At 55.0% G+C, this 57,671-nt stretch carries 51 protein-coding genes (1 of these 51 running past the window's edge); 28 read left to right on the forward strand and 23 right to left on the reverse strand.

Annotated elements, in window-relative coordinates:
• Positions 1 to 2,938 (reverse strand): hypothetical protein (locus tag RDV48_11870; protein ID MDQ7823485.1); only part of this gene is annotated, 2,938 nt, incomplete at its 3' end.
• A 231-nt stretch (positions 2,939 to 3,169) separates the two neighbouring features.
• Here RDV48_11870 and RDV48_11875 point away from each other — a divergent pair.
• Entirely contained in the window at positions 3,170 to 3,745 is a 576-nt protein-coding gene (locus RDV48_11875) for a flavodoxin family protein (protein MDQ7823486.1), read from the forward strand.
• 23 nt (positions 3,746 to 3,768) lie between these two features.
• Here the strand turns inward: RDV48_11875 and RDV48_11880 are convergent, their stop codons facing one another.
• Entirely contained in the window at positions 3,769 to 4,776 is a 1,008-nt protein-coding gene (locus RDV48_11880; protein MDQ7823487.1) for an inorganic phosphate transporter, read from the reverse strand.
• A 147-nt stretch (positions 4,777 to 4,923) separates the two neighbouring features.
• Here RDV48_11880 and RDV48_11885 point away from each other — a divergent pair, with 147 nt between their 5' ends.
• The 4 genes from RDV48_11885 to RDV48_11900 all read left to right on the forward strand — a co-directional run bounded on the left by RDV48_11885 (position 4,924) and on the right by RDV48_11900 (position 9,026).
• On the forward strand, positions 4,924 to 5,292 hold the full coding sequence (locus tag RDV48_11885) for a hypothetical protein (GenBank protein MDQ7823488.1): 369 nt from the start codon (positions 4,924 to 4,926) through the stop codon (positions 5,290 to 5,292).
• Between the two features lie 16 nt (positions 5,293 to 5,308).
• Positions 5,309 to 7,309 (forward strand): cache domain-containing protein, encoded by a 2,001-nt coding sequence (locus tag RDV48_11890; GenBank protein MDQ7823489.1) that lies wholly within the window; start codon positions 5,309 to 5,311, stop codon positions 7,307 to 7,309.
• Between the two features lie 201 nt (positions 7,310 to 7,510).
• Complete coding sequence (locus RDV48_11895) at positions 7,511 to 8,314, forward strand: hypothetical protein (GenBank protein MDQ7823490.1); 804 nt, start codon at positions 7,511 to 7,513, stop codon at positions 8,312 to 8,314.
• A gap of 28 nt (positions 8,315 to 8,342) precedes the next feature.
• Positions 8,343 to 9,026, forward strand: a complete 684-nt coding sequence (locus tag RDV48_11900; protein MDQ7823491.1) for an ankyrin repeat domain-containing protein — start codon at positions 8,343 to 8,345, stop codon at positions 9,024 to 9,026.
• Here RDV48_11900 and RDV48_11905 read toward each other — a convergent pair.
• Complete coding sequence (locus RDV48_11905) at positions 9,004 to 11,085, reverse strand: ATP-binding protein (protein MDQ7823492.1); 2,082 nt, start codon at positions 11,083 to 11,085, stop codon at positions 9,004 to 9,006. The genes RDV48_11900 and RDV48_11905 overlap by 23 nt on opposite strands.
• Before the next feature lie 211 nt (positions 11,086 to 11,296).
• Here RDV48_11905 and RDV48_11910 point away from each other — a divergent pair, with 211 nt between their 5' ends.
• The 4 genes from RDV48_11910 (at position 11,297) to RDV48_11925 (ending at position 15,380) form a co-directional block, all read left to right on the forward strand.
• Positions 11,297 to 12,451: an SPFH domain-containing protein gene (locus RDV48_11910; GenBank protein ID MDQ7823493.1), complete on the forward strand. Its 1,155-nt coding sequence runs from the start codon at positions 11,297 to 11,299 to the stop codon at positions 12,449 to 12,451.
• Between the two features lie 89 nt (positions 12,452 to 12,540).
• Entirely contained in the window at positions 12,541 to 14,439 is a 1,899-nt protein-coding gene (locus RDV48_11915; protein MDQ7823494.1) for a hypothetical protein, read from the forward strand.
• A complete protein-coding gene (locus RDV48_11920) occupies positions 14,417 to 14,815 on the forward strand; it encodes a prepilin-type N-terminal cleavage/methylation domain-containing protein (GenBank protein MDQ7823495.1) in 399 nt (132 codons plus the stop codon). Before RDV48_11915 ends, RDV48_11920 begins: the two co-directional genes overlap by 23 nt.
• 34 nt (positions 14,816 to 14,849) lie before the next feature.
• Positions 14,850 to 15,380, forward strand: a complete 531-nt coding sequence (locus RDV48_11925; protein MDQ7823496.1) for a hypothetical protein — start codon at positions 14,850 to 14,852, stop codon at positions 15,378 to 15,380.
• A gap of 8 nt (positions 15,381 to 15,388) precedes the next feature.
• Here RDV48_11925 and RDV48_11930 read toward each other — a convergent pair whose 3' ends face one another.
• Positions 15,389 to 17,044, reverse strand: a complete 1,656-nt coding sequence (locus RDV48_11930; GenBank protein MDQ7823497.1) for a type II secretion system F family protein — start codon at positions 17,042 to 17,044, stop codon at positions 15,389 to 15,391.
• Between the two features lie 171 nt (positions 17,045 to 17,215).
• Between RDV48_11930 and RDV48_11935 the strand changes: the two genes are divergently transcribed.
• The 6 genes from RDV48_11935 to RDV48_11960 are packed head-to-tail and all read left to right on the forward strand — an operon-like array spanning position 17,216 to position 23,236.
• Positions 17,216 to 19,018, forward strand: coding sequence for a SpoIIE family protein phosphatase (locus RDV48_11935; protein MDQ7823498.1), 1,803 nt, complete (start codon positions 17,216 to 17,218; stop codon positions 19,016 to 19,018).
• Complete coding sequence (locus RDV48_11940) at positions 19,015 to 20,538, forward strand: PAS domain-containing protein (protein MDQ7823499.1); 1,524 nt, start codon at positions 19,015 to 19,017, stop codon at positions 20,536 to 20,538. The genes RDV48_11935 and RDV48_11940 overlap by 4 nt, the downstream gene beginning before the upstream one ends.
• Before the next feature lie 23 nt (positions 20,539 to 20,561).
• Entirely contained in the window at positions 20,562 to 20,927 is a 366-nt protein-coding gene (locus RDV48_11945; GenBank protein ID MDQ7823500.1) for an STAS domain-containing protein, read from the forward strand.
• A 16-nt stretch (positions 20,928 to 20,943) separates the two neighbouring features.
• A complete protein-coding gene (locus tag RDV48_11950; protein MDQ7823501.1) occupies positions 20,944 to 21,573 on the forward strand; it encodes a DUF47 family protein in 630 nt (209 codons plus the stop codon).
• On the forward strand, positions 21,566 to 22,504 hold the full coding sequence (locus RDV48_11955) for a TIGR01212 family radical SAM protein (GenBank protein MDQ7823502.1): 939 nt from the start codon (positions 21,566 to 21,568) through the stop codon (positions 22,502 to 22,504). Before RDV48_11950 ends, RDV48_11955 begins: the two co-directional genes overlap by 8 nt.
• 36 nt (positions 22,505 to 22,540) lie before the next feature.
• Positions 22,541 to 23,236, forward strand: a complete 696-nt coding sequence (locus RDV48_11960; protein ID MDQ7823503.1) for a HAMP domain-containing sensor histidine kinase — start codon at positions 22,541 to 22,543, stop codon at positions 23,234 to 23,236.
• On the opposite strand, the gene RDV48_11965 is transcribed toward RDV48_11960, so the two are convergent.
• From RDV48_11965 to RDV48_11975, 3 genes are all read right to left on the reverse strand, one after another.
• Positions 23,199 to 23,801, reverse strand: a complete 603-nt coding sequence (locus RDV48_11965) for an HD domain-containing protein (protein ID MDQ7823504.1) — start codon at positions 23,799 to 23,801, stop codon at positions 23,199 to 23,201. The genes RDV48_11960 and RDV48_11965 overlap by 38 nt on opposite strands.
• A 422-nt stretch (positions 23,802 to 24,223) precedes the next feature.
• Positions 24,224 to 25,594, reverse strand: a complete 1,371-nt coding sequence (locus RDV48_11970; GenBank protein ID MDQ7823505.1) for an alpha/beta hydrolase-fold protein — start codon at positions 25,592 to 25,594, stop codon at positions 24,224 to 24,226.
• A gap of 15 nt (positions 25,595 to 25,609) precedes the next feature.
• A complete protein-coding gene (locus RDV48_11975) occupies positions 25,610 to 27,676 on the reverse strand; it encodes a S9 family peptidase (GenBank protein ID MDQ7823506.1) in 2,067 nt (688 codons plus the stop codon).
• Between the two features lie 190 nt (positions 27,677 to 27,866).
• On the opposite strand from RDV48_11975, the gene RDV48_11980 reads away from it, so the two are divergent.
• Positions 27,867 to 29,732 carry an N-acetylmuramoyl-L-alanine amidase gene (locus tag RDV48_11980; protein ID MDQ7823507.1) on the forward strand — a complete coding sequence of 622 codons (1,866 nt, stop codon included), beginning with the start codon at positions 27,867 to 27,869 and terminating at the stop codon, positions 29,730 to 29,732.
• A 76-nt stretch (positions 29,733 to 29,808) separates the two neighbouring features.
• Positions 29,809 to 30,633, forward strand: a complete 825-nt coding sequence (uppP, locus tag RDV48_11985) for an undecaprenyl-diphosphatase UppP (GenBank protein ID MDQ7823508.1) — start codon at positions 29,809 to 29,811, stop codon at positions 30,631 to 30,633.
• Between the two features lie 3 nt (positions 30,634 to 30,636).
• On the opposite strand, the gene RDV48_11990 is transcribed toward uppP, so the two are convergent.
• The 6 genes from RDV48_11990 to RDV48_12015 form a co-directional block, all read right to left on the reverse strand.
• Positions 30,637 to 31,983, reverse strand: coding sequence for a sigma-54 dependent transcriptional regulator (locus tag RDV48_11990; GenBank protein MDQ7823509.1), 1,347 nt, complete (start codon positions 31,981 to 31,983; stop codon positions 30,637 to 30,639).
• 69 nt (positions 31,984 to 32,052) lie between these two features.
• Positions 32,053 to 33,027, reverse strand: a complete 975-nt coding sequence (locus tag RDV48_11995) for a uroporphyrinogen decarboxylase family protein (protein ID MDQ7823510.1) — start codon at positions 33,025 to 33,027, stop codon at positions 32,053 to 32,055.
• Positions 33,028 to 33,136: 109 nt separating this feature from the next.
• Entirely contained in the window at positions 33,137 to 33,664 is a 528-nt protein-coding gene (locus tag RDV48_12000) for a nitroreductase family protein (protein MDQ7823511.1), read from the reverse strand.
• Positions 33,665 to 33,816: 152 nt separating this feature from the next.
• Positions 33,817 to 34,116 carry a hypothetical protein gene (locus tag RDV48_12005; protein MDQ7823512.1) on the reverse strand — a complete coding sequence of 100 codons (300 nt, stop codon included), beginning with the start codon at positions 34,114 to 34,116 and terminating at the stop codon, positions 33,817 to 33,819.
• Positions 34,117 to 34,426: 310 nt separating this feature from the next.
• On the reverse strand, positions 34,427 to 35,035 hold the full coding sequence (locus RDV48_12010) for a hypothetical protein (protein ID MDQ7823513.1): 609 nt from the start codon (positions 35,033 to 35,035) through the stop codon (positions 34,427 to 34,429).
• Between the two features lie 178 nt (positions 35,036 to 35,213).
• A complete protein-coding gene (locus tag RDV48_12015) occupies positions 35,214 to 35,846 on the reverse strand; it encodes a flavodoxin family protein (protein ID MDQ7823514.1) in 633 nt (210 codons plus the stop codon).
• 185 nt (positions 35,847 to 36,031) lie between these two features.
• Here RDV48_12015 and RDV48_12020 point away from each other — a divergent pair, with 185 nt between their 5' ends.
• Together RDV48_12020 and RDV48_12025 are read left to right on the forward strand one after the other, a co-directional pair.
• Positions 36,032 to 36,301: a hypothetical protein gene (locus RDV48_12020; protein MDQ7823515.1), complete on the forward strand. Its 270-nt coding sequence runs from the start codon at positions 36,032 to 36,034 to the stop codon at positions 36,299 to 36,301.
• 193 nt (positions 36,302 to 36,494) lie between these two features.
• Entirely contained in the window at positions 36,495 to 37,850 is a 1,356-nt protein-coding gene (locus tag RDV48_12025; GenBank protein MDQ7823516.1) for a hypothetical protein, read from the forward strand.
• Here RDV48_12025 and RDV48_12030 read toward each other — a convergent pair.
• Together RDV48_12030 and RDV48_12035 are read right to left on the reverse strand one after the other, a co-directional pair.
• Entirely contained in the window at positions 37,840 to 39,351 is a 1,512-nt protein-coding gene (locus RDV48_12030; protein ID MDQ7823517.1) for a decarboxylase, read from the reverse strand. The genes RDV48_12025 and RDV48_12030 overlap by 11 nt on opposite strands.
• 20 nt (positions 39,352 to 39,371) lie before the next feature.
• The gene (locus tag RDV48_12035; GenBank protein MDQ7823518.1) at positions 39,372 to 40,016 is read right to left on the reverse strand and encodes a histidine phosphatase family protein; all 645 of its coding nucleotides are present in this window, start codon (positions 40,014 to 40,016) and stop codon (positions 39,372 to 39,374) included.
• Between the two features lie 149 nt (positions 40,017 to 40,165).
• Between RDV48_12035 and RDV48_12040 the strand changes: the two genes are divergently transcribed.
• Complete coding sequence (locus RDV48_12040) at positions 40,166 to 40,945, forward strand: HNH endonuclease signature motif containing protein (protein ID MDQ7823519.1); 780 nt, start codon at positions 40,166 to 40,168, stop codon at positions 40,943 to 40,945.
• Positions 40,946 to 41,034: 89 nt separating this feature from the next.
• Here RDV48_12040 and hcp read toward each other — a convergent pair whose 3' ends face one another.
• Complete coding sequence (hcp, locus tag RDV48_12045; GenBank protein MDQ7823520.1) at positions 41,035 to 42,693, reverse strand: hydroxylamine reductase; 1,659 nt, start codon at positions 42,691 to 42,693, stop codon at positions 41,035 to 41,037.
• A gap of 48 nt (positions 42,694 to 42,741) precedes the next feature.
• Positions 42,742 to 43,197, reverse strand: coding sequence for an Rrf2 family transcriptional regulator (locus RDV48_12050; GenBank protein ID MDQ7823521.1), 456 nt, complete (start codon positions 43,195 to 43,197; stop codon positions 42,742 to 42,744).
• 213 nt (positions 43,198 to 43,410) lie between these two features.
• Between RDV48_12050 and RDV48_12055 the strand changes: the two genes are divergently transcribed.
• Positions 43,411 to 43,542, forward strand: coding sequence for a hypothetical protein (locus RDV48_12055; GenBank protein ID MDQ7823522.1), 132 nt, complete (start codon positions 43,411 to 43,413; stop codon positions 43,540 to 43,542).
• Positions 43,543 to 43,574: 32 nt separating this feature from the next.
• On the opposite strand, the gene RDV48_12060 is transcribed toward RDV48_12055, so the two are convergent.
• On the reverse strand, positions 43,575 to 44,114 hold the full coding sequence (locus RDV48_12060) for a methylated-DNA--[protein]-cysteine S-methyltransferase (protein ID MDQ7823523.1): 540 nt from the start codon (positions 44,112 to 44,114) through the stop codon (positions 43,575 to 43,577).
• A gap of 299 nt (positions 44,115 to 44,413) precedes the next feature.
• Between RDV48_12060 and RDV48_12065 the strand changes: the two genes are divergently transcribed.
• The 3 genes from RDV48_12065 to mltG all read left to right on the forward strand — a co-directional run bounded on the left by RDV48_12065 (position 44,414) and on the right by mltG (position 47,092).
• Entirely contained in the window at positions 44,414 to 45,349 is a 936-nt protein-coding gene (locus tag RDV48_12065; GenBank protein ID MDQ7823524.1) for an exopolyphosphatase, read from the forward strand.
• Positions 45,350 to 45,455: 106 nt separating this feature from the next.
• Complete coding sequence (locus RDV48_12070; GenBank protein MDQ7823525.1) at positions 45,456 to 45,881, forward strand: PilZ domain-containing protein; 426 nt, start codon at positions 45,456 to 45,458, stop codon at positions 45,879 to 45,881.
• A 185-nt stretch (positions 45,882 to 46,066) separates the two neighbouring features.
• A complete protein-coding gene (mltG, locus tag RDV48_12075; GenBank protein ID MDQ7823526.1) occupies positions 46,067 to 47,092 on the forward strand; it encodes an endolytic transglycosylase MltG in 1,026 nt (341 codons plus the stop codon).
• Between the two features lie 70 nt (positions 47,093 to 47,162).
• Here the strand turns inward: mltG and RDV48_12080 are convergent, their stop codons facing one another.
• A complete protein-coding gene (locus RDV48_12080; GenBank protein MDQ7823527.1) occupies positions 47,163 to 47,378 on the reverse strand; it encodes a hypothetical protein in 216 nt (71 codons plus the stop codon).
• A gap of 144 nt (positions 47,379 to 47,522) precedes the next feature.
• On the reverse strand, positions 47,523 to 48,296 hold the full coding sequence (locus RDV48_12085) for a hypothetical protein (protein ID MDQ7823528.1): 774 nt from the start codon (positions 48,294 to 48,296) through the stop codon (positions 47,523 to 47,525).
• Positions 48,297 to 48,414: 118 nt separating this feature from the next.
• Between RDV48_12085 and RDV48_12090 the strand changes: the two genes are divergently transcribed.
• A complete protein-coding gene (locus tag RDV48_12090) occupies positions 48,415 to 49,344 on the forward strand; it encodes a hypothetical protein (GenBank protein MDQ7823529.1) in 930 nt (309 codons plus the stop codon).
• Positions 49,345 to 49,377: 33 nt separating this feature from the next.
• On the opposite strand, the gene RDV48_12095 is transcribed toward RDV48_12090, so the two are convergent.
• The 3 genes from RDV48_12095 to RDV48_12105 form a co-directional block, all read right to left on the reverse strand.
• On the reverse strand, positions 49,378 to 50,196 hold the full coding sequence (locus RDV48_12095) for a PAC2 family protein (protein ID MDQ7823530.1): 819 nt from the start codon (positions 50,194 to 50,196) through the stop codon (positions 49,378 to 49,380).
• Complete coding sequence (locus RDV48_12100) at positions 50,177 to 51,115, reverse strand: PAC2 family protein (protein ID MDQ7823531.1); 939 nt, start codon at positions 51,113 to 51,115, stop codon at positions 50,177 to 50,179. Before RDV48_12100 ends, RDV48_12095 begins: the two co-directional genes overlap by 20 nt.
• 71 nt (positions 51,116 to 51,186) lie before the next feature.
• Complete coding sequence (locus tag RDV48_12105; protein MDQ7823532.1) at positions 51,187 to 52,659, reverse strand: glycerate kinase; 1,473 nt, start codon at positions 52,657 to 52,659, stop codon at positions 51,187 to 51,189.
• A 233-nt stretch (positions 52,660 to 52,892) separates the two neighbouring features.
• On the opposite strand from RDV48_12105, the gene RDV48_12110 reads away from it, so the two are divergent.
• From RDV48_12110 to RDV48_12120, 3 genes are all read left to right on the forward strand, one after another.
• Positions 52,893 to 54,725 carry a hypothetical protein gene (locus RDV48_12110; GenBank protein MDQ7823533.1) on the forward strand — a complete coding sequence of 611 codons (1,833 nt, stop codon included), beginning with the start codon at positions 52,893 to 52,895 and terminating at the stop codon, positions 54,723 to 54,725.
• 38 nt (positions 54,726 to 54,763) lie between these two features.
• On the forward strand, positions 54,764 to 56,752 hold the full coding sequence (locus tag RDV48_12115) for a hypothetical protein (protein ID MDQ7823534.1): 1,989 nt from the start codon (positions 54,764 to 54,766) through the stop codon (positions 56,750 to 56,752).
• Positions 56,753 to 57,006: 254 nt separating this feature from the next.
• Positions 57,007 to 57,671, forward strand: partial view of a hypothetical protein gene (locus RDV48_12120; GenBank protein MDQ7823535.1) — the 5' end (the start) only. It continues 1,447 nt past the right edge of the window; only the first 665 of its 2,112 coding nucleotides appear in the window; the start codon lies at positions 57,007 to 57,009; its stop codon lies off the right edge, out of view.

Below are 57,671 nucleotides of genomic sequence, written 5' to 3' on the forward strand. Positions count from 1 at the left end.
TGGACTTCATCGAGCTCTGCTCCACCCGCACGTGGGATGCAGAGAGGTTGCTGTCCTTCTTCAGGTCATTGTAGAATTCCTTGAGGGCCCCGGCATCCTCGGTGGACTTCATCGAGCTCTGCTCCACCCGCACGTGGGATGCAGAGAGGTTGCTGTCCTTCTTCAGGTCATTGTAGAATTCCTTGAGGGCCCCGGCATCCTCGGTGGACTTCATCGAGCTCTGCTCCACCCGCACGTGGGCTGCCGACACTTCGCTGTCCTTCTTCATCTCGGCATAGAGCTCTTTTACCGCGCCGGGAGCCTCCCTGGATTTTAAGGCGCTCTGCTCCACCCGCACGTGGGCTGCCGACACTTCGCTGTCGCCCCTCATCTCGAGGTAAAGATTCTTCAGGGCCCCGGGATCCTCATAGCTCTTGAGGGATCCCTTCTCCAGGCTCACGTGGGCCGCAGAGAGGTCGCTGTCCTTCTTCATTTCGACATAGAGCTCTTTCACCGCGCCGGGAGCTTCCCTGGATTTCAGGGCGCTCTGCTCAAGCACCACCTCTTTTGCCGCCACGTTGGGATTCTTGCCGGCGGCGGTGAGGTACTGCTTCAGGGCACCGGGATCTTCCTGGGAGATGATGGCGCTTGTCCTCACTTTTATTTCATGCGCGGCCACCTCGGGATTCTTGCCGGCGGCAGCGATATAGTCCTTCATCGCGAAAGAGTCGTCAAAGCTCTTGAGGGCGCTCTCCCTTATCCTCACCTCCGATGCGGCCACGTCGGCGTTCCTGGCTGCCGAGGCAAGGTATTGTTTCCCGGCCTCGGGAGATTCCTGGGATTTCAGCGCGCTTTCGCGTACCCTGATCTCCGATGCCGCCAGCTCCGGGCGCTGGCTGGTGAGGTTGTTGAACTCCTTGAGAGCCTGGGTGCCCTGGGGGGTCTCCATGGCCGAAGCCTTTACCTTCAGACTCGATGAAGCCACATCAGGAGCTTTCGCCATCTGCTTGTTGAGCTCGGCCTGTTTCTCCACGCCAAGCTTGCTCTTGAGGGCGGTGCTCCAGGCCTCCATCTCCTTGGCGGCAAGCTCAGGGTGCTGGCTCACTTCGGTATTGTACTTGCTCACGACCTCCTGCCCGGTTTTTGACTTCATCGCGCTTGACTTGATCCCGAGCCAGGACAGGGCTGAGCCCATGCCTTTCGAGACACCGTCCAGCACGGCGCCGATGCTCCCTTTGCCCCCTTCGCTCTGCATGGCGGCAGTGCTGGTCTTCAGGATGTTCTTCGAGACGCCGGTATAGTTAGAGGAATTAGTGAGGAGATCTTCAAGGGCCTGATGACCGTCGGCCGTCTCCTGGGCCTTTGCCTGGACGGCCAGCAGCTGGGACGAGAGCTCGCTGTCCTTTGACGCATGGTAGACGAGACCGGAGAAAGCACCCACGCCCCTCGTGTCCTTTTTCCCCGGGCGCTCAGCGTCAGGGCCGAAGAGGGGAGTCTTCGTCGCCTCGGCCTGCGCTTTCACCAGGGCAGACGAGAGGCCGGTATCTTTTGACGACGCCACGAGGAATTCCTTGAGAGCCGCTTTTCCTTCATCGCTTCGCGCGGCGGAGCCCTGGACCTTCAGGAGCATGGTGGAGAGGTCGTGATCTTTTGCGCTCTCCTGCAGGAGGGCCGCCACATCGCTCCTGCCCGCTTCTGTCGCGAGGGAGCTCGCCTGGAGCTTCATATAGGCAGCCGAGAGGGACTCGTTCTTCCGCCCTCCGAGAGCCCCATAAAATTCAGTGAGAAGCTTCCTTCCCTCCTCTGAAGAGGCGGCCCTTCTCAGGGTGCCGGTGAGAGCCCCTGCAAGAGTGGGGTCCTCTGCCGCTTTTGCGAGGAGCCCGGCGACAGCTTTCTTACCCTCATCGGTCTTGAGGGCCGCGAGCTGCGCCTGGAGAAGGCTTTTTGAAAGGGCGGGATCTTTTGATGCCTCCAGATACATATCAGTCAGCAGCAGCTTTCCCCCGTCGGCAGCCGGTTTTGCAGCGCCAGGTGCCGCGGCCTTCTCGCCTTCTGCCGCCGCTGCCTTCTGCCCATCGGGTGCCACTGCTTTCTCTGCTTCCCCTCCAAGCGCTGCACTGTGGACCTGTAAAAGCTCTGCGGCAAGGGAGGGATTCTTTGCCACCTCACCCATGAACTCACCAAGGGCCTTTTTCCCCCCGTCAGTCATGGAAGACGAGAGATGCTGCTCCAGGAGGCTCCCTGCAAGCCCGCCGTCCTGGGAGGCCTCACGGAAGAGCGCCGAGATCACCTGCGGGCCTCCCCCGGTCTTCAGCACGCCGAGCTGCATCTCCAGAAAAAGCTGCGAGGCCTTGGGATCCTGGGAAACCTGATCATAGAGGGCTTTCACGGAATCCCTGCCCTCCTTTGTCTTCATCGATTCAACCTGTGAGCGGAAAAAGTCTGTTGAGAGGCTGGGGTCTTTCGCCATTTTCCCGAAAAGGGCCGAGCTGTCTTCCAGCCTGATCTTCACCGGCGTCGCGACGGAAGGCGTTTGCGGTGCGATGATGGTGTTATCGGCACCTACAGAGACGGTCATGGTGTCGCCTGATTCTTTCAGCGCCGGGGTCTGGCTGATGTCGGCAGGCTTTTTATCCTGCGGCACCGTCACTTCTGTCACGCTTTTCTCTCCTGGGGCTGTGACAGTATCGGGCTGGGCAGGCCGGGGAGATTCTTTGTCACCGGGGGGAAGCGCAGGAGCCTCAAAATCCTTTAAAGAAGGCTGCCGCGAGAAGGTATCGGAGATTTGCCCCTCCTTGCCGGCTCCCGGTGGTGTCGGTGCCTCCCCTGCCTTATGGCCCAGGTCCACCTTGTCGCGGGCCTGGCCGGCCTGGAGGCCTTCGGCAGCGGCCGGCCTCTCCTCGCCAAGCTTCTGGAAATGAGCAAAACCTTTGCTGTCGCCAATTTTTCCGGTGTCCATATGCATCCCCCTGTCTTCTGAAGGAGTGGGTGACTGCGCTCTCTGTCCCCTGCCATTGTATCAAAAATATGCCTTCATGACAAGAAATTTTTCCGGTACCCCCAGGCCATTTACCGCCTGTCATTAAAGAGGAAAAGGATATTTGCCGCCCGCTCTGTAATTTTTTATCAGTGATACGCTCCTTTCTCAAAAGGAGTCACAGGAAAAAAGAGAGCACAAGGAGGAGATGAGATGAAAGTAATCGGCTTTATGGCAAGCCCCCGCAAAGGATCTAATACCGATGCCCTGCTCCGCCAGATACTGGAAGGCGCACACGAGCAGGGAGCTGAGACTGAGATTTTCTATCTCAACGATCACAAGTACGGCCAGTGCCAGGCCTGCTATTACTGCGCCCAGCATGACGGCGAGTGCCGCCTCAAGGACGACATGCAGATCTTCTACAAGGCCATCAGGGAATGCGATGCCTTCACCATCGCGACGCCCGTTTACATGGGCCAGATGTCGGGAATCGCCAAGATATTCTTTGACCGCCTCGTGGCCTTCATGAGGCCTGACTTCACCTCAAGGCTGAAACCCTCGATGAAGGTGCTGATGGCTTACGCGCAGGCCCAGCCTGATCACCACATGTTCAGCGCTTACTTCAAGTATACCAACGAGATGTTCGGCTTCCTGAGTTACCAGCCGATGCCTTACTTCGCCGCCGCAGGGGTAATGAACAAGGGAGATCTCGAGAAGAAGACGGAGCTCATGGAAGAGGCGAAAGAGGCAGGGAGAGTGCTGGCAGGCAAGGTGGAAGTGCCGGTGTAAAAGACCGGGGCCTGCCTTTTTTTTCAGCAGAGGCCAATCAGATCGACAAGCCAGAAGATAAGGGCCGAGATCAGGGCCGATGCCGGGATAGTGAGGATCCAGGCGACCACTATGTTCCCCGCTATCCCCCATTTCACGGCACTCAGACGTTTTGTGGCACCTACGCCCAGGATGCTCGAGGAGATTACGTGGGTGGTGCTGATAGGCGCGCCGAAATGGGTGGCCGTCGTGATGACAAGCGCGGCGGAGGTCTCGGCGGCAAAGCCATGGATTGTCTCGAGCTTGAAGATCTTGTGGCCCATCGTTTTGATGATGCGCCACCCTCCCGATGAAGTGCCCATAGCCATTGCGCAGGCACAGGCTAGCTTGACCCAGAGAGGCACCTCCACGGTGGGGATATAGCCGAAAAGAAAGAGGGCGAGGGTGATGATGCCCATGGATTTCTGGGCATCGTTAGTGCCATGGGAGAGGGCCATGAAAGCCGACGAGACAAGCTGCAGCTTCCCGAAGACTCTCCTCACCGTGTGGGGGTGGGACTTGCAGAAGATCCATGAAAGGGCCAGCATGAAGAGAAAGCCGGCGGTAAAGCCTGCAAAAGGCGACATTACCAGAGGCAGGACAACCTTCTCCATGATGGATGCCACGTTGAGGGTTCTGACACCGCGGTATGCAATGGCGGCCCCTATAAGGCCGCCGATGAGGGCATGGGACGAGCTGCTCGGGAGCCCCAAATACCACGTGATGAGGTTCCATATAATGGCGCCGACAAGCGCCGCAAGAACGAGGGCCTGGCATCCCTCGACAATCTTCACATTCACTATGCCTGCCCCTATGGTTTTTGCCACTTCGGTGCCCATGAGGGCGCCCGCAAAATTAAGGACCGCTGCCATGAAAACCGCTGCCCGAGGCGAGAGCACACGGGTAGAGATAACTGTAGCAATGGCATTTGCCGTATCATGAAACCCGTTTATGTAATCAAAAACGAGTGCAAGAATCACTATCATCAGGAAGAGAAAAAGGGCTTCATTCATAGTGGGCACCCCTGGTTTTCAAAGCATGCCAATGGCATGTGAAGAGACATTCTTCCCTTTTCCTTTTCCTCCTCTCGAGGTATTCCCCTGTGGAGGAAAACAGGGCGGCGCCCTCTAATCTGTAAGAAACCCGGGAGGTGCAAGCCGATGCAAAAAATCCTTATGGCCGTTCTCATCACTCTCTTCCTCGCCAGCCTTCCTGTCTGTGCCGGTGAAACGTCATGGTACAAAGGCATGACGCACTGCCATACCAACGAGTCAGACGGCGACTCGCCGCCTGATGTCACCACTTTCTGGTACAGGCATAACAGCTATAATTTCCGCGTCATTACCGACCACAACAAGGTCACCTCTTATAAGGGTCTCAACTCCAGGTCCTTCATTGTCATTCCCGGCGAGGAAGTGACGGCGAAATTCGAAAAAAAACACCTCCATGTCAATGCCATCAATATCAAGGAGACGATGGAGCCCGAGAGCGGCGAAAAAGCATACACCCAGCCCTGTTTTTTGAAATAATCATGTAATTCTGACCATGAAACCCGCAAGAAGCATAAAAACCCATATCATTATCGCATTCGTGGCCTTGATTGCCTCCCTGGGAATCATCAAGACCGCGATGAACCATTTCATCGTAAGGTACTATGTCCTCGACAGGGCCAAGAAACAGCTCCAGAGCGACCTCAGGATGGCGCAGTTCGTCTTTGACCAGGAGCTTTTCAGGATACGGTCCGTAGTCTCCCTCGCGAAAGCCGGAGACGATCTCGGAGAGTTCCGCGGAAGGGAGGGACTTGACTATCTTGTGCTGGTCAGGGAGGGGGACTCTACGAAAAGCAGGATAGTCAAGAAAGCGGAACAGACCCGCAGGGAGTCGCTGGGCACGAGGATCATAGGCGAAGAGGAGCTGAAGTCCCTCGGACAGAGCCTCTGCGAGCGCTCCGAGATGGAGATCATCGACACGCCGCAGTCGCGCCCCTCGAAGGAGAAAGTGCTGAAAAGAGCCATGGCGCTTGAGTATGCCCGCCCCTTTTTCGATTGGAACGGCAACTATATAGGAATCCTTGCGGGAGGGGAGATCCTCAACAGGAACTTCACCCTCGTGGACAGGATTCACGACACGGTCTTTGAAGACAGGAGGGCCGATCAGAAGACCACGGACATCGTGACCATATTCATTGATGACGTGCGCGTCGCCACTAACGTGCTGGACGACAGCGGGAAGCGCGCAGTGGGTACCAGGGCACCTTCCAGAGCTTATGAAAAGGTGATCCGCCAGGGGGCCATGTGCCTGGACAGGGCCTTTGTCGTCACCGACCGGTACCTCACGGCCTATGAGCCTATAAAGAACATCGACGGCGAGATAATCGGCATGCTCTACGTGGGAACCATGGAGAAGCCTTTCAGGAAGATGGAGTGGAATATCTTCCTGAGCCTCTCTGCAGGCCTCCTGGTCGTGATAATCATTGCCCTCATTATCGCCTTCCTGCTGGTGGAGACTATCGCCGGCCCCATCCTGAAGGTCCTTGGCGGCATCGAGGATCTTTCACACGGCAGCCTTGACTGCCGCGTGGAGGAAAAAACTGCCGTGAAGGAGCTTGACGCGCTGGCGAGCTCCTTCAACTCGATGGCCACAGCCATACAGGAGAGGGAGAAGAGCCTCATCACCGCCAATGAAAAGCTGGAAAAAACGAGCCTGAAGCTGGAGATCACCGATGAGAAGCTGCAGAATGCCAATGAAAAACTGGAGACGGCCACTTCAAAGCTGGAAGACGCCAAAAGCAGGCTTGAGGCTCTCAACAGCAGCTACCTTGGCCTTATGAGCTTCCTGTCCCGTGAACTCAAGGGCATCATCTCCTCGATGATGATGAATACCTCCTCGGTGCGAGATGGCATAATTGGCGTCATAGATTCAAGGCAGCGCATTGCTCTTGACGCCGTTGCAGGGGAACTCGACTATCTCAATGCAACAGTGAACAATTTCCTGAGTCTGAGCCGTCTTGAAAAGGACGAAGCGGTTCTCTCAAAACGCGCGGTGCTCCTCAATGAGGAAATCTTTCATGGTGCCCTTGAGGTGATTGCAAAGGCCGCCGCTGAGAAGAACATTAAAATCATAAATAACCTTGGCAAGAATATCAAGGTCCTGGCAGATCCTGATCTCCTCCTCGTCATGGCTAATAACCTCGCCGGAAATGCCCTCAATTACTGCCCGCCCGGTGGGAGAATAATCCTTTCAGGGAGAGCTGAAGGCTCTTTTGCCACCATTGAGCTTTACAATGACAGCAGGTCCCTCACCGGCGAGGAAAAGGAGAAGCTTTTCAGGAAGTTCTCGCGCCTTTCGGCAGATGAGACAGGAGGCGTCAGGGGAGCAGGCCTTGGCCTTTTCATTGCCAGGGAAATCATCGAAAAGCATGGCGGGAGGATCTGGGCCGAGGCCCGGGAAAAGGGAAATGCCTTCATATTTCGGATGGAGAGGGAAATCAGCGGTGATGAGACCGCCGAGCATAATCAGGTGAAAGAGAGTGAGACTGTTGAATGAGTGTCCGGAGAGGCGGTAAGGGCCGAGATTGCCAGCAGGATCGGAAGACTCCCAAGGCGGGGAGCTGGAAGAAAGCCGAGAGGAGAAGGAAGCGGAAAGACAGAATGTAAGAACGGCATATCCCGGTCAGGCATGAAAAGTACCCGCGGACATAGCGGGATCTGAGGATCCATGGAAAAAGGGGAAGAAGGGACATCACCTATGGAAGAGACAGAGAGGCTCGAAAAATTCCCTCCCGCTGCGCTTGCAGCGCTTTCGGCCCGGATGGCGGCCAGGGTGGCTCCTCTCGCCATCCTTGGCGGCGCCGCGAGGAACTGCTATGTGCGCTGCTCGATTGCCTTCGCCCTGACTTATGCGAAAGGCTCTTATGGCGGCGATGAGGGATGGAAGCGTTACAAGGCCCATGATGAATACATAAGGAGGCTCCGCAACGCGATAATGGCCCAGGATGTTGCTTTCAGAATGAGTGAAAGGCACAGGATGGGCGGCCGTTATCTATCTCCCTGTGAAGAGGTCCGGGAGGTTGAAAAAGCATGGCTTGCGGTACAGAAAAGCTCTCATGAGCACTGGCCGGCCCATGCGGCACTGAGAGTGGCTGACAGCGCATACTGGTGCGCCCGTGGAGAGCTTGCAGCGGTCATGGCCGCCTGGATGACCCTTCATCCCGAGGATCAGAGGTGGATTAACGATAACGCCCGCTGGGCAGCCATCGAATGGGCAAAAACTGCGCTTGAATACAGTGGAACAGCAGGTGAAAAGGCTCCCGCTGCCGCCCGCTCTGACCTGGAGAGGCTCAAGGAGCTTCAGGACAGGTCACCGCTGGAACAGATTGACGGAGGGCCGGGAGGGCCCCTCGGGGAGCTCTGGCCCCCGGGAGCCGGTCCTTCCCATGATGACGGGAGCGCCTTCATCATGGAGAGCCGCTGCGGCCTTATCATATATGATTACGAGGCGCACCGCACGCCTGGCGAGAGGCTTCAGGGCCTCTTCGCACAGGTGCTGTAATTTTAACACCAGACTGGGGGAAACTCATATGAAAACAAAGCATGCGCTCCTGCTTCTGCTCACCGGCTGCACCTGCCTTGCCGCCTATCACCTTGACAACGTTTTTCACCGGGCGGCGGCCCTTTCTCCCCGCTCCCTCACCGATCCTCTCTGGATCTTTCTCTGCTGCCTTGCCCGGCTCCACGAAAGGGTCATGGAGCTCCCCCTGGTCCTCAAGGTGCTCCTCGTCGTCGCAGGCCTTGCCGCCATCCTGGTCTTTCTCCACTGGCTCAAGCCTCAGTGGGGCTCATCGCTCCACCATGCAGCCCACAGGGGCGATCTTGTGACGGCAAGGCTCCTGCTCCTTGCGGGGGCCAATGCCAACGAGAAGGATATTGACGGGACTTCGCCCCTTCACCTGGCCTCTCTGCAGGGCAACTATGAAGTCGCGGCACTCCTCGTAGAGAAGGGGGCCGACGTGAACGCCACGGACTGCCACCTCATGACGCCCCTCCACTTTGCCGCTTCCCTCAGGACGGACTATCGTACAAATGTTCCCCCTGAAAGCCAGCCTCACCAACTGAAAAACAAGGTGAAGACTGCGATGCTCCTCATTGAAAAGGGAGCCGACATGACCTGCCGCGACGAGAACCACCAGACGGCCCTCGAACTGGCGGTCTCAAGGGGCTTTGCCGACATGGAGGCAATGCTCAGGGAGTATGGCGCCCACTGATCCCGAGCGCTTTTTCCACTTGCTCCCTCAGCAGGTGGGTGTTGAGGGGCATGGGGATAATGGCGTCAAACTGTCCTTCCCATTCGGGGAGCAAGTGGGACGAGATGAGAATCACGGGGATTCCCAGAGCCTCATGGACCGTTTTGAGCACAGAGCGCAGCTTGAGCACTTCCATATCGGGAAGCCTCTCATAGAGTATGATACACTCAGGCTTCGAGGAGAGCACTTTCCCGATGACCTCCTTGCCTGATTTCACGCGGGCTATGGTGTAGCTGTCTTCAGGAAGAGCCAGTGACAAAAGTGAAGCTGCACGATCATCGGCTCCCGCAACAAGAATGAAGCTCTTTTTTTTGTCGCTCTCAAGGGGAGGCGAGCCTTTATCGAGGCTGAAGAAGAAACCGGCTCCCCTGCCGGGAGCGCTCTTCACGGTAATGTCCGAGCCTTGGCCTTCCAGGAACCTCTTCACTATGTAAAGCCCGAGGCCCGAACCGCGGCGCTCGCCTTTTGCCTGCCCGTATTTCTCGAATATCTTCTGCTGCTCCGCTTCAGGAATGCCGCTTCCCGTGTCTTCGACGCTGAAGGCAATCTTATCTCCCTCGAGCTGCGCCGTGACCGATACAGTCCCCCCTTCGGGGGTGAAGCGCAGGGCATTTGAGAGCAGGTTGAATAAGATCTCCCTCACCTTGTCCCTGTCGGCATGAACCCACAGGCCCCCGCCGCAGCGGAACTCCATGCTGACCTTACCAAGCAGCGCGATCCCTTCAAAGGCTTTCCTGAGATCGGCCACAAGGCCGTCAAGAGGAAAGTCCTCGGGATGGTAGGTCACCTGTCCCGCCTCGAGCCTTGCGTCATTAATGATGTTATTGATCATCGAGAGAAGTATCTCGCCTGAATCGCGGGCCAGGCCGGCAAACTCAAGCTTCTTGTCGCAGATCTCCCCGAACCTGGGATCCACGATAAGGCGCAGGTAGCTTAATATGGCCGTAAGGGGGCTCTTCAGGTCATGGACCAGGGTATGAACAAACTCATCGCGGGTCTTCTCGAGCTTCTGCTCTGATTCCTTGCGCTCGGTGATGTCGCGCGATATGGAGAGCACCACCTTTTTCCCCCGGAGCCTGAAGAGGTGGGCGCTGACCTCCACGGGTATCATCCTGCCGTCTTTCGTGATCTGGACTGTCTCACAGGTATCGTGGCCTCTATCAATAAGGCTCATATTGTATTCCACGCATGTATCAGCTTCTTCCCGTGGAAGAAAGTCGCCGGGGGACATGGCGAGGAACTCTTCCCTCCCATACCCAAGCATCCTGCAGATCACGCTGTTCACCTCGATGAAGAAGTCGGCCCTGCCCTCGTCGGTGAGACCGTAAAGAAACATCATGTCATTGGCGTTATGAAAAAGCTCCCTGAATTTTTCCTCTGACTCCCTGAGAGCCTCGTTTTTTTCCTCAAGTTCAAGCGTGCGGAGGCGTATTTTCTCCTCAAGCTCATCATGGGCTCTCTTGAGGGCTTCCTCGGCCTTTTTTCTCCAGACCACGTTGGCCAGAGTGTCGGCCGCCCCCCTGAGAAAGTCAACTTCCCCCTTATCATGGGTGTGGCCTTCATCAAGGTAAAGGCAGATAACGCCAAGTATTGTGGTGCCGCGGCTGATCGGCACGCAACAGTGGCCGTGAGGTTTTATATCCTTATAGCAGATCGAATGGCGCTCATCCAGTGAGCACGATTGCTGAATCTCATTTTTCACTGCAGCGATGCCGCAGTGGCAGTGACCCAGGGGCACCTGTCTGCAAGCGGCCTTTACATGGTCGTCAAGGCCGCTTGAGGCTCTCATCACCAGCGAGCCGCTCTCCTCATCAACAAGAAATACCCCTCCCTTTGACTGCACGATAAGCCAGGGCAACGAAAGAATGAGGCCAAGCGCCTTCGAGAGGAGCTCTTCAAGGGGAATATCCTCGAGGGAAAGCAGAAGAAGGCCGTTGAGGGCGCGCTGGATCTCCGCCGTTCTCTCCAGTTTCTCCCCGGTGTCACTGCAGGATGTCCTGCCTTTTCCTTTTGTTGCCATTGAAGCCTCCCTGTCTGTGGTATTTTTCTTGCTGGTGAGGAATATTTCCTCCATTGCTGCGGGGCATAGCCATAAAAACCACACTTCACAAGAATTCACCAAATGAATGTCAAAAGACCTAGACATTCTGGAGTACAGATAATTTGCCCCGCCTGTGCTAAAATAACTACAATGGGACTCATCGTATCCATCATAAAGGAGGCTTGTAATCATGTTCTTTTTCAGAAGGATTACTGCCAAGCCCAGCGAGTGCCTTATCATCATCAAGGACGGGAAAATGCAGAACATGGGCAACGGGGCGAGCGTTGTGGTTTATCCATGGGACAGTTTCGTCTTTGTGCCCACCACCACCATGGAATACTGCTTCCAGATGCACCAGGAGAGCGTGGACGGCATCACCCTGAGGTTCAAGGGGATCGTGATTTACCGCATCACCGATGTGGAGCTTGCCGCATCGCTCTTCGATTTCATCCCTGGCCGCGATCCCATAGCCCGCGCGCTGGGCGACATCTGCCTCGGCGAGCTCCGCGCCATCGTGGCGGCAATGACCATGGACCAGTGCATCAACGAGAGGAAAACAACCCTCACCGAGCATCTCAAGGAGGCCGTGATCCCCATCGTGGAAGGCCATGGCGACAAAAAAGGATGGGGGATCAAGGTGGACGTCCTCCAGGTGGCCCAGGTCTTCTGCCCCGATGAAAAGCTCCTCGCGCAGCTCCAGGCCGAGGCCCGCGACAAGATAAGGAAAACGGCGCAGTTCTCCGAGATCGAGACCAGCAAGTCCGTGACCATAGCGCAGATGGACTCGGAGCTCGAGATGGCGAGCCAGACGCTGCAGCTCGAGAAGGACAGGCTCGAGAAGAAAAGGGAGCTTGACGACAAGAGGATCACGGCGGACAACAGCATCAAGATAGCGGAGCTTGAGAAAAGCCGCGAATACGAGGAGAAGAAGATTGCCGCCGACGCCGCCCTGAAGATATCGGAGCTCGAGAGCAGGAAGCTCTCCGAGGAGAAGAAAATCACCATCGAAAGCGAGCTGAAGCTCTTCGAGATTGAGAAGCAGAAAGAGATAGCCCGCCAGGAGCTGGAGCTCAGGGAGCTCCAGTCAAAGGTGAACGAGATCACTCTGAATGACGAGGTTCACAAGGAAAAGATCCTCATGGAGATCAAGAAGGAGATCCTGCCCCTGGAGATGCTTCCCCAGCTGACACAGAACCTCTCGGGCATTTTCAAGGACGCCAGGATATCCTTCTCAGGGAACGACAACCCCCTACAGGGCTCCCTGATGAGCTCCATCGATCTGGTCTTTGACAGGATAAAGGATGTATACAGGAAAGGGAACGGCGCCCCGGGTGAAAAACCTTAGCGCGGCCGGTGTGATAGCAAAAAGGGGACAGGCTTGGAGTCTGCCCCCTTTTTTGCTATAATATATCCATAAAACCTGAGGGGGGGCTTATGAAAAAACGCTGTCCCTTGAAGCCGTCACGAGGCCTTATCCTCATGACGGCAATCTTTCTCGTGCTCATCATTTTCGCCCTTGTCGTCGTCACTGTCTCCATGGTGCGCCAGAACATCCTGTTCACCAGGTACAGCCATTTCAAAACCAGGGCTTACTGCCTTGCCAAGGGGGCCGTCAACCTCGCGCTGAAAGAGATGGTAAGTGACACCGGCAGCTCATGGGACACCGACCACCTGGTAAGCAGTTCATTGAGCTCTTGGCCCGTAAATAATCCTCCCTCATCTGTCTACCAGCGCGATGAGGGAGCCGACAGGATCCAGGCATGGATTACCCAGAGCACGGTCCCCGGCATACTTTATATCCACGGCCGAGGCATAGTGAACTATGCGAGCCCCCAGAGGGTATGGCAGGATTATGTGGCCGTCGTGAAAAAGGACACGACGATGCCGGTGGTCTATGCTACGAGAAACGTCGCCGGCGCTGACCCGGTATACTACCGCGAGGGTGGGGGAGTGTGGAAGCTGGTGGAGGACGTTCCTCTCCGGGTATACTGGAAGAACAACTTCACCAAGGAGATAAAAAACGAGAGCGCCAAGCCCACCGATTCGAACTATAACTATAAAATTGCTCCCCGTATAAGGGATCTATGCGCCGACAACAAGGGCAACCTTTACGGGGTATGGCCCAAGATCGGCCCCGACGCCCTTTACCGCTATAATCCCTCCCGGGGATGGGAGTCCATAAAACCTCCGAGCCAGGTGTACTACAACAGCAAGGGCGAGCCCACCTGCAAGGAGACAAAGCCCGTGCAGTGGCTCGGCGATCTTGCCACTGACGGTGAAAAGTACCTCTATGCCCGCTGGAACAAGGGGGGCCCTGATACCATCTACCGCCTCGACCTCGAAAAGCTCAACGATCCTGAAAATCCCACGTGGGAGAATCTCCCCCCGGCACCGAACAGCCATTACCTCAACAGGGTGAATGAAAACGGCAGGCCCATCCTCAAGGAGCCCGACAATTTCGCCTGTAATCTCTCCAACCTCTGCGTTGACAAGAACGGCAACCTCTATGCGCGCTATAACAGGGAAGGCATCGACACGGTGTACCGATTCCCCAATGGCTTCAAAGAGGTTCCCCAGGGAGCCTCACCCCCCCAGGTGGGCATAGATAAAGATTGGCAGTGCCTTCCCGCAGCGCCGAAAGAATACTACCGGTATAAAAACGACAATCCCGACGAGCCTTTTGTGAAATATACCCCTCCGGATCGTTACGCAGGCAATATCCAGGCTCTTTCAGTCACGCCCGAGGGAACACTTTACGGCCGCTATAACATAGCAGGTCCCGATACCCTTTACTGCTTTGAGGCAGGGCAGAAAACCGAAGAAGAGATTTACAATACGGAATGGAGCACCATAGAGCCGGTGAAATTCGACTACTACCAGGAAAACTGGGAAGAAATCGATGAGGACGATGGAGATGATACTGAAGACAATGAGGTCCCTGAGGAGCCCGAAGATCTTGATAACGACAGGAATGGCCTGAATGCCCATCTGAACTTCAAGGCCACCTCAACGGACTCGGACGGCTTGCTCTACCTGCTCAGCTCTGTCGCCTACCGCCCCGACTCCATAAGGACTTTCAACGGAAGCTCCTACAGCGCGTCGAAGCCCGGCGATGCCTACGGCATCCTGAGGCCCATGCTCGCCAAGCGCTTCAAATACCTCGCAGATCCCGCCAACTCAGCGCAGAAAAAATTCCAGTGGTGTGATCTTGAAAAAGAGGACAAGGAGGGAAACCTCAGCAAGAAGCGCGAGCGGGTAATCCGTGAGATCTGCGGGGGAGGAAAGCCCGGCGAAGGGGGAAGAAGCGTCTATGTGGTCATCTCGAACCTTTAGCGGCTCTCCGGGGGGCTTCACCCTTGCCGAGCTGCTGGTGGCGCTTGCCATCCTCTCCATTGCAGCCCTTGGCCTTGTGGGGGCCCAGCTCTATTCCATGAAGGCCGGCGGGGGCAGCAGGATGCGCCACACGGCAAGCACCATCGCATACCGCATAATGGTCGAGACCGAGGATACCCTCAGGAAAGACTTCCTCACCAGCGTCACCACGGCGAAAACCGGTGTCCCCGGCCAGGAAGGCTTTCAATACCAGGTCCATGACGCCCTTGAAGGAGGCGCCACTGATCTCAAGAAAATCACCGTCACCGTATACTGGGAAGAAGAAGGGGCGGAGCGTGAATATTCGGTCTTCACCTATATCTACAAGTATAACTAAAGGCGGCAGGAACAGATGCCTCAGGGCAGCGGGATTGAGCGGCATCAGCCTCGTGGAGACGCTTGTCGTTGTAGGCCTTTTCTCAGCAATTCTTCTTATTATCATCCTTATGCAGAAAGGTGGATTCAATGCCTTCCAGAAGACGCAGGTCCATGGCGACACCTACCGGATGGCGATGCTTACCGCCGAGCACCTCAAGAGGGAACTCCAGTATGTGCAGGTGACCCAGTGCGACGTGCCGGGAAAACTGAAGTACAAAGCACCGAAATATGTGAACGGCCAGATGTACGTCAATGCTTCAGGCTGTATCGAATGGGACACCGAGGTGACCCTTTCCCTGGAGCCTGACAACAAAGGCAGTATGACTCTCATAAGGTCACAGCAGGGTACTCCCCTGAGAAATCTGTGTTCCCTGGGAAACGGCGGAGAGATTCTCTTTTCGATGCCTCAGGATAAAATCCTTGAGGTATCGATCTCCGCCAGGGTGACCGATCCCACCGCCAAGATCAAGGAGAGCGACTACCGCCTCACCACGAAGTTCTACCTTCCCAACCAGGAAATCTAGCCGGGGCGCTAAATATTCTTGATGAGCTGGAAGACAGGGAGAAAGGCCGCGAGGACCACGAAGCCCACGACGATCCCCAGACCGAAAAGCATGAGAGGCTCAATTACCGAGAGGAGGCTTGACGTGGCAGTGTCAACCTCAATCTCGGCAAGATCCGCGAACTTGTTCAGAAAGACCGAGACGTTCCCCACGTGCTCGCCTGCAGCCACCATATAGACCATAGACCGAGGGAACACGGGAAAATTTCCCAGGGCCTCTTCGAGGCTCGAGCCGTGCTCCGAGAGCAGGGTGGCCATCCCCTCAATGGCTTGGTCTATCTCTGAATAGCCCATGGGAGTCTTTTTCAGTGTATCGAGCGCATAAAGAAGGCCCCCGCCCCCGCTCAGCATCACTGCAAGAGTCCTGGCGAGCCTCGCAAGTGCCGAGGCTAACATAAGGTGACCCACGACAGGGAGCCTTGAGAGAAGATCGACTATTCTCCTTCTTCCCGCAGGGTTGCCATATAAATAGGAGAGCACAAGAGCCGCCAGTGCCGCCATTACCAGCGATAAGGACACTGAAACGAGAGGCGTGGAGGTAATTGACAGAAGGGCTCTGGTAGCCCATGGGATCTCTGCCCCCTCAGCCGCGAAAAGAGGCATGAATTTCGGGAAAATATAGAACACCAGGAATGACACCATCAGTATCGATGAGACAAGCACAATAAGCGGGTACACAAGTGCCTGCACAAGATGGCACCTTTTCCTTTCCTCCTTGGCCAGATACTCCGCCATGGCTCTCATACCCTCAGGGAGGTTCCCCATCTCTTCATTCTGCCTCACTACATTGATATAAAAAGAAGAAAAGGCATCGGGGATGAGCTCCATCGCCCTCCATAGGCGGTGGCCCGACTGGACGGAGGCCGAGATTTTATCGGAGATCCGGTTCAGGTTTGCATCGGAAGTCTGGCTGAGCACTTTGAGGGCAGCCACATACCCCAGGCCCGCGTTGAACATCGTGGAGAACTGAAGGGTGAAAAGGCACAGGGAGCGGAGCGAGAGCTTTCTTATAATGCCCTGCTTCACGTGGTCCTGCTTTTTTGCCGGTCCTGACGATGGGCCCCGCGCCGCGCCGACCTTCGAGCCTTCCCCTGCCGGTGGTGCCGGCGAGGTTTCCCTGCCGGGGAGCTCTTTTCTTTGAATGCCGGCCTGCCTTGCTCCCGCGTCCTCCCTGCCGGTGAGCCCTGTCGCCCTTTCCGAAGCCTTTTTTGACTCCGCCTTTCTCCTCACGGCGATCTTCCTCAGCGACTCACGGATTCTCGGATCCAGACTCACCAGGAGCTCATAGTCCTCTTTTTTCAGCAGATAGGCCGTGATATCTTCTTCGGCCCTTACGGAAGCCATGCGGACCCTCTCATCGAGGTGAGCAATCTCGCCGAAATAGCTGGGGGCCCTGAGGGTGGCGACCTTTATCTCACGGCCTTCCCCATCCTCCCTGAGGACCGACACCGACCCGGAGGTGAGGATATAAAAAGCCGAGCCGGCGCTTCCTGCCCTGATGACATAGCTTCCCTTGTCAAATGTTATCCTGATAAGCTTTTCCTCAAGGCTGAGGAGGACTCTCCCCGGGACTCCTTCAAGAAAGTCCAGTCTCTCAAGCATTTCCCTCAGATTTTCTTTTTTCACGGGCACCGCTCTTCTCCTTCGAGGCGCCTTCCCGGGGGACGCCGTTTCACCCTGGGGAACCTGCCCATCAGGCATTTGATGGAATCTTATTCATTAAAGGTGCTTCTCTCTCCTCCCTGGCCCCTCATTGACAAGAGGGCACCGCGGCAGTATAATCAGAAAGATCCGGGAATGCACAGAGAAATCCATAATCCCGGCGGCGCGCACGAGGAACGTATGGAAGACCGCTATAAGTTTTACTATGCCATCGGGCGCCTTTTCAACTCGAGCCTCAATATAAACCTGCTCCTGGATATTGTGCTCTCCAGGATCGTCGAAGAGATGAATGTCGAGGCGGGATCTTTCTGGCTCTATGACAACGAGCGCGAGATGGCCATCTGCAGCTCCTGCCAGAGCCCTGGAGGCAACGCCGTCAAAAGCTCATCGATCAGCGTGAACATCGGCGTCAAAGGTTACTGCATGCGCAACAGGAAGTCCATCATCATCGAGGACACCTCGCAGGTCCCCTGGTTCAACAACGAGTTCGAAAAGAAGATGAAGCTCAAGACGCGCAACATGCTCTGTATTCCCCTCATGCACAAGCAGGGCCTCATGGGGATCCTCGAGCTCATCAACAGCAGGCGCACCCCCATACCCTTCACGCAGGACGACATAGATCTGCTGGAGCCCCTGGCGAACACGGCGGCCATGGCCCTTCACAGCGCCCACCTCTTCACCGGCATCGCCGAAAAGGACAGGATGAAGAAGGAGCTTGAGTTCGCATCGTTCCTGCAGTCGGCCATTCTCCCCATCAAGAAGATCGCCACGCCCTTCTTCGAGATGCGCGCCAAGCTCGTGCCCTCCAAGGAGCTGGGCGGCGATTTTTATGACTGGCGCGAGCTCGACGAGGACAAGTTCCTCTTCCTTATCGCCGATGTCTCGGGGAACGGGAACCCCGCCGCCATCTTCATGGCCATCGTGAGGAGCGTCCTCTGGACAGTGAGCAATTTCTTCCACGATCCCCAGAAGATCTGTGAAAAAACCAACGAGTTCGTGCGAAAATCCACAAGGATCGATATGTTCGTCACGCTCCTTCTTCTCATAGCCGACATGAAGAAAAAGACCCTCAAGTATGTCTCGGCGGGCCACAATTCCGGCCTTCTCATCAGGAAGGACGGGGAGCGCATTCCCCTGAAGACCAAGGGCCTTCCGCTGGGAGTCATCGAAAAATCCACCTATGAGCAGAAAGAGGTCACCATCCAGGACGACGACCTCCTTATTCTTTACACCGACGGCATCACCGAGACCCTCAACGCCGACGAGGAGGAGTTCGGAGAGAAGCGCCTTGAGAAGCTCATCATGAAGTACAGGAACCTTGAGATCAAGGAGATATTGAACCTCATACTGAACAAGCTTGACAACTTCTCTGAGGGAAGCGAGATACAGGATGACCGCTGCATGCTCATGGTGAGGCTGAAGGAGGGCGCCGATGTCTCGAAGCTTGCCAGGTCCAAGCTCCGCTCCTTCAGCATGAATGTCTCTAACGAGATGAGCGAGGTGATAAAGATCCTTGAATATATAGAGAAGCTGGCCCAGAGCGCCGGGTTCTCAAGGGAGGAGATCAACGACATCCTCATCTCCACCGAGGAGACCTGCGTGAATGTGATAAGATATGGGCTCCCCCGCAAGGAGGTAACCCACTTCGAGATTGAGTCCTTTGTGGAGGGCGACAAGCTCACCATCACGGTGAAAGATCGGGGGGTCCCCTTCGATCCTACGAGATTCATCGATTCCGCATCCAACTATCCCTCCAAGCGCAGGGAGGCAGGCGGGTACGGCCTGCTGCTCATCAGGCAGCTCATGGACGAGATAAATTATCAGTATGACGAGGAAAAGGGCAACACGACGACGCTCATCAAGATCAAGAAGAAGATAAGGCTCGAGCCCGAAATGCAGAAACTCATCAAGGTTGATGCCCTCAAGGGAGCAAAATGAATACGGCGAAAGCACTTCATGTGATGCTTGTTATCGGGGACAGCGCCCTCAGGGAGCACTGCGCGGCGCAGCTCTCCCTTGAGCCCACGCTCCACCTCACCTCCCTCGAGAACAGCGATGAGGCTTTGCGGGAGCTTGCCGCCATGAGCTATGACATGGTCATCATCGAGGGGGGGGGCAGGACCGGGATACCTGGTGACTTCATCAGGAAGATAAGGACAGACTACCCTGCCCTTGGAATAATCCTCATCCTGGACGGCAGCGAGGACATGAAAACCATGCTGCCTGAGCTTGAAGAGCTGAGGGTGAACCTGGCGACAAGGGCTGAGCTCCTGGAGTTTCCCGCCCGGTTCCCCCATGTCATTGCCAACATCAAGCTCAGGAAAAAAGAGAGAATCGAGTGCGAGGAGCGCATCAGGACAATCTACGAGCGCATGAAAAGCATCTTTGACACTCTCGGGGAGCGCCATGTCGAATCCATTGCCATCATTGACTCAAGCTACAGGGTTCATTTTCACAACAGGCGCGCCGCCGAAGGGAAGGAAGCATCAAGGGATATGCCCTGCTTCAGGCTCTATTACGAGCGGTCAACGCCCTGCGAATTCTGCCTCCTTAAAAAGGTCCTCGAGAGCGACAGCCTCATGAGCACCGAGATCTCCACCGAGGAGGGCAGGGAATACTTCCTCATGATGATGCCCTTTGTTGACAGCGACGGCGAGAGGAAGGTCCTCAGGATCATGAGGGACATCACTGAGTGGAGAACCCTGAACAGGCAGATGCAGCGCCAGGTTGACGAATTCTTCAGCATCTTCAACTGCCTGGACCTCGGGATCTATATAGTCGATCCCGAGACTTACACGATACTGGCGGCAAACACCCAGGCCATCAAGCTTCTGGGCGAGAATCCCGTTGACAAGAAGTGTTTCGAGGTGCTCCTCAAAGGCCACTCGGCGCCTTGCTCACACTGCGATAACGCCCTCATCTCACGGGGGATCATCCAGTCGGGGACACTGCCCTGGGAGTTCAAATCGGCAGCCCATGACCGCTGGTACCGCTGCATCAGCAAGATAATCTCATGGCCGGGGAAAAAATTCGCCAAGATGGAAGTGATAATGGACATCACGGAATCAATGCGCACCGAGCGTGAAATCAACACCCTCAGGGTCTTTAAAGATAAAATAAGGGCACTCCCCCACCTTGCCCTCATGGAGTTTGACAGGAAGGGCAAAATCATATATGCTAACGAGGCCTCGGCGGCGATGCTGGGAAACTGTTCCGAGGAACTCATGGGCCTCTTCATATGGCAGCTCCCCGATGATTCGTGCAAGGAGGCCATCTACCGCACCATCGAAAGACCGGGAGCGACGGACAGGGAGGCACTGGAGTGCACCCTCAACGGGAAGGAGAAAAAGGTGGAAGTCCATCTTAACTTCATCCTGCACAGGGATGTGAAAGGGAGCCTCATCGACGGGTCGGTCTTCATCATTGAAAAGCCCAGAAAGATCACCAGGTTCTATTGATTCACCGCACAGGAGGTGTTTTTATGACAGCAATAATCAAGGAATCATCAATAAATCCAGACTATACCATACTGAAGCTCAAGCACAAGCTTGACACCGTTTCAGCCGAGGTGTTTGAGACGCAGATAAACGAGCTCATCACCAAAGGGAAAACCAATATCATCATAGATTTCGAGGAATCAAACTACCTGAGCAGCATGGGCCTCAGGGTCCTTTTCTCGGCATCACGCCTCCTCAATGAGCAGAACCGGCGCCTGATCCTCATCAACGTGGGTCCCACGGTGATGAAAGTCATCAATATAGCCGATTGTGCCGATCTCTTTGAGATCTTCGAGAGCGAGGAGAAAGCCCTTGCAAGTCCCGGATCCAACCCGACATGCAAAGGATGACAGGGAGGACTGCCATATGAAGCTTCAACTTTTCCCCAAGAATGTAAAGTTCTTCGATCTCTTCAAGGAGGAGAGCGACCTCGTTGAGAAGGCCGCTGAGGCCCTTAACGGGCTTTTCTCAAGCTTTGAGAATATCGAGGAGAAATGCAGCACCATCAACAGGCTTGAAAACGAGTGCCACACGCTGGTGAGAAGGATCAACAAGGAGCTTTACCGTAACTTTATCACCCCCCTGGACCGCGAAGACATCCACTCTATCAACCGCAGGCACCACGAGGTGGCTTTCATAATCAAGGCCATCTCGGTGAGGATAGGCCTTTTCAACCTCCCTTCCCTCACGGCCCCCTCGGTGGAGATCATCTCGATCTTCAACAGGATGATCAAGGAAATTAAATCCCTGATGGACGGCCTTGAGAAGATCAAGGACATTGATGAGAACATGAAGCGCATCGAGGAGATGAAAAAGCAGGCTGAAACGCTGCTTCGGCTCGCTTATGCCGAGCTCTACGAAGGCTCCCGCAAGACGCCGGAAGATGTGCTCTATATCCTCCAGTGGTCGCAGATTTATGATCTCATCCAGCAGGCCCTTGAGTCCACCGAACGGCTTGCCACTGTCATAGAGGGCATCACGCTGAAGAATGGCTGAACTTGATCCCCTTGAGCGGCATTACCGCACCTACCCGGTGTACCTGCGGAGGCGCTTCGGCGCCCCTGTTTTCCGTATCAGCATTGACGCCGGATTCAGCTGCCCCGGCAGGGACGGGGGAAAGCCCTGCATTTACTGCAACAATGAGAGCTTCAGCCCCTCACTTTCCAGGAGCACAAAGCCCGTGAGCTTCCAGATAAGGGAGGCCCTCGCCAGGAGAAGCTGGAGGGGCCGTTACGGGGGCTTCATTGCCTACTTCCAGCCCTATACGAACACCTATGCACCTGTAAAACACCTCAAGGCTCTTTACGAGGAGGCTCTCGCCGTTGATGGCTGCCTGGGGATCTCCATCGGGACAAGGCCTGATTGCGTCGATGGCGCGGTCCTTGATCTCCTCGCCGAACTTGGCAGCCGGGCCTTTATCACCGTCGAGTACGGCCTCCAGTCGCCCCATCAGGAAAGCCTCCTATGGATGAAACGGGGCCATACGCTCGAGGCATTCCAGGATGCCGTGCGGAACACCTCATTGCGGAGCATTGCCACTGGTGCCCATATCATCCTCGGCATCCCCGGCGAGACAGAGCCACAGATGCTTGAAACGGCTTCAATTATCTCGGGGCTCCCCCTCACGTTCCTCAAAATACACCAGCTCCAGGTGGTAAGGGGTACGGTGCTCGCCGAAATGCATGACAAAAATCCCTTTCCCCTCTGGAGCCTCGGGAAGTACGCCTCCTTTCTCTGCGATTTCATTGAAGAGCTGAGATACGACCTGGTGATCCAGCGCCTCTACTCCCATTCCCGCCCCGACCTTCTGATAGGTCCCCTCTGGGGCGGGGACCGGCACCATATCGAAAATTTCATTCACAGGACCATAAGGGCAACAGAGGTTCAGCAGGGAAGGAGAAGAGGCGGCCAGGAAGGGAATCCATGAAAGATAGAGAAGGCATGCCACAGCGAGGTGAGCTCCATGCAGAATGAAACACCGGTGAACGACCCTTTTCTCTCAATCGTCTCCCATGACCTCAAGGCTCCCGTCGGCCTCATCATCACCTACTCCTCGATGCTCAGGGATTCCCTCAACCTCTCTCACGACGACCATGACATCCTGGATGAGATCCTTCTTGCTGCTCATTCCCTGCAGATACAGGTGAACAACCTGGTGAACGCAACGAAAATAAACAGGGGTGACCTGCTGTACGACATGAAGACTTATCATCTCAGGAGCCTCATAGACCATGTTCTGGAGATCATCCAGCCCCAGTGCAGAACCAAGGGGATCGAGATAAAGAATTTCATTGACGAGAACCTCTGGATCAAGGGCGATTTCGAGAAGCTCCAGGAAGTCCTGATGAACCTCGTCAAAAATGCCATCCAGGCTTCGCCAAGAAAAAGCACCGTCACCGTGGCTGCACGGAAAGAGGGAGGAAATGCTGTGATCGAGGTCCAGGATGCAGGGAAAGGGATAGAACCTTCGGATCTCGAGAGGGTCTTCCTCGCCGGGGAGAGGGGGTCTGACAGGAAAACCGGCGCAGGCCTGGGTCTCTATATCGCCCGAGCCATCGTGAGAGCTCACGGGAGCGATATCAACGTGGTGAGCGAGCCCGGCAGGGGAGCCTCCTTTTCATTCAGCCTTCCGCTCTCCGACCCCGAGAAGGAGGAATAGGCTTCTCTTCCCTTCCGAAAACAGCTTCGACCTCCTGCCTGAAATCCCGGAGCAGATTCTCATGGGGCGTGCATGCAAGCCTTTCCTGGAATATCTCCAGCAGGGCGCGGTAATACCAGCACTGATCCGCCATGGAACGCTTGAAGCGATTCCAGAGCCTCTCCTTATGGGTGATATAATCACGGTGGATTGTTCTTATGTTGTCAAGCTTGTCAGCGATCTCCACAAGAAGGCACCTCTCATTCATGCTCCTCAGGCTTGCAACGGTGCTCTCCTTTCTCTCTTCCCAGGACCTGCTCTTGTCGCTCTGTGACACTGCCTCAACGAAGGCCGTGACTTCGGGACCGAATTCCGCTGCAAGGTCGGCAGCCGTTGTTCTTGTGTCCTCCAGTGTGTCATGGAGGAGCGCTGCGGCAATGACCTCATCTTCGCAGCCCGCTTCTATGAGAATAGCCGCAGCATTGAGCGGGTGGATGAGATAGGGCAGCTCCGTGCCCTTCCTGAACTGCCCCCTGTGGGCTCGCTCAGCAAAGGCCAGGGCCCTGAAGACAAGCTCTCTCTTCACATGCACCTCCTCCTCTGCCGAAAGCACCGGTACTCGCCGTACAATAAAAAAACCCCGGAAGACTGCTCCATATATTTATAGGAGTTATCCCTCATGACCCCGGTCAAGAGTTTGAAGGATTTTGGCCCAGTGTGCCTCCCGGGGCGTGAAACTCGCCCTTGTACTTCTCTCGGAAATCGAGGGCTCATTTTCATGGGCCCCCTGTATCTTTCGCCCATATTATTCTTTTATCCGGCCATGAACTCCTTCTCGCCTGATCGCCATGAATCCCAGGAATGGAGCCATTCCGTTTCATGAAAAAAGTGCCGGGAAGGACAACACTTTAAGGTTTTCCATAAATTTCCTGCATGCAAAATTATTTTTTTTTTGCCCTTTTGCATGCAAAAAAAACGGCGTCAAGCAGAGCTCTTTTTCGGCACTTTTCACTCGGTCCGCACACAGCCGAGTTGTCGGGCGAAAAACTCCATCATCTCCTGGAGGTGGATGCGCCAGAAGTTATTGGTGTGGTTCCCGGGGTATATGCGGAACTCGTTCCTGATACCCGCCTTGTCCATCGCAAGCTTCAGGTTGAAGTTATCGCGAAGCGCCCCGCGCTCCTCATCGCCCACCAGAAAGAAAAAATCGGTGTCCTTGGCACCTGAAACAAGTTTTATCACATTGAACTGGTTCTTCTTCCAGGAATTCTCATCGCCGACAAGCTTCCTGAGGGCATCGATTCTCCGGTAGCGGTAGAGATTGTATATGGCTGAGAAGCTCGCCGCCGCCCTGAAGGTACCGGGGTAGCGCGTCGCCAGGTAAAGGGAGCCGAAGCCTCCCATCGAGATGCCTCCTATCGCCCTCTGGCCGCTCACCGGATAGGCGGCCTCGGCGTAAGGGATCAGCTCCTTGATGATATAATCCTCCATCAGGGCATTTGCCGCCTTGGGGCTGTTGATATACCAGCTGGGGATCGTCTCACCCCAGACCCATACGTTCCCGTCCACCCATATCAGAATGATGCCGTACCGCTCTGCAAGCATCTTGACCGTCTCAACCTGGAGCCAGTCGGCCAGGTGCGATCCGCCGTATCCATGGAGCAGGATGAGGAGGGGAAATTTCTGATCTCCCCTGCCGCGAGGGGGCATATAAACCCTGAAAGGCCTGTCGGCGGCGAGGGCCTTGCTTTTAAAGGAGTCTATCCTGCACTCGCCTTCCAGGGCAAGATCGATGGGTATCCAGTAATTCTTCCCGTAGTTGTCATCAACGGTCCCGTCGGGATAGACGAAGGTATAGACTATCACCTCAGGCACCTTCCTCATATTGAAGGGGCCTATGGTGGTTTTGTAGCGCCCCGAGGCGCGGTCCTCTTCCATCTGCTGGACGTTCACCTCAAGGTTGGGGACGGTGTTTTTCAAATACCCCCTGGGGCAGGGATGCCAGCCGTTGACGGACCAGAGGAGCGACGCCGGCTTTTCCGAGTAAATGGTGATCTCATCACTGCAGGTGGGGCCAAGGGGTGAAAAGGTCGCATGGACAACCTTCTTCTCGGTGACCATTGCAAGGGAATTGAGGCTTCCAAGCTCATTCTGCTCGAACCGTTTTGCCTTCCAGTCATAATGCCAGTCCACGCCGTTCACAAGGAACTTGTAAGGATAAAAGCCTTCAGGGACTTCCAGCGAGTGGCGCCATAGCCGTCTTTTCTCGTCAGGCTTCATGGGCGTCACGCCCTTGTTCCAGCTGTTGAATGAGCCTACAAGAAAGACCTCATTGACGGTCTCTGGCCTGCGGGGGGAAAATTCAAACTGAACCTTCACGGCGCTCACCTCTTGCTATTTTCTATGGGCTTCAAACCATTCCATCACCAGCTCAAGGCGTGCCCTCCTGTTGGTGGGCCTGCCGCCCCTTGAAAGCTCGTGGGTCTCGTTCCTGAACCTCACGAAACGGACCTTTTTCCCCAGGTACCTGAGGGCCACGAAGAACTGTTCAGCTTCCCCGAGAGGGGTGAGGTTGTCATTCTCTGAGTGCATGATGAGCAGAGGTGTTGTCACCTTCTCGACATGAAAGAGGGGAGAATGCTTCATCATGCGGGTATAGTCCCTCCAGGGCACACCACCGAAAGCCTGCTCAAAATGGAAGGCGCCGCAGGACATCCCGAAGGTCGAGACAAGGTTGACTATGCTCCTGTGGGACGCGGCGGCGCAGTACCGGCCTGTCTGCGTCACGAGCCAGTTGGTCATATAGCCCCCGTAGGATCCTCCCGTGAGAAAGAGGTTGCTCTCGTCAATGAACCCCAGGCCCTGCACATGGTCCAGGAACTCCATCTGGTCCACCGTGTCAGGTCCTCCCCAGTACCCTTCCACCGCCGCCGTGAAAGCCGTGCCATATCCCCTGCTCCCCCGGGGATTTATGAAGAGCACGCAGTATCCCCGGGCAGCCATGAGCTGCATCTCGTGGAAAAAGGTGTACCCGTAAAGTATGTGGGGGCCTCCATGGATCTGGTGGACCAGGGGGTATTTCTTCTTTTCGTCAAAGCCGGGAGGCGTAAGGAGCCAGCCCTGGAGCTTCACCCCTTCCTTGGTGGTGAACCAGAGCTCCCGGGGCTCTGTCACTTTTGTCTCCTCCTTGAGAAACTCGTTGTACGAGGTGATCCTTTTTATCTCCCAGCGGTCCCCGCTGCGGCGGTAATGATAGATCTCGCCGGGCGACAGCATGTCGCCCCTCAGGACTGCCATGTTCTCCTTATTTCTGTCCATCGAGTAGTATGACACATCATGCTTTGCATCCTGCTCAATCCTCACAGGTACACCGCCATCTGACGGCACCTCGTAAAGATGACAGCCTCCCTGGCGGCTTGCGCAGAAGATCATTTTGCGACCGCCGTCAATAAAAAGGGGCTGCTGCACAAGGTCGTCAAACTCCCTGGTATCGCCGATGAGCATGTTGCTTACGTACCCGTCAAAATCTTTCGTGAGGAGCTCGGTCCCGCCGCCGCCGGAAGGCACCCTGTACAACCTGAGATCCTCGACGCCGCACTTGCCTTTCTCGCCGATATGCCCCGAGAAATAGATATATGAGCCGTCATCTGACCATTCCAGCCCTGCCTTTGAGCCGTACGGCGTCGCAAGGAGCGTGGCTTTCATTGTGGCGAGATCCAGGAGATAGAGGTCATTGCGCTCGTATTCATGGATGGGATCGCTCTCCCTGCCAGAGACAAAGGCCATAGTCTTCCCGTCGGGCGAGAGGGCCATCCCCCCGTCATCGCGGTCCCCCTCGGTAAGGGTTATGATTTCCTTTGTGGATATGTCGATGGAATAGAGGTGAAATTTCCCTGACGGCTTGATGTCTCCACCCTTGGTCTTGTAGGGTATATCTTCTATTATATTATAGGGGCGGTCCTCGTCCTTCTGCTTGTAGTCCGGATCATTGCTCACATGGGTAAGACGCACGGGGGAATCCTGTTCCCTGTAAGTATAGAATACCCTTGTGCTGTCATTGCTCCATATATACTCTCCCAGGCTCCCCTTTTCGGTCATAAGGGGGACTGCCTCCCCGCCGTGAGCGGGCATCATCCAGAGGCCCTTTTTCTTGTCCCTGTCAGACCTGAAAATGACATGGCTTCCGTCGGGCGACCAGAGGGGGTAGCTGTCGTTGTGCTCACCGTAAGTGAAGGGGCGCAGCGCTCCGTCGCCCAGATCGGCCAGGTAGATATTGGAGTGGTATGTGTTTTCCTTGAGATCGGTCCACTTGTAGGAGAAAAGGATCTTCCCGCCGCATGGGGATATCTCAGGCGAGTTGATGAGCTTGATACGGAAAAGGTCATCAATGGAGAGGAGGCGCTTTTCGCCCTGGCCTTCAGCCCCGGCATCGCATTTTTTTTCATTGGTGAGCGTGTTCATTGAAGTCCTCCTGGAGTGGCAAAAATTATGAGAGAATGCCATCCAGTCGAATTCTCGATACCACGCTCCCGCTCCTCCTTTTCCACAGCTTAACAGGCTTTGGGAGGAATTAAAGGAGAGTGCATGTAACTATTAAGCCATGCAAGGAAGGGTTCCAGGATACCGGGGTTCAGGGAGCGGCCTGTGCCGTATGGCATTGTTTCTTATCCTGGCCCTTTTTCCTGTCTTTTCTTCCATGGCCGCATGGCCCCAGGCTGACGGAGGTGCCTTGCCTGCCGGCTCATCACCCTCTCCTGGCGGCGCCCTCCAGGAGGAGCTGCTGCCAGGCTCTCTCGATGATGCCCTCAAGTCGCTGAGCCTGGAAAAAGGGACACTGGAGCTGGTGGTCTGCGGGAAGCCCCTGCACCTGCCCGTGGTGATCCAGAAAAAATATAACGATATTTATATGAACCTTGACGACAGGGAGGTGAAGGCCCTCTTTGCCGCACTGGCAGCAGGCCTGGAAACAGAGAGCCAGAACAGGATTATCACCGTGCAGAGAACTGGTGTGCCCAAGAGCGAAGAGATCGCCACGGTGAAGGAAGCTGAATATACCTCGGGTACCACGACGGTCCGTCTCTCGCCGCCTCCCTTTGTCGCAAGAGGCTTAACCTTTCTGGCCCTCAAGCATGTGCCGCTCCTCACGGGGGGCCTCCTCTCCCGGGACAAAAAGAAAGGCCTTTACTACCTCGATCCCACCCTTACTTCAATCACGGTCACCCCCGGGAAAAAACATTATTTCCTGAGGATGGCGGGCACGGCCTCTTTCAGGCAGGCGCCCTTCATCCTGAAAAATCCCAGGCGCTATGTCATTGACCTCGTCAATATCCATCTCTCCGAGGGCCTCCTCCAGATGCCCCAGAAAGAGATTTTTCACGAAGCCATCGGCAAGATAACTTTCAGCCAGAATGAAGTGAACCCCAACAGGGTCAGGGTCGTCATCCCCCTGGCCGAAGGGATGGAGGTGCGGCTCAATCCCCCGCAGGGAAAGAACAGTGCCGAGGTGATGCTCACCCCCAGAAGCCCCAGTTCGGTCTGCTCCAGCTTCTCGCTCCAGACCGTCTCGGCCATCAGGATGGAAGTCAAGGGAAAAGAGTCGAAGGTGCTGGTGAACGTGAGCGGGCCCGTGGAATACGAGTGGCACCGCTTCAAACCTCCGGACAACAGGTTTTTTGTTGACCTCCACAAGGCCCGGCTCCTGGGGAAAAAGCAGACCCTCAAAACCGACAACCCCCTTATCGAGGAGATCAGGATTGCCCAGTTCCAGGACAAGCCGGAGCCTGTCGTGAGGATCGCCATCGAGCTCAAGGAGCACTATCTCTGCAAGTTTGCCCCGCCTTCCCCCGGAACGAAACAGGTGGCTCTCGTCATCTCCCATGAGCTCATCAACCTTGACGATGCGGTGATGGACGGGAACGGTGTCACGTCCTATCCCAGGCCGGGAAAGAAAATCATCTGCATCGACCCTGGCCACGGAGGCTATGACTCAGGTGCCGTGAATGCCTCGCTGGGGCTCTGCGAGAAGACCGTGACGCTGGACATCGCGAAAAGGCTCTCGGCCCTCCTTGCGGAGCGCGGATGGAACGTGGTCCTTACAAGAAGCACCGACAGGGATGTCAGTTATTACGGCTCCACGGACCTGGAGGAGCTGAGCGCCCGCGTCAAGGTGGCAAAAGAAATGAAGGCCGATATCTTTATAAGCATTCACTGCGATGCCTCGTCAAATACGGCGGTGCGCGGAATATCGACACACTGGTACAAGGAGCACGACAACCCCCTTGCGGCGGCGCTGCACCAGAGGATGCTCGAAGAGCTTCAGAACAGGGACCGGAAGATCCATAAGAACCGCTTCTACGTGCTCTCTCACAGCTCAATGCCCTCAGCTCTCGTGGAGACTGCCTTCATAAGCAACGCCGGAGACGCCTCGAAGCTTAACTCGCCCGACTACCGCGGGAGAATCGCAAAAGCCCTCGCCGGGGGCATTGAGCTCTATTTCAGGCTCCATCCTAAAAAATAATTCTTCCCCGGAAGGGAAAGTCATCAGACCATGTAATTATATATAATCTCAGCAACGCAGTAATTGAGGTGGATCAATGAACTTCATCGAAGCGGTCATCCTGGGAATAGTGCAGGGGCTCACGGAATTTCTCCCCATCAGCTCTTCGGCCCATCTTCTCATTGTCCCCAAGGTGGCAGGATGGGACTACTTTGGCAAGGATTTTGACATTGCCCTCCACCTTGGCACCTTCATCGGGCTTGTGTATTATTACAGAACACAGGTGATAGACCTTATTGATAATTTCGTAAAGAGCCTGAGCTCCCTCAGGGCTATCCCGGGCGACCCCGAGCTGCGCCTTCCCTGGCTCATCCTCATAAGCTCCGTCCCTGCAGGCTTTGTGGGGTTTCTTTTCGGAGATTATATCGAGGAGAGGTTCAGCGGGATCGTCTCTATCGCCATATTTCTCATCGTATTCGGCATCGTGCTCGGCCTTGCCGAGGCCCGGGGGCGCCAGGAGAAGGACGTTGAGAATCTCACCATAATGGATGCAGTGATAGTCGGCATATTTCAGGCGGCAGCGCTCTTACCAGGTGTGTCCCGCTCGGGGATCACCATGACGAGCGGGCTTTTCCTGGGCATGAAAAAGGACAGCGCGGCAAACTACTCTTTTCTCATCTCCCTCCCCGTGATCGGGGGCGCCGCCTGCTATTCCCTTTTCAAGATAATCTCCCATCCTCAGATGGTCTCCTCATGGCCCCTCTTCATCACGGGAATCGCCGCGGCGGCTCTGAGCGGTTACGGGGTGATCCGTTTCCTTCTTGAATACCTGAAAACAGGAACCTTCCTGGTTTTCACGTATTACCGGATTGTCCTGGGGATACTGCTTCTCGTGCTCTCCTTCACCGGTGTCGTCCGCTAAAGCTCACTGCTCCAGGTTGTGCTCAACGAGCTTCTTTCTGAGCGTCTTGCGGTCCACCCCGAGAATCTCTGCGGCCTTGGTCTTGTTCCCCTTCACACTCATGAGCACCTTGTGGATATACTGGGCTGTCACCTCATCAAGGCTCATCCTGAGGTTCACTTTTTCCATTGAGAAAGTGTGCTTGTACGCGACGAGCTCAGGCACATCTATCACTGCCTTGTCGTTCTTGCCCACGATAAACTCCACGAACTGCTCAAGGTCCCTCACGTTGCCGGGCCAGTCATGGCTCTTGAGAATATCAAGGGCATTCTGGGAGAAGCGGGGTATCTGCCGGTGAATCAGCTTGGAGTAGATGGCGGCGAAATGCTCGGCAAGGAGCTCCACGTCGCCCTGACGCTCCCTGAGGGGCGGAACATTGATTGTCATGAAGTTCATTCGGAAATAGAGGTCTTCCCTGAAGAGCTTCTTTTTCACCATGCCCAGAATATCCCTTGTGCTTGAAGCTATGATGCGGAAAGGAGGCCTCACAATTTTTTCATTGCTCTCGGTAATAATCTTCTTTTCCTTCAGGAGCCTGACCAGGATTGCCTGTACAGGTGCAGTGAGGTTTGATATGTTCCTGAAAAAGAGTGTTGAGGGGGGTGTCAATGGCGCAGACGCCTCATCCTTTATCTCGGCGGCCCTGGCAAGCGCGCAGCTCACATAGGAAGCAAGGGTGCCTTCGGCAAGCTTCTCGACGATGGTGCTGCAGTTCACCGAAATAAAGGGGGCAGGAGCCTGGGAGCTCGAATAATGGATTACCCTTGCCACGAGCTCCTTCCCTGCGCCATGCTCTCCCATAATGAGCACTGGCTCTATAGCCATGGCGGCTTTGACAATATCACCATAGAGAACCCGCATATTCTCAGAGCTTCCGGTCATACCGTAACTCTCGTAGGAGGGAAGCCCCTCCTCTGTCCTGTCACCGCGGCGGGCCCTCAGGCGCTCCGCAAGGCGGTTTACCGAGGAGATAAGCTCATCGCCGGTAAAGGGCTTGGTAAGATATTCCTCTGCTCCTATCTTCACGGCCTGCACGGCACCCTCAATGGAGGGATAGCCTGTAATCACCATCACTTCAATATCACGGTAATTGCTCCGTATGTGCCTCATCAGATCGAAGCCGCTCACCTTCGGCATCTTGAGATCGGTGATGACAATGTCGAAAGGCTTGGTCTCAAGTATCTTTATCGCATCAACTACGTTGGTGGCCGTATAAACCCTGAATCCTCTCGGCGACAGTATCTTCTTGATGACATCAAGCACCACGGCTTCGTCATCTACGACAAGGATTTTTTCTTCATTTTCCGTCACGCCCTTACCTCCTTGGCTCCATTGTAGAGAGACATAACTCGGTTCACTTCGCCCGCATCGGGAAAAATATTACTGGCAGCTTCCCCTTATATCTTTCAGGATCCCTTCGTGATAGGCATGAAAGGTGCAGCCCGGTGCGAGGACAGCTCTGTGGCCCGATGTCTCTCTCTTGAACTCCCCGACTTCCTTTCTTACCATATCCATATTCGCCTCATCGGAAAGCAAACCCTGCGTTATGCCTCCCATGATGATTCTCTCCGTGAGCGCTTTTATCTCTCCGGGCGAGGGATTGGAACGATCCTTCCAGTCCCAGCTGAAGGCATCCACAGGGTAATCGAGGAGATCCCTCAGCCTGTTGGTGCCTTTGCAGACATGGAGGATCAGGAACAGGCTCTTTTCCCTCAGGCCTTTGAGAAGTTCCACGTCAAATGTCCGGCTGTACTTCTCATAAGTCTCGCGGTCCATAAGGCTACCGTCACCCCATTCGGTGGTGGCGTAAAAAAAGCCATCGCACCCTTCGCGGAGGCACTCGGTGGCATAAGCGGCAACAGACCTGAAGATAAGCTCAAGACCCTTAAATACAGTATCAGGCGAATCACCAAGGTACCGCTTCAGCACCTCGGGCCCGCCGCAAAGCCTGTGGGCATAGGAGAGAGGGTTAAAGAGCGTCATCACGAGAGGCGTGTCGGGGAGACGGCCCCGAAGTCCCTTTATGAGCCTGAGATGATCGCCCCTGACACCCTCACGGGGACCAGGCTCTTCAAGAGAGAGAAAATCCCGGACCTGCTTCACCCTGAAATCAACAAGATCCTGGTGCCTGTCATCATATTTGCGGTAACGGTTTCCCCAGTCCTCAAGAAAAAATATCGAGCTGGGGTTTATTTTTACAAAATCCCAGTGAAAAGTCTCCTGGAACATCACGGTCTTTTCCAACAGTTTTTCCCAGTGCTGCTCCTCATGGTAAAAATGTCCCCAGAACGACGCAAGGCAGCGCTCTACAGGCTCACCTCTCAGAAAAGCCTTCAGAGTTTCAAGCTTGTTCAATGCTCCTCCATCTCTTGTCTCTTGCAGTGCGTTTCTCCCCAATCAATTTGTCACGCGGGGAGAATTTCCTTCATGGGGCTCCGGGAATACTTTTATCCAGAGCCTGCTCTCAGCTCCACTTTTCGCAAGCTGTTATCTCTTCAAGCTTCTTTCTCGCCTCTACAGGCTTGAAGGCAGCACTCTCGAGGGGATAGCCGAGGGGAATGAGGGCGACGACCTTGATCTCTTCAGGGATCCCCAGAATCTCCTTTACTGCTTTATGGTCAAAAGCGCCGATCCAGCAGGTACCGAGACCCTCATTCCTCGCTGCGAGAGTGAGGTGATCGACAGCGATTGAGACATCGATAAGCACGCTGAACTCTCCCATGAACCCGCCCCTGTTCGAAGTGAGGGGAAGACCGCAGGCGACAATGAGGAGAGGTGCTTCAGCGATAAAAGCCTGTTTGTTGCATGCCGCCACGAGCTGCTGCCTCACCGCTTTATCCCTTGTGATGACAAACTTCCAGGGCTGCCTGTTGCTTCCGCTCGGAGCAATGCGCACCGCCTCGAGGACCCTTGCAAGGATTTCCTCCGGCACTGCGTCTGGCCTGTATTTTCTTATGCTTCTTCTTGTGCTCATCACTTCATAGAGTTCCATAAAACCTCCCCGATGCTGCTTCTCTCTCCCTCTCTGTTTCTCAGTTTCCCGCAAAAGTCCTCTCCACAAAAAAAGAGGCCCTCCCGGACCGGGAAGGCTTGAAACTTAAGCGCTCTGCGCCTACAAGGAGAGGTCATTCAGAGAAATAACCTTTAAGCCCGTGCATAAGCAGTAGCCATATACCCTGGAGCCTGGTAACCTCCTGATCCCTGCATCGATTGGAGCTGCTCCATCATCTCGTTGAGCATCGTCACCTGATCGGTGTTCGACGACGTGTTCTGACCGCCCTGGAGGCCGTTGAGCTGCTGCTGGATCTGCTCCATCATCTGCTTGAGCTCCTCATGCTCCTCTTTTTCATCCTCACGGTTCTCCTGCATCTGGTTGCTCATATTTCCCATCTGCATGAGCGCTGCTATCCCCAACCCTATTCCAAGTGCCGCTGCTGCCTTCATTTTGATTACCTCCTTACATATTCCCCTGTGCTTGCAATCATTTATCCTCTTCTGCTTCATATATCACCCATTTTAAAGGGATGGTAAAGTTTAAATTGTAAAAAATCAGTTAACTCTAAATTGCCAACATGTTAATATAAAGGCGAAAATGGCAATATTTTTTCGAAATAAGCCAATTTTGTTGCATATTTGTTACTATTATTGCTAATTTGTTAAATTTCTTACTTTTTCTTGCTATTTGTTAAAATTTCTCATTTACCAGGGGTGGGATGGGGAAGGAAGGGGCGGGGTGAGATGATGGGCTTCCGTCTTATGCTTCAATTGCCTTGTGACTCATCGGCAGTGCCGACAGTACTCCCTCGATCTCCTCAATATTGCTCTCTATCACTTCGCCTGCGAGGCCGATATAATCATTCCCCTCCTGCATCTTCAGGACTCCGCGCAGAAGCGCTTCCCCCTCCCCGCACCCGAGAAAACCCTCCACATCACAGAGGCCCTCCTCGAAGAGCATCGCGCCTTTCCCCAGCAGGTAGAGCATCTGGCGACAGCATTCGACGGCCTTGTTTTCCCTGAGGGCTACCTCAAACCTGTCCTGTATGGCGGGGAGCTCCTTCTCCCTGAAGAGGGAAAACCGGTCTCTTGTGCCCATGAAAGCAGAGACAACAGCATCCTGCGCCGCCTCGCCTTTCGTAAACTGCCAGGCTGCCTCAAGCAAGGGCCTTATAAGATCAGTATCATATGCACGGGCGGGGGATGGATAGTGAAGCCTCCGGCCGCCGCCGCCGTCAGTAACGTCAAAGAGCGATGTGGCAGGCCTGCCGGCGGTATCGGCCGAGAAGCGCGGGAGGGGTATCCTGCAGCGGATGCAGAATTTTATGCATGGATCATCATAGGTAATGCCGCATTTCACACACATCATAGTGTTACACCTTTTCCTTTCCCTGCCCTGGCATGCCATCCTATACCGACAAGGGGGCACTTTTTAAAGGAAAAAATGTAAAAAATCGGTAACATTTCTATTACCGATTTTATTTTTATCGTGACGATCCTGTAATAACCGCCACTTCTGTGCCTGGCTCGCCTCTCTGTTCTGAGATTTACATCACAAGCCATTCGCCAAGGCGCCGGGCCTTTTTCTCATAACAAACCACTCCCCTCTTGTATACATCGCCTGCATAGAGGGTTCCCATCACCCGGGCGTTGAGGCTTCCTACCAGGATATCCTTGATGAGGGGTGTGGCCTGATCGCACCACATCCTTAAAAGTGGCGGCACAGAGCCTGAGCTGACAATGATTATGGCATTCCTCTTTCTTGTGGACCTCGGTGCAGGGCACCCCTTGACGGGCTTCTCACCGGGGTAGGCAAAGATATAGACAATCCTCTCAAGAAAGGTCTTCATGACTGCCGTTACACTGGCCATATTTACCGGCGTGCCAAATATGAAGGCATCGGCTTTCTCAATAAGAGGGTACAGCTCCTGCATATCATCGTCAATGGCGCAGCGGGCCCTGCTCTTGCAGGGATCGTCATTCCTGCATACATTGCAGTTACGGCAATATTCTATCTTTTTTTCAATAAGGAGCACCTTTTCAGCTTTCACCGAGCCATTGAGAGCCATGGCTCCTTCAACAGCCCTGTCAATAAGTGTGTCAATTGTCTTTCCCTTTCTGTAACTCCCCGATATCGCCAGGATGTTGAAATCCTTCCCGCTTTCCCTCACTGCTTCCATTACCGCACCCCCTCACATGAATTTTTCAATTCCGTCGCACCCCGTCTCAGGCTTCGGAACAAGGCATGACAAGTGAGAGTATTCACAGGGGACACAAAGACTTCCTTCTTCTCCACCGGCCGACTTCCTGCACTCCCGCAGCCGTCAGCCGGACAGTAAAAAACGCCTTCAGCAGACAATGGAATATGTATGATATCTCACAGCCTGTGCTGCCCTGGAATGATATACTTGAGGAGAAAGGAGGTGTTCTCCCCGTGGAAAGAGAGCATACCCCGGGAATGGCTGAGCCTGAGGAGCCAGGCATTGATATTCTGCAAGAGAGCGGGCTTATTGTGAGCTTCCTTGGAGTGGTTATGGCGAAGCCGCCGCTCGCCAGCGTGACAGTGGAACCGGCTGCATATCTCCAAGAGAGCGCCGTAAGGCTGAGAGAAGCTGATGCACTTTCGCTGAATTAATTCCCGCCATCATACACGATACCTTATATCATAGCCGGGGAGCCTGTGCATATCGCAGGCTCCCTTCACTCTGCCCTGCCGCCTCTCCGCGCAGAGTTGCCCGCCGGAGCCCTTTCTGCTACAATATCATCAAGGCCTCGCGGGGACTCCGCCCGGTGGGGATTTCTGACAACAGCGCCAAAGAGGTACATGAATGGCAGGACAATTCACCGTTAAAGACAGCACAAAGATTGCTGTTATCGGTGCAGGCCCGGCAGGCAGCCTTTTTTCCATAATGATGCTCACAGAAAGCCGCCTGAAAGGCATAAATCCCTCCGTGACCATTTTTGATTCCAAGGATTTCAAGCAGAAGGGGCCGCGGGGCTGCAACATGTGCGCCGGCGTCCTCGGGAGGGCCATTACTTCCAGGCTGGAAGGCCTTCAGATGGATCTTTCAGAGGTAGTGCAGCGCACCATACTGGGCTATTTTCTCCACACACCCTCGGGATCGCTCTTTCTCGAGAGCAGCGACAGGGAGGCCGACAGCCTCATATACACTGTATACAGGGGAGCAGGCCCCTTCATAGATGACCCCGACAAGCCCGTGGTGAGCTTTGACCAGTTCCTTCTCGAGAAAGCCATAGCGCTCGGCGCCCGCCTCATGGAGAAAAGAGTGAAAGAAGTGGCCGCACCCGGCAGGGGTCTTGAAAAAATTGAGGTAAAATGGGATGAAGGCATGGAAGCCTTTGACGTGGTGATAGGCGCCTTCGGGGTGAACAGCAACCTGCTGGGCAAATTTGCCGCCATGGGCTTCGGCTACGTGCCCCCCTCTCTCTGGCAGACCTGCCAGGCAGAAATAAGGCTTGACCCCGAGTATATAAGCAAGAGGCTTATGGACATGATCCATATTTTCGCCCTCGGCATCGAGAAAATAAACTACATGGCCTTCACACCCAAGCATCATTACCTTACGGCAACGGCCGTAGGGAAAGACGTGAAGAGGGAGAACCTTGTGAAGGTCCTGTCCCATCCCCTCTTAAAGCGGCTTCTTAACATCGAATATGACATATCGTGTCACTGCCACCCCCGCCTTCCCGTGAGCTCGGCAAGGAAGCCCTTCAGGGACAGGGTGGTGATGATAGGCGACGCAAGCTTCAGCCGGTATCTCAAGAATGGCATTGAGAGCGCTTTCCTCACCTCCTCGCTGGCCGTGAAGACGATGTTGGCAAAGGGATTCAGCGAGGATGCCTTCAGGGAGATTTATTTCCGGCAGTGCATGGAGCTTTTTCACAGAGACAATCACTATGGAAGGCTCCTTATCAATGCTGCCGACATAGTATGGAAAGTGCCCTTCTTCCACCGCATACATATGGAGGCGGCCTTTGAGGAACTCGGGAAAAGTGATAAGGTCCTCAATTCCCTTTTATGGGATGTCCTTACAGGGGAGACACCCTACAGGGACACTTTCAGGCGCCTCCACTCAGCGGGGGTCATCAAGGGCTTTGCAAGACAGTTCCTGAAGTCCCTCGAGAGAAAGCCCCGGAAAAACCAGGAAAAGCTTACTCCCTGAGCAGGGCTCCCTCTCCCCTGAAGGCTTCCATGTCGGGAGCTTCAGAAACCAGCCTGAATATCTGCCTGTAAGTATCCCTCTTTTTCAGCAGGCAGAGACTTCCGTCAGCGTTTACCAGAACCCTGTCTGGCCGGGGGAACGAGTTGGCATTGGCTGCCATGAACGAGGAGTTGTATGCCCCCGTGTCCCTGATAATCACCACATCACCTCTGGCAGGGGCCCTCTGGAAGGAGACCTTGTACCGCGACAGCATATCTCCGGAAAAGCAGAGGTTTCCTCCCACGAATGCCTCAAAGGGACTCTTATCGTGGCGCCTGTGATCACCGGCAATCATCCAGCGCCTCAGGATCAGCTCGGTGAGGGCCTCACAATGGTCAAGGACGCCCATCTCGATGAGCAGAAGATTATGATGGCCTGCCACTCTCTTCACAAGGCTCACTTTTGCGAGGGTGACACCGGCATCCTCGACGATGCTTCTTCCCGGCTCGATGATGAGGAGAGGCCTTCCCAGCCCTTTCAGGGCCTCGGTGGCCCTGAGGGATTTTCCCCTTACCTCGATGGTGCTTTGCAGGATGGCTCCGAGCATTTTCTCTTTCCCGTACGGCGTATGGAACTTCTCGCCGCGCCACCTGTCAAGATTCACCGTTCCGTCGGCCTCGCCCATGAAGCCGGCAGGGCTGTTGTGCCATACGTATATCCTGCTCATGTCACCGGAAAGAGCTTTCCTGTAACCTTCGGTCACCCTAGCGAGGACCTGGTTCCATTCACCAGCACCAAGGTAGGAGACAGGAAAGCCTCCCCCTATATTGATGACAGTGCAGGGGAAGCCATGGTCTTTCAGGAGATGGCTCATTTCCACCATTTTTCCCAGTACCGCGATATAAGGCTCCAGGTCGGCAATCTGCGATCCTATGTGGGTGTGAAAGCCGCAGAAGTTCACCGGCAGGTCCTCTCCCAGGGAACTTATAAAGGAAGGGATATCCCTGAGGGGGACACCGAATTTGGTCCATGTGCCGGCGGTGAAAACGGCGAGGGCCGTGGCTTCCTCTATGGGGTAGCCGCTTATACGCACTACCACGTCGGTTTTTTTCCCAAGCGACGAGGCAATGCCGCAGATAGTGCGGAACTCCTCGATGCTGTCTGCCACTATGAGCATCCCCTTTGAAACGGCCTCTCGGATGAGGCGATCCTCCTTGCAGTTGCCGTTGAGATCGATCATCGAGGGAGGAATGCCTGCCTCAAGGGCCATGCGGGCCTCGTTATAGGAGGCCACATCGGCCCCCGCGCCCTCCTCCCTGATCAAGGGCAGGACTGCGGCGCAGGCTTTTGCGGCAAAACAGATTTTCCCATGGGGATAATGCTCCTGGAACACTTTTCTGAAAGCCCTCACATTGGCCTTAACGGAAGGGCCGAAGAGCACATGGAGGGGAAGCTTGAAGCGCCTGGTCCACCAGCAGAGAGGGTAGCCGGCGATCAGGAGCTCATACCTGCCTTGGTTCATGGTTGTCACGCTCCTTGCCCTCAGGCATCCTTGCCGATAGGCTCGCATTCAAGGGACTTCAGGTGGCCTGTATCATTAAGGCTCACCACTACGGCCTCTCCATCATCCTCAGGGAACTGTATGATGTTGATACAGGCATTGTCCTGGCGGATCTGCCAGAAATGGCTGTTGGAGAGCCCAAGGAGGGCCAGCACCATCACCTTGGTCACTACGCGGTGGCTTACCACGCAGAGGACCTCTCCTTCAGCCTCGCCCAGCACTCGCTTAAGTCCCCGGAGAGCGCGACGCCTGAGTATGGCCAGCGATTCGCCGCCCGGTATCCTGAACTTGTGGGGAGTCTCCATCCAGCACCGGAAGCCCTCTGGAAAGAGCCTTTCCACTTCCGCCATGGGCATCCCCTCCCAGTCGCCGCAGTCCACATCGTTAAAAGCCTCCTCGGGTATCAGGGGGACCCTGTGGCGGGCGGCAAGAGGCTTGGCGGTCTGGATGGCACGCTTGAGGGGGCTTGATATTACTGCATAGAGTGGGGCATCTTTCAAAGCGCGGCCAACTGCATTGGCCTGTGCAAGGCCCCGCTCATTAAGGGCAATGTCCGCCCTGCCCCTGAAAACCTCGAATCGGTTCCACTCTGTTTCCCCATGCCGGACAAGGTAAAGAGTTTTCATGATACTCCACTCAATTCCCCTTTCATCACCCTTTTCCTGCCGGAAGCCTTGACAGGAGAGGGAAGGTGCCCTATAATTAAACTGCAACATAAAAATGTAACCAGTTTTTACTGGATATTAAAGGTGCGGAGCACCGGGAGGGGAACGCCATGGATCGCGTAACCACGGGGACAACGTCCGAAGCCCAGCCTTACCAGGGTGTACAGCAGGGAAGGGTGAACCGGCAGGCAGAGAGGGACTCACAGGCAGCGGCGGCTGCGCTCCCTCCCGTGGAGCAGCCCTCTTCACCGCAGGTCTCCTCGCTCCACTCTTTTTTCAACAAGGTCCTTGACACCATTGACCGCCTGCGCCATCCCGGAGGCCTCCCCGACATCCAGCGCCAGGGAGAGGAAGCCCAGAGCAGGCAGCGGAATGCCCCGGCCCAGTCAGCCGCTGCCCCTGCCGATGCGGAGGGCGGGAGAGCTGCTGACGAGGTGACCCTTCCTTACGGGGGCGGCACTGTCACCCTCAAGGGGATGAAAATGATAGACCTTGCCTATACCAAGAGACCTGATGCAGAGCACAAGGAGCTCCGTAAGCAATTTGACGGCCATGTGCGCAAGCAGTTCCTCAGGAGCCTTGCTGCCGATCCCGCCAAGGAAGCCGGCCTCAGGAAAGCGGGGCTCAAGGACAGCGATATCCAGATGCTCCGTGATGGCAAGGTGCCGCCGGGTTTCCAGGTCCACCACAAGGTCCCTCTCGATGATATGGGCACCAATGACTTTGACAACCTCGTGCTTATCCACAACAAACCTGAGCATACGTCAATCACCAGTTACCAGAACCGCATGACGGCGGGAATGGTTGATGGGGACACGAAACAGATGAAATGGCCCGTGCCCCTTGGCTTCGTCTATCCGCCCGACACCGGCATGGTGAGCGAGCACTGAGCAAGAGCGAGAAGACATTATGAGATGACAAAGGGAGAAGCGGAATCCGCTTCTCCCTTGCTTTCCGGGATATCCTGTCGCCTCCAGGCTCAGCTTACCGTGCCGGCGCCAAGTATGGCCTTGAGATCATCATCGGCAGTCGTAGTGGGCATTATATTGAACTTCTCCACAAGCATCTTCAGCCCGTCAGGCGTAATGAATGCCGGAAGCGTGGGCCCGAGCCTTATATTCCTTATCCCGAGCGAGAGAAGGGAAAGGAGCACCACGACGGCCTTCTGCTCATACCATGAGATGATGAGCGAGAGGGGCAGGTCGTTGACCCCCACGTTGAAGGCTTTCGAGAGGGCGAGGGCGATCTGAACCGCCGAGTATGAGTCGTTGCACTGCCCGATGTCAAGAAGCCTCGGGATGCCGCCGATATCGCCATAGTCTTTCTTGTTGAAGCGGTATTTTCCGCAGGCAAGAGTGAGTATCACCGAGTCCTTGGGTACCTTCTCAGCGAACTCCGTGAAGTAGTTCCTCCCCGGCTTTGCGCCGTCACAGCCGCCTATGAGGAAGAAATGCCTGATTTTTCCTGCTTTCACGGCATCAATCACTGCGCCTGCCACGCCCATCACTGCATTGTGCCCGAAGCCCACGGTGATCTCTGCGGCAGGTCCGTCTTCTGCAAAGCCTTCTGCCTTGAGGGCGGCCTCTATGACGGGAGCAAAATTCCTGTCCGATATGTGGGTTACGCCGGGCCACGCCACGAGGCCTGTGGTGAAGATCCTTCCCTTGTAGGAATCCTTGGGCTTCTGGATGCAGTTGGTTGTCATCAGAATGGCGCCGGGGAAACGGTCAAACTCCTCGCGCTGGTTCTGCCAGGCGCTCCCATAGTTCCCTGCCAGGTGGCGGTATTTCTTGAGGCCGGGGTACCCATGGGCGGGAAGCATCTCCCCGTGGGTATAGACATTGATTCCTTTCCCTTCCGTCTGCTTGAGAAGCTCCTCCAGATCGAGGAGATCATGGCCCGAAATCAGTATGGCCTTTCCTTTCAGCGGCTCAACCCTCACCTTGGTAGGCACGGGGTGGCCGTAAGCACCGGTGTTTGCCTTGTCCAGGAGCTCCATGACCCTGAGGTTCACCTCGCCGCACCTCAGGCACAGGCCCACAAGCGCATCGGGCGCCTGCTCCTTTCTGGCAAGGTAATCGAGGGCCTCATGGACAAAGGCGTAGACGGCTTCGTCCTCCTGCCCGAGGATCTGGGCGTGATCGGCATAGGCGCAGAGCCCCTTGATACCGTAGGTGAGGAGCTCCTGAAGGCTTGAGATCTCCTTGCCGAGTTGCTCCATCCTCCTGGTAATACTGACCTCTTTTCCCTGCTCCACAAGGCCTTCAAGTGCAGCGGCAGGGTTCCATTCCGCGGGGCCGCCAAGGGCCTCAGGGGTCTTTCCTTCTCTCCTGCAGGCTTCCTGATAAAGCTTCCTGGCCTTGTCGCGGAGCGCCGACGCTTTCCTGAGGAGCGCCTCATGCCTCAGGGGATCGAAGTTCACGTTGGTAATAGTAGAGAACATTCCCTCAAGGGTAAATACATTCACCTCCCTGTCGCTCACGCCAAATGAGCGCATTCTGTGGGCATACATCGAGAGCCCCTTGAGTGAATGGATGAGGAGATCAATGAGATCGGCCGTCTGCTCATCCTTTCCGCACACGCCCTGGACGGTGCACCCCGTCCCTTTTGCTGTCTGCTCGCACTGAAAACAGAACATACCACATACCTCCTTTATTTTATTTGATATCTTAAAGAAACCTTAAGCTCAGTAACGCTCACGGGCCTTCCCCGCATGCTCCTCTATCCTGGCGCGGAAGAGGCCGGCAAGGTCCGCCAGGTGGGTCCTCTCGAAATAATCTCTCACAAGTCCATCAATCTGCACAAGGAGCGATCCCATGAGACACTTGTCACCGCAGGACCGTTTCTCAGAGAGCAGGCAGGCCGACATGTCCATGGGGCCTTCAATGGCTTCATAGACGTGAAGGAGCGTGACCTTCCTGGTGTCCTTCCCAATCCTGTATCCTCCCGAAGGGCCGCGCTCCGCCTTCACAAGGCCTGCCTTTGCAAGGCGCTGCATCACCTTGGAGAGATGGTTCTCCGAAACCTCGAGCATCTGAGAAATCTGGTGAGCCGTGAAAAGCTTCTGAGGGTCGGCGGCCATGAGCACCATGGTATGGAATGCAATTGACGCAGCTTCTGAAACCCTCAAAATGTGTGACATCAAGACTCCTTTGTAGAATTCTGGTATTTATTTACTTGATTACCATAATAACAGATATCCCCACCTTTGTCAAGGAGAAATAAAGAACATCCAAAAACGCTGGAACTCAAGGCCGGGCACTCAGTCGGCCGGCAGCAGGATTTTTGTCACCATAGAAGAGAAGACCATGATGATCTCAGATCCTTGCTCCTGCAGGGGAAACAAGGAGGCACGATGGGCTCCGGGAAATTCAGGGGATTTTCCATAAAGACACAGGATTTCTTTGCAGGCCTAAAAGAGCATACGGAGCGCGCGCGCTCCCGCAATCTCGAGCTTTACCGTGATGACGATCTGCCCGTTTACTGACCTGAGAGGGGGCTTCAGGACTCTATCGCTCCTCAGAGCTTCACGCCCTCTCTGGACAGGAGGCTCAGCTTGGTGAAAACTCCGCCGTAGGCAGAGAAACCTCCAGGACTTTTCCCCGAAGATATGACCCGGTGGCAGGGAATCACCAGGGGAAGGGGGTTCTTTGCCATCGCCTGCCCTACAGCTCTCGCCGCACGGGGATTACCGCACTGCCTGGCAAGCTGACTGTAAGTGATGACCGTCCCCGGCGGTACCTTCTTCAGTCTCTGATAAACTTTCCGGTGAAATGGGGGCACTCCGGCAAGATCGAGGGGGATCCCGGTGAAATCGGTTTTCCCTGTTGAAAGAAGTGTCCTTATCGCTGTCACCGCCCTATTTATCCATTGAGGAGCATCCTGAAGGGAGGTAATGGCAGCAGCGCGGGCAAGATCCCCTGCCACCTCCCGGGGATCTGCCCCGGGGAGCATGAGGCTCACGAGGCCCGCGGGGCTCCATGCCAGTCCGCAGACACCAATGTCGGTCTCAATAAGAATGCCCCTCATCTCGCCCCTTCTCCCTTGAGCTCTCTTCATTTCTTTTCCCTGTCCTTTCCTGATGGCAATTTTCTTAAACGGCAGAGCCGTGAGGTGAAACTCCGTACTCATTCTCCATTCTGTATCCTCCTGAAGCATACCTTTTCCTGAAGTGCACCGGTGATGAAGGGGGCAGGCCGCGGTATTTCATCTATTGGAATAGAATTATTTTTCTGGTAAAATAATAAGAGGTGTTACGAAGAAAATTGTGAATATATATATTTGCGCCATGCAGGTCAGGACATGAGGGCAGGCTTCTCTCTGTCCTCTCACCTGCCCGCCAGAGAGGGCTCATAGCGATGCGGCTTGTAACGCGCTCGGACTTTGACGGACTGATATGCGCCGTGCTCCTCAAGGAAGCCGGCGTCATTGACCATTACAAGTTTGTCCATCCCAAGGATATCCAGGACGGGATCGTGCCCATAAGCGAGAATGACGTGCTTACCAACATCCCTTACTGGCCCGGCTGCGGCCTCTGGTTTGACCACCACTCCTCCGAGGATGATGTGACCTCCCTTTTCGCCGCCGACTTCAAGGGTGCCTCGAGGCCCGAGAAGAGCTGTGCCCGTATCGTCTATGATTATTTCGGCGGGAAAAAGAAATTCAAGAAGTTTGCCAAGATGATTGAAGCCGTGGACAAGAGCGATTCGGGAGATCTCACTTCAGAGGAGATCAAGAATCCTTCCGGGTGGATCCTGCTTTCCTTCATCATGGATCCCAGGACAGGCCTTGGAAAATACAAGGATTACCGCATCAGCAACTACCAGCTGATGCAGGATCTCATTGAATACTGCCGCACCCTTCCCATAGAAGAAATCCTGGCCCACCCCGATGTCCAGGAGCGCATCAGCCGCTACAGGACCGACCAGGAGCACTACATTGACATGCTCAAGGGGTGCTCAAAGCTCTATGGCAGCTGCCTGGTAATTGATTTACGCCCGGTGAAGACCACTCCGGCGGGAAACCGCTTCATTGAATACATGCTTTTCCCTGAATGCAATGTCTCCATGAGAGTGATCTGGGGTCTCACGAAAAACATTGTGGTGTTATGCATGGGACACAGCATTCTCAACAAGAGCTGCACCATTGACGTCGGCAACATTGCGAAACAGTACGGCGGAGGCGGCCATTTCAAGGTGGCCACGTGCCAGATCCCGGAAAGCAATGCTGACGATATACTTGATGAGGTCATCGACTACATGGTGAAACATGGACCGCCTGCCACGGTTCAGTGACCCTGCGCATTCCATGGCTCCATGAAAAGGCACGGCAGGATTCACGCAAAGGCAGAGTCTCCGCCAAAACAGGAGTAAGAATCTCAGCACACGGGAGGAACAAGGCATGTGGCCCTTTGTGAAAAAAAAGGAGCAGTCCGCGCAGGAGAAACAGGAAAACCCAGAAGACCGGAGGAGACTGGCCAGGATCGACATGATCCTCACTGTCAACTGCCACCTGCCAGGCGAACAGGAGCTCTTCAGGATCTCCACTGAAAACGTCAATGTCCTGGGGATCAAGTTCGTCTCACCCGTGGAGCTGAAAGAGCTCCAGGATCTGGATATGAAGATTCTCCTCCAGTCGAATTTCCCCACGATCAACGTGAAAGGGCGGGTCGTCTGGGTAATCAAGAAGGCCACAGACAAAAAAACAATCTATATAGGCGGTATAGAGTTCTTCCCTTATGACGAGGAGGAAAAAAAGTTCTTCCAGAAGTTTATCGACAAGCACGTTACCGGAGAATTTGAAATTCCTCCGCAGAAACGGCCTTAAGAGGGTCCTTTGGGCCATCCCTCAGGGCTTGCAATGGCCTGCTTTCCCGGCAGGCCATTCTTCCATGCGGCCAGTTCCTCTCCCGAAAACCTTGCAGGCTTATTCCTTCCACCGGACGGCATGAAGGAAGCCTTGAAACAAGGTCGAAGCAAGTATGGCATGCCGGGAGAAAGGGGAATTCTTTCATGCGGGCGATGTCAGTTATATTGAAAGTTCTGGCCTTTATCCTCCTGGGTGCTCTTCTCGCCGGACTTGGCTTTGCCGCGGGAATGGGCACCGGCATCTACCTGTCTCTCAAACCTTCAGGCACAGGGCCTCCGGTGAGGCTTGAAATCCCCAAGGGCGCCACGGCCGGAGAGGTTGCTGCAGCTCTCGAGCGTGAAGGCGTGATTGAAAACAGGCTCCTCTTCCGCCTCACCATGAAACTTGCCGGGGCCGAGGCCTCACTCAAGCCCGGCTGCTACCTTGTGGACCCCCGCGAGAACATGATGGAAATCGTCAACCAGTTCCGCAAGGGAAGCTTCAGGCTCCGCCTCGTGACAATTCCCGAGGGCCTCACGCTCAAGGAAGTGGCTCAGATCCTGGAAAAAAACGGCGTGGCAAAAGCCTCTGAGGTGCTCAGGACCGCCAAGGAGAGTGAATTCTCCCTGGGAGGGAAGAAGCTCCCGGACATCGAGGGCTATCTTCTCCCCAACACCTATGATATCCCCGATTTCTTCACCACCAAAGAAGTGCTTGAGACCATGCTCAAGGCCTTTGAGACCAGTGTGCTTCCCCTTTACGAGCGGAACAGGGGAAAGCTCCCCTACAAGCTCACCCTCAGGCAGGTAGTCATTCTGGCATCAATGGTTGAAAGGGAGGCCCAGGTCCCCTCTGAGCGCCCCGTCATCGCCATGGTCTATTACAACAGGCTCAGGCGGGGCATGAGGATGGAGTGCGACGCCACAATTCAGTTCGCCCTCGGGAAGCCCAGGGCAATCCTGAAGCTGAGCGACCTCAAGCTTCAGTCGCCTTACAATACCTACCTCCATGACGGCCTCCCCCCGGGACCCATTGCCAACCCGGGAATCGACTGCATCAGGGCCGCCATCGAGCCTGCCCGCAATGACTACCTTTACTACGTGCGCAATGACGTGAAAAATGACGGAAGCCATGTCTTTTCGCGGACATTTGCCGAGCACAACGAAGCCATCAGCAAATATCAGCGCTGAGACAGGGCCCATGAAAAGCAAAAAGCCGTGCCAGGGCACGGCCGATAAGCCATTAGAGTGAGCAGGCAGGCTAGCCCATCATGCCGGAGGCTTCACGGGAAAAAGATGAGCTGTCATTCGAGCTGCTCCCTGCTGTCAGAAATGCCTGCTGGCGCTGCATGTTCTGGGCAAACCTCGATGCCGACGCCTGCTGCACCGACTGCATGTACTCGGAGAATCCTTCCTTGTTTGCCTTTATTATGGCCTGTATCCCTTCGGTCAGTCCCTTTTCTCCATCTTCAGCCATGATATGCCCCCCTCGTCCGATTGGTTTTTGTCCTTCACCATGGATATCTCGCATGGTCCTCAAATCACCCTGAAAAGAGCTTCAAAAAAAGCTGAAATTGTTACCAGGGAGAGAATATTCTGTAAACAATTTCAGGAGCCTCTCTTACAGAATCCCCTGCTCTTTCGCCCACTTGACGAAATCCTGAACCTGCATCCTCAGGAGCTTCTCTGCATCGGCTTTCTTGTAGCCTTCAGGCATGGGATCATAGAAGACGGCTGCATTCAGTGTGCCTTCCTTAAGAAAGCCCTGGCGCACCGACTCGGCAAAAGCCTTATAATTCACCTCGGTGACCAGTCCTTTATCAATCTTGTCAATCTTTTCATATTCCCTTGCCGGGACATATTCATAGGCAAGATTGTGCTTTGTGTCAAGGCCGTCAGCCACGAGGGGAACTTTTTCCTTTCCCGCTGCCCCTTCTACAACAGCCCCGCCGACTGCCACCTTGTGCCTGTCAAAGCTCACTCCGCTTTTCCTGAGCTCATTCTCGATGATATTCCTGGCTTCATCCTCGGTGAGCGTGGTAAGAGGCCTTGCCGCTATCCCTCCCGATGATCCCCTTCCTTCCCCGCGGGCAAATAAGGGTGCCACCAGCACTCCTTTTTCCGCCGCGGCGAGCAGAAAAGTCCAGGCATCCCCTGTCCCCTGGCGGCCACAGCCTTCTTTACCGGCAATGGCAGAGGGCGGCTTCATTATCGAAGAGATAACGTCCTGAGCAGCGGCACCTTCCCATGCAAGGGCGGAGAAGGCGAGAGCCGCACCGGCTACCAGCGCTTTCCTCCTCCAGGAGACCGGGAGAGGTGAAAAGCGGGCCCCGGGGCCTCCCTCAAGCCGGGGATAGCGCGCCTCGTCATATGAATTCACAGGCCTGACATTCATGAAAGAGCCCCCCTTCTTCTCTGCATTCTCTCATCAGGTACCTATTAAATTTTTCTCCCTGTACAATATTGTCCTGCTTTTCCCCGTTATTATCCAAAAGCAGGCAGGGAGGTGCTCAATGATGAAAAAAGCCCCGTTTTTTCTGGTTCTTGTGCTCTGCGTCATTATTATCACATGCTGCATCACCATTGCAGATAACGAGAAAAAGACCCATGCTCCGGGGATTTCCCCGTCATCGGAAGACAGGGGGGCGCCGCAGGGGCCGGGCGGCGAATTTCATGCGGTCATGCAGGAAATCCAGATCCTGAACCTGGTCAACGGGCTCTATCTCAAGGAGGAACAGATCACCAGGCTCCTCCCCCTTATCAAGGAGTATTCCTGCGTCTCACTTGAGGAGCGCACTCATTTCAGTAACAATGAACAAGAGCATATAGGGGTAATGAAAAAGGTAAGAGATGAGCTGATGGCGGGCGAAGACCTCACTGCCGCGACGGCACGGTCCCTGGGACAGATCGAAAGGAGCGCCCAGGAGGCAAGGTACAGCTTTGTACAGAGAAAAGAGGAGCTTGCCGGGAAAGCCCTCGCCATCCTCACCGAGAACCAGAAGGTGCTTGTGGGCCAGTACCGGCCATGCATCGCCCCCCAGAGAAGCACAACGAATCCCGAAAGGATTGGCCAGTCAGGTTCGGGAGAGTTCCTTGAAAAGGTCCTCAACGATGCCAGGTCTATCCCCGAAGAGGAGTATCCCCGCTTCAGGGAGCATTTCCTGGCCGAGACAAAGAGAATGATAATCCTCCATGAGGGTGAGGAGAAGGCCGGGGAAGAGACACAGAAGCTGGGGGAGACGCTTGACAGGGCAAGGAAGCTGAATGACAAGGAATTTGAGCTCAAGAAGCCTGAGCTCATGGCAGGCATCGGACCGGGCAAAGGCACCGTGACATCCTCAGACGGCGAAAAGGCACTCCGTGAGAACCTTGAACACTTTATCCTTTCAGAAAGAGCATATGGAATCTTGAAAATCCGGGCACAGGGAGCGGCACGCCATTAAATCAGCCTGCATGAAGGTCCTTCACCGCCGGGATTACGAGGAGAGAGCCTCTTCAACCTCACCGGCAAGCTGGTAGGTCTCCTCATCAGTGAGGATGAGGTTTGTTTCAAGGCGCTGGATGCTTTCATTGACGGAAGGGGAGCGCTCGCGGAGATCCTGAAGCCTCCTGTTCTGCTCCCTTATCTCGATATCAACTTCGCCGTAATCAATTTCAAGCTTGAAGCGCCGCTGGAAGAACTGGAGAAGGGACTTTTCGGCTCTCGGATCGCCCACGTTGGCGAGATAAAAGGGAATGGTGACCCAGAGGTTCACACCCGGTATTGATCGCTGCTGGGCAGCCCATATAAGAAAGGAGCTGAGAGTGGGGCGCTGATCAGAATCCTGCTGATAGTCCACGTCTTTGCTTACGCCGAATACATCAAGCTTTTTCTTGATGTCCTGGGAGGTGAATATCCCGAAAATCTCACGGGGCGTGGTATGGGCGCTCACCGAGACCATGCGCCCGACAGTATAAAGCTCCTGCACTTTGCAGCGCTCCTCTGCCACGTCAAGAACGGTGGTAAGAAAGCGGTACCATTCGTACTGGGGAGGCTGCGACTCAAAAAGCACCACTTCACCGCTGCCGGCGTAGAAGACGCTTTCTGGTATATGGGCGACATCATCCCGTACATGCACGTTATCCAGGGGGAAAAAGCCCACAGGGTCGAGCTTGCAGAAAGGCATGCCTCCTATGGCTTTTCTGAGAGCCTTGACGACCATGGAAAGGCTCCGCGCATCCTCGTTCCAGAAGGCGCACACCGACGAGGCCTGAATGTCAGTATTGCTGAGAATCTTATAGGGCCCCTTCTTCATCGCCTGTTCCTCCCTGCTTGAAGAACCTTTCTATCTCTTCTATGGCTTTCCTGGCGTCATCACCGGTAAACTGCCCGTCGGAGGGCTTGGGGGTCTTGAGCTGTTCAAGGCCCTCGGTGACTCCTTTCCTTATCTGCGTGGGGAGAGACTTGCTGAATTCCTCCATCAGCTCCTCAACTCTCTCATGGATCTTCAGGGCCCACTGGTCAAGAGGGCCGTAATCCACCTCCAGGCCTGTCATCAGGGAAAGCACCTCCAGCACGGATTTCGATGCCTGAGGATAGGGAAGCATGAGACCCTGGAGATAGACCGGTATCTCGCCCATAAGGCAGAAGGCTTCCATCTCCTGCTCCTTTGCTACACCGAGAAGGAGCCCGTTGAGGCCCGAAATAGCCCCCTGCCTCTTTCTCCCGTGCACATCTGACATAAGAATCGTGTTGGGGAGATGCCTCACCTCTTTAAGAAGCCCTTCCTGATTAGTCACGGCCCACACACGGGGCTGCGTCGTATGATGTACCAGTGACACGGCAGCCCCCGAGGTGAATACTCTCCGGCAGCCGAGCTTTTTAGCGATTTCCATGACAATATGAGCCATGTCATAGGCTTTTCTTCCGCCCGCATAGCGCCTGATGCCTTCGTTTGGCTGCTCTTCGCCCACAAAGAACACAATGTCCCTCTCCTTGAACCTCTTGTAGTAGAATATGCTTGAAGGGAAATTGAGCTTCTCCAGGATTCCCGCCTTCACGGAGATACCCCTGGGATAAAAGAAGTCCCATGGCTCAATTTCAGCACAGGCTTTGGCATCAAGCTGCTTTCTTGCGTAGTCAACGGCTATCAGGCCTATATTCCCTATGCCGGGCCAGCTCGCCACAAGCACAGGGTCCCGGAGCTTCGGCCTTCCTAACATTCTGTAGCTCATCACTCATCTCCGTTCATTATGGCAGGTTGGATTTCCCGATTGAATTCCTTTCTATTGTAGCATATTTATTTTTAAAACACAAAGAGAAAGGCGAGGTCGTTCACATTAGTGCCCGTAGGGCCTGTTACCATGAGATCTCCAGCCTCTGCAAGGTAGCGGTAAGAGTCATTGGCCTGGAGACAGTCGGCGATTTCAAGCCCCAGTGCCTTTCCCCGGAGCGCTGTCTCGCCGTCAACAAGGCCCCCTGCAGCATCAGTGGGGCCATCGCTTCCATCGGTTGCGCAGCTCACCAGGACGACATTCCCAAGGCCTTCAAGGCCTTCCGCCGCGGCAAGGGCAAGCTCCTGGTTCCTTCCCCCCATACCCCTCCCCACCACCCTCACCGTCGTTTCCCCTCCTGCCGCTATAAAGGCAGGTGCTGGCAGAGGATTTCCCGATGAGCATATTTCGCGGGCAATTGCCACCATCACATGCGCCACCTCTCTTGCCTCACCTTCAATGAAAGACGTGAGCATCAATGTGTTGAAGCCCAGAGCCGATGCCTTTTCTGCGGCTGCGGAGAGGGCCTGCCTGTTGTCGCCGATAATGACATTCTGGACGTGGGCAAAAATCGGGTCCTGCTGCCGCGGGTTTTCAGGAACTTCACCTTTGCGCCCTTTCGTAAGGTGATCTACGACAGCTTGAGGCAGCATATCTTTTATACCATAGAGCCTGATAATATCAAGGGCGTTTTCAAATGAGCTCTCATCGGGAAATGTCGGCCCCGATGCTATCACCTCAAGGGGATTCCCTACGACATCGGAGAGGATCAGGGATATAAGCGGCGATGGAGAGGCATGCCTGGCCAGTTTACCGCCTTTGACCCTGCAGAGGTGCTTTCTCACGCAGTTGATGTCACTGATAGGGGCGCCACATCTCAGGAGCGTGGAGGAGACTGCCTGGAGATCCTCAATAGTGAGGCCTTCTTCTGGAAAGGTGAGCAGGGCCGAGGCGCCCCCCGAGAGGAGGCAGATGAGCAGGTCCCGCTCCGTGGAGCCGTCAAGGAGAGAGAGAATTTTCTTCGTGCCCCAGGCGGAATTCTCATCAGGCAGAGGATGCCCTCCCCTGCAGAGTGTCACATTGCCACAGGGTGTGGAAGCCATATCCTTTACCATAACGAGGCCGACCGTTATCCTGTCTCCCAGGATCTCGACGAGGGCTTCGGTCATCTGCGCTCCCGCCTTCCCTCCCCCCACGACGATGACTCTTTCATACTTTGTGAGGTCATAGGGCTTCTCATCGACGAAGAGAGAGGCGCCTTCCATCCTGACATGGCTCAGAAGAGCCCTGCGGGGCGATGCGGCCCGAAGGGCCTCCGATACCACCTCAAGGGCAGTCCTGCGCTCCTTTTCATTCCTTCTTCCCCGGTAGAGCCCTTCCGCTATCTGTCCGTAAACAGGAGCCTCCTCCGGCGGAACTGCCGCCGTGCCTGAAATTTTAGTGCCTGCTTTTATTATTTTGACCGCTCCATGAAAATCCTCCCCATACCGGCAGGATACCCCCATATGTTACAATCCTGTAATAAAAGCCATGATTCCCAATTCCACGTGCTTCCAATGCCTGAAACCTTATCTTTCCCTTTCCTTATAACATTCAAATGCACCCTGGAATGGTGAAAAGCACCATGATTACTTTACTTTTCAGTGATTTTATGGGATAATAAAAGTGGATTGATCTACCTTGTTTCCTCATGGCTTTAATCCTTACGGAGTCCAGGCTCACAAGGAGGGGGATGGCAATGAAAAAATTATTGAAGAAAAAGGGCCTCGCCCTCGCTTCGATAATGCTGGTGATGCTGGTTCTCTCCCTGCTGGCCGTCTCGGTCGTAGGCCTTACCACCAACCAGTACAGGTACTCTCTGAAAAAACAGAATGATACCCTCGCCATGCAGGCGGCCCTGACGGGCCTCGATGCCGCGGAGAAAGCACTGGACAGGGAACTGACCTCGCCCTCCGAGGTGAAAAACTGGGACCTGCTTGCTCCGGGATCGTCCCTGGTGCCCCGCACCCGGGTGGGTGAAAAAAGCCTCTACTACAAGATCGATATCATGGAATCCTCACCCGACACCTGCTCTGTCATAACGACGTCCACGCTTGAAAACTCCGGCGGGAGCATTGATAAGCAAAAGAGACTGAAAGCCACCTTCAAGAAAAACTGCTTCCTCTATGCCGCTTACGGCTGCGCGAAAGACGATGTGGGGGTGGCCTTAAAAGATGATTCCATCATCAGGGGCGACGTGGGGAGCAGCAGGACTTCAGGAAAAGCCGTGGCGATAGGACAGGATACCTCGCCCGTGACGGCCGACGTCACCAGTGTGTCCGTCAGCACCACTACGCATGTGCAGCTCCAGCAGAATAGTCCCACAAGCAATACCCACGTGAATGTAAACCAGACAACCACCACCTTTGTCAACTCTTCCGATGGCGATCTTCTGGCTTCAAATCTCCAGCAGAACTCCACCTCAATGTCCACTCCCTATAAGCCTCCATCGGCCTCCTCAATGCTTTCTATGAGCGTCTCGCAGAGCATGACTGTCGAAGAATTTGTTCCCCCCATAAAGATAAGCCAGAACACCTCAATTTCGGTCACTTCACCTTTAAGTGTCTTTGCCAATGCGATCACCACTTATTCCCTCAGCGTCCTTAATAAACCCAATAAGAAGGAGCTTTCACTGAAGACCGATGAGCCTGCGGCAGCGCTCACCCGGCAGATCCTGGCACCCCAGGATTATTTTGGAAACAGCGCGGAGGAAATAAAAGGTGACATGGCATCCAGGGGCGGCCATGGGAGTTCATCTTCCTCAGGCTGGTCCGGTCCTCCCATACAATATCCGCCGCAACCTGCCTCCACTCCGTCCCCTGCCTCCACTCCGACTCCTTCCCCCAGCTTTACTCCCACTTCCAGCGATATGCTGTACACCACCTCGCAGCACTGGTCCATCAGCAACGACCAGTCCAGCAGCGAAGACCAGTCCAAGATAGTCGGCGATATCTATCTCACCCCGGCCGGCCAGGTGGAAAGGCTGATTGGCGGCAGCATCAACTCGCTGGAAGGGAGCGAAAACAAAACTTACCTCGACAAGCTCACCGGCAAAACGATCCCTGTTCCCGCCTATCTGGAGCCAGCGGGCTCCTCGACCACCTCAGCCATTCCCGATACTCTCACCGGCGGCACCTATATATACGACACCTTTGAAGCCACAGGAAGAACCATTACCATCGACGCAAGCAAGGGGCCCATCATCCTTTACGTGAGGCAGTCATTCATCATGGACAACTCAAAAATCAACTTCACCACATCCGGCACAGCCTGCGATCCCAGGAACCTCATCGTCTATGCAAGCCCAAGCTGCTCTGTATCAATAAAGAACGGCTCAAGATGCTCCCTGCTGATGGCGGCGCCTTCCACCGATATTGATGTGCAGGGCGGTGTGAAGGGCAGCTCCCTGGTGGTAGGCTCGCTTCTCGGCAACAAGGTGAACTGCAGCGCCTCGGTAATTGAATACCCCAAAGGGCGCCTCAAGGATATGAGAGACCGGGCTCTCCTGGTGTCCTGGGAAGAGCTCCCGTAGGTCATGGAGTTATAAACCCCACAAGGAGGGAGACGAGTATGCAGAAATTCTGGAAGAAAAAGGGCCTCGCCCTCGCGTCGATCATGGTGGTGATGCTGGTTCTCTCCCTGCTGGCTGTCTCGGTCGTAGGCCTTACCACCAACCAGTACAGGTACTCCCTGAAAAAACAGAATGAAACCCTCACCATGCAGGCGGCCCTGGCAGGACTCGACGCTGCGGAGAAAGCACTGGACAGGGACCCATTATTGCCCGACAAAGTGAACAACTGGGACCAGCTCGCTCCCAATTCCAATCTGGTGGGCTGGACCAGGGTGGGAGAGAAAAACCTCTCCTACAGGGTGGATCTCGTGGACTCCACTGCCGACACCTGCACTGTCATCTCAACAGCCAGGCTTGAGGGCCCCCGCGGGAGCATTGACAAGGAAAAGAAAGTAAAGGCCACCTTCAAGAAGAACTGCTTCCTCTACGCCGCTTACGGCAACGGAAAAAATGCCCCGGGCGTAACGGCAGAATATAATTCCAAGATAATCGGCGACGTGGGAAGCAGCAGGGCCGATACCGCCAATGCAGGCAAGAAAGTGAATGCCGTCACCATAGGGCAGCTGGCCTCCGATGAGACGAGCAATACCGTCACCCAGGTGGCCGTTACCACCAATACGCAGGTGCAGCTCCAGCAGAGTCCTTCCACAAGCACCCCCCAGGTGAGCGTGAATCAGATGACGAGCACCGTGGTGAACTCCTCGGGAGGAGGCTCCTCGGCCTCGCAGATGAGCGAGAACTCAACGCAGTTTTCAACCTCCTCCAAGCCTCCCCCCTCGGCGTCGCCCTCGGCCCTTCTCTCAATAAGCCTTTCGCAGAGCATGACGCTCAATAATTTCGTTCCTCCCATCAAGATAAGCCAGAGCACCTCAATCAATATCTCGAATACCCTGAATCCCATCTCCTTTGCCACCACTTCTTACTCCCTCAGCCAGAACAAGAGAGAGCTCGACCTGGAAGCCCGCTCTTCCAGGTGCCATTCATCTTCCAGCAAGCCGAACAGCAATAGCGTGAGCGTCTCCTATTCCTGCCTTTCTGTCTCAGTGACCTTCATGAAACCTCCCGCTTATTACTCGCCGTTGTCCTATTATTGGGCGCCGCCGCCAAAGCCCCAGGTGACGATACCCCAGGTAAAACCGCCACAGGTGACGACGCCACAGGTGACAATGCCCCAGGTAAAACCGCCCCAGGTGACGACGCCACAGGTGACATCACCACAGGTGACATCGCCACAGGTGACATCGCCGCAGGCGACTGCGCCAGAAGGCGAAACGGAGCCGCAATCCTCCATTTCGCCTTCGACAGGCCCATCCGCTTATCTGACCCAACAAACGCCATTCGATTATTCTGCATGGTATACCACCATGCAGTCCTGGTCCATCAACGGAGAGTCCGCCGCTATGACCGACACGTCCCAGATCATAGGTGAAATCTATGTCACCCCCGACGGCGAGGTGAAACAGGAGGCTTCCGAAGGGCACCTGGGGACTATCAACAGGACCTATGTTGAAAAGCTCACAAGCTGGATTATTCCAGTTCCCAGGTATCAGGAGCCTGATGGCCTCGCTGTCTCGTCTGCCGTTCCCGGCACCATAAAGAGCGGCAGCTATGTTTATGATACCTTCGAGGTCACAGGGAGCACCATCACCATCGACGCAAGCAAGGGGCCCATCATCCTCTACGTGAGAAGTAAATTTGCCCTGAGCGGCTCGACAATAAACTTCGCCTCCGGCACACCCTGCGATCCCAGGAATCTCATTGTGTACTGCAGTTCATACTGCTCTGTGAGCATCAAGGATCAATCAAAGTGCTCCCTTCTCCTGGCGGCATCTTCCGCCGATATTGACGTGCAGGGTAAATCCTACGTGATAGGCTCACTGCTGGGCAACAAGGTGAAATGCACCGCTTCGGTGATTGAATACCCCAAGGGGCGCCTGAAGGATATGAGAGACCGGGCTCTCCTGGTGGCTTGGGAAGAGCTCCCGTAGGTTGTTGAAGCCCCCCATATATTACGATACTGTAACATATGGCGATAATGGCATAATTATTGCGTTGCAGGCTTTCTGAGCCGATCAATCCCCTTCCTTAAAGATCTTCCGGCCATGAGAGCACCTTGAAGAGGCTCATGATTCCTTTACTTTTCGGGGATTTTATGTGATAATAATAGTGGATTACCTTACCTTGGCTGTTTTATGCTTTGAAACCTTCAGAGAGTCAAAAGCTCGCAAGGAGGATGATGGGTATGCAGAAATTCTGGAAGAAAAAGGGCCTCGCCCTCGCGTCGATAATGCTGGTGATGCTGGTTCTCTCCCTGCTGGCCGTTTCGGTCGTTGGCCTTACCACCAACCAGTACAGGTACTCCCTGAAGAAGCAGAGTGATACCCTCACCATGCAGGCGGCCCTGGCAGGACTCAACGCCGCGGAGAAAGAGCTGGACAGGGAAGCAACCTGGCCCCTCTCAGTGAGAAACTGGGACCAGCTCGCTCCCAATTCCAATCTGGTGGGCTGGACCAGGGTGGGAGAGAAAAACCTCTCCTACAGGGTGGATCTCGTGGACTCCACTGCCGACACCTGCACTGTCATCTCAACAGCCAGGCTTGAGGGCCCCGGCGGCAGCATTGACAAGGAAAAGAAAGTGAAAGCCACCTTCAAGAAGAACTGTTTCCTCTACGCCGCTTACGGCAATACGAAAAACGACGCGGGAGTGACGGCGCTCTACAATTCAAAGATTATCGGTGACATAGGCAGCAGCAGAACCAGTGCTGCCGCTACCGGAAAAGTGGATTCCGTAATCATAGGGCACCAGGCTGAAGAAGAATCCGAGGTCACGCATGTCGCGGTGAACACCAGCACGATGGTGAATATGCTGCAGGAAAGCCCTTCAAGCGCTACCCAGGTGAATGTGAG

Source organism: Candidatus Eremiobacterota bacterium, from assembly GCA_031082125.1.
In the GTDB taxonomy this organism is placed as follows: Bacteria; Vulcanimicrobiota; CADAWZ01; order CADAWZ01; family Ess09-12; genus Ess09-12.

Bases quoted from the DNA above. Each gene is read 5' to 3' on its own strand.
- RDV48_11955 (MDQ7823502.1), top strand. From the start codon at position 21,566: ATGGCTGAACTTGATCCCCTTGAGCGGCATTACCGCACCTACCCGGTG.
- RDV48_12010 (MDQ7823513.1), bottom strand. From the start codon at position 35,035: ATGATGTGTGTGAAATGCGGCATTACCTATGATGATCCATGCATAAAA.
- RDV48_12060 (MDQ7823523.1), bottom strand. From the start codon at position 44,114: ATGAAGAGAGCTCAAGGGAGAAGGGGCGAGATGAGGGGCATTCTTATT.
- RDV48_12065 (MDQ7823524.1), top strand. From the start codon at position 44,414: ATGCGGCTTGTAACGCGCTCGGACTTTGACGGACTGATATGCGCCGTG.
- RDV48_12085 (MDQ7823528.1), bottom strand. From the start codon at position 48,296: ATGAATGTCAGGCCTGTGAATTCATATGACGAGGCGCGCTATCCCCGG.
- RDV48_11895 (MDQ7823490.1), top strand. From the start codon at position 7,511: ATGGAAGAGACAGAGAGGCTCGAAAAATTCCCTCCCGCTGCGCTTGCA.
- RDV48_11920 (MDQ7823495.1), top strand. From the start codon at position 14,417: ATGTGGTCATCTCGAACCTTTAGCGGCTCTCCGGGGGGCTTCACCCTT.
- RDV48_12080 (MDQ7823527.1), bottom strand. From the start codon at position 47,378: ATGGCTGAAGATGGAGAAAAGGGACTGACCGAAGGGATACAGGCCATA.
- RDV48_11980 (MDQ7823507.1), top strand. From the start codon at position 27,867: ATGGCATTGTTTCTTATCCTGGCCCTTTTTCCTGTCTTTTCTTCCATG.
- RDV48_11900 (MDQ7823491.1), top strand. From the start codon at position 8,343: ATGAAAACAAAGCATGCGCTCCTGCTTCTGCTCACCGGCTGCACCTGC.
- RDV48_12100 (MDQ7823531.1), bottom strand. From the start codon at position 51,115: ATGAGCTACAGAATGTTAGGAAGGCCGAAGCTCCGGGACCCTGTGCTT.
- RDV48_11945 (MDQ7823500.1), top strand. From the start codon at position 20,562: ATGACAGCAATAATCAAGGAATCATCAATAAATCCAGACTATACCATA.
- RDV48_11950 (MDQ7823501.1), top strand. From the start codon at position 20,944: ATGAAGCTTCAACTTTTCCCCAAGAATGTAAAGTTCTTCGATCTCTTC.
- RDV48_11940 (MDQ7823499.1), top strand. From the start codon at position 19,015: ATGAATACGGCGAAAGCACTTCATGTGATGCTTGTTATCGGGGACAGC.
- RDV48_11960 (MDQ7823503.1), top strand. From the start codon at position 22,541: ATGCAGAATGAAACACCGGTGAACGACCCTTTTCTCTCAATCGTCTCC.
- RDV48_12030 (MDQ7823517.1), bottom strand. From the start codon at position 39,351: ATGAACCAAGGCAGGTATGAGCTCCTGATCGCCGGCTACCCTCTCTGC.
- RDV48_12005 (MDQ7823512.1), bottom strand. From the start codon at position 34,116: ATGAAGGCAGCAGCGGCACTTGGAATAGGGTTGGGGATAGCAGCGCTC.
- uppP (MDQ7823508.1), top strand. From the start codon at position 29,809: ATGAACTTCATCGAAGCGGTCATCCTGGGAATAGTGCAGGGGCTCACG.
- RDV48_11910 (MDQ7823493.1), top strand. From the start codon at position 11,297: ATGTTCTTTTTCAGAAGGATTACTGCCAAGCCCAGCGAGTGCCTTATC.
- RDV48_12070 (MDQ7823525.1), top strand. From the start codon at position 45,456: ATGTGGCCCTTTGTGAAAAAAAAGGAGCAGTCCGCGCAGGAGAAACAG.
- RDV48_12055 (MDQ7823522.1), top strand. From the start codon at position 43,411: ATGGGCTCCGGGAAATTCAGGGGATTTTCCATAAAGACACAGGATTTC.
- RDV48_11885 (MDQ7823488.1), top strand. From the start codon at position 4,924: ATGCAAAAAATCCTTATGGCCGTTCTCATCACTCTCTTCCTCGCCAGC.
- RDV48_12050 (MDQ7823521.1), bottom strand. From the start codon at position 43,197: ATGTCACACATTTTGAGGGTTTCAGAAGCTGCGTCAATTGCATTCCAT.
- RDV48_12040 (MDQ7823519.1), top strand. From the start codon at position 40,166: ATGGATCGCGTAACCACGGGGACAACGTCCGAAGCCCAGCCTTACCAG.
- RDV48_11975 (MDQ7823506.1), bottom strand. From the start codon at position 27,676: ATGAACACGCTCACCAATGAAAAAAAATGCGATGCCGGGGCTGAAGGC.
- RDV48_11875 (MDQ7823486.1), top strand. From the start codon at position 3,170: ATGAAAGTAATCGGCTTTATGGCAAGCCCCCGCAAAGGATCTAATACC.
- RDV48_12110 (MDQ7823533.1), top strand. From the start codon at position 52,893: ATGAAAAAATTATTGAAGAAAAAGGGCCTCGCCCTCGCTTCGATAATG.
- RDV48_12015 (MDQ7823514.1), bottom strand. From the start codon at position 35,846: ATGGAAGCAGTGAGGGAAAGCGGGAAGGATTTCAACATCCTGGCGATA.
- RDV48_12000 (MDQ7823511.1), bottom strand. From the start codon at position 33,664: ATGGAACTCTATGAAGTGATGAGCACAAGAAGAAGCATAAGAAAATAC.
- RDV48_11935 (MDQ7823498.1), top strand. From the start codon at position 17,216: ATGCACAGAGAAATCCATAATCCCGGCGGCGCGCACGAGGAACGTATG.
- RDV48_12115 (MDQ7823534.1), top strand. From the start codon at position 54,764: ATGCAGAAATTCTGGAAGAAAAAGGGCCTCGCCCTCGCGTCGATCATG.
- RDV48_12095 (MDQ7823530.1), bottom strand. From the start codon at position 50,196: ATGAAGAAGGGGCCCTATAAGATTCTCAGCAATACTGACATTCAGGCC.
- RDV48_11905 (MDQ7823492.1), bottom strand. From the start codon at position 11,085: ATGGCAACAAAAGGAAAAGGCAGGACATCCTGCAGTGACACCGGGGAG.
- RDV48_12090 (MDQ7823529.1), top strand. From the start codon at position 48,415: ATGATGAAAAAAGCCCCGTTTTTTCTGGTTCTTGTGCTCTGCGTCATT.
- RDV48_12105 (MDQ7823532.1), bottom strand. From the start codon at position 52,659: ATGGGGGTATCCTGCCGGTATGGGGAGGATTTTCATGGAGCGGTCAAA.
- RDV48_11880 (MDQ7823487.1), bottom strand. From the start codon at position 4,776: ATGAATGAAGCCCTTTTTCTCTTCCTGATGATAGTGATTCTTGCACTC.
- RDV48_12035 (MDQ7823518.1), bottom strand. From the start codon at position 40,016: ATGAAAACTCTTTACCTTGTCCGGCATGGGGAAACAGAGTGGAACCGA.
- RDV48_11890 (MDQ7823489.1), top strand. From the start codon at position 5,309: ATGAAACCCGCAAGAAGCATAAAAACCCATATCATTATCGCATTCGTG.
- RDV48_12025 (MDQ7823516.1), top strand. From the start codon at position 36,495: ATGGCAGGACAATTCACCGTTAAAGACAGCACAAAGATTGCTGTTATC.
- hcp (MDQ7823520.1), bottom strand. From the start codon at position 42,693: ATGTTCTGTTTTCAGTGCGAGCAGACAGCAAAAGGGACGGGGTGCACC.
- mltG (MDQ7823526.1), top strand. From the start codon at position 46,067: ATGCGGGCGATGTCAGTTATATTGAAAGTTCTGGCCTTTATCCTCCTG.
- RDV48_11915 (MDQ7823494.1), top strand. From the start codon at position 12,541: ATGAAAAAACGCTGTCCCTTGAAGCCGTCACGAGGCCTTATCCTCATG.
- RDV48_12020 (MDQ7823515.1), top strand. From the start codon at position 36,032: ATGTATGATATCTCACAGCCTGTGCTGCCCTGGAATGATATACTTGAG.